Genomic DNA, 57,671 nt, shown 5'->3' with positions numbered 1-57,671 from the left:
TTAAATGGCATAACATAGCCCACGTACGGTCATCTTTATTAACTGGTTCAACCTGTTGATTTTCTTCCATAACACTCTCCTTTTTGTTTTATGTATGTTGCCTCTTAACTAAACAAATGTCTACAAATCAACCAACGTATTTATGTTTAAAAATCACAGCGTGAAATCTTGTGATAAAAAAGTGATAAGTTTGTGAGAGTTTCTGGAGACGATTATTCAATACTTAACTCGAATCATCACTTACAGGAAATAATAATGAAAACTTCTACATTAACAATCGCAATTCTTTTAGCGGCAGCTAGCCAATCGACTATGGCCGCAGAATTAGACCTAAAAGTAACTAACCTAACCAAAGGTATTCACTTTACTCCACTGTTAATTACAGCACATAACAGCGAAGACACACTGTTTGAAGTAGCAACAGAGGCATCTACAGCACTACAAACAATGGCTGAAGGCGGCAATATTGCAGAGCTAGTTGCACAAGCAACTGCAGCGGGCAGTGATATGGCTGCAAATCCAGCTGAAGGTTTACTTGCACCAGCCGCATCTACAACGGCAACACTTACCACTACCGACGGTAACGAGTACCTATCTTTAACTGCAATGATGCTACCAACTAATGATGGCTTTGTAGGCTTAAACAGCTGGAAAATCCCAACAGAAGCGGGTACTTACACAATTAATTTAAATGCTTACGATGCAGGCACAGAACAAAACAATGAGCTTGTAGTTGAAGGCTCTGGCGCACCAGGTACTCCAGGTACTCCAGGTATTCCTGCGGCTCCAGGTGGCGACGCTGGCACTGGCGGTACAGGTGTATTAAGTGGTGATACAAATACTAACATTCATATTCACCCGGGTAGCTTAGGTGATGACGATTTAGAAGCGGGTAATAGCGATTTAAGTAATACAGTACACAGATGGTTAAACCCAGTAGCGCAATTAACCGTTACAGTTAAGTAGGAGCATGATTATGTCATCTGCTAACAACCTTAAAAAAAGTCTACTAGTGCTTGCACTTGCAACCACACTTGCAGCGTGTAGCGATAATGATAACGACCCAGTTGTTGAAGAGCCGGTCGTTGTTGAGCCAATTGTTGTAGAACCTGTGATCAGTGAGTTTACTATTACTTTTAGTAACTTAACTACAGGACAGCCTTTGTCACCACTCTCTGTCATTGCTTTTGAAGATGAAGCACCTTGGTCATTCGGTACAACAGCTTCTGTGGGCTTAGAAATGCTTGCAGAAAGCGGTGCAAATGAAGAATACCTCAGCTACGAAAGTGCACTTGCTGCAGTTTCAGCTGAAGGCGCTATTGGCCCTGGTGAAACCACCACAGTGATCATTACTGTTGAAGAGCAAGAAACGCTTAATTTGTCATTTGCTGCCATGCTTGGGAATACAAATGATGCTTTTACCGGTCTTAGTTCTTTAGATGTATCAACATTAGAAGTTGGCGGTTCGTTATCACGCACTACGACTGCTTATGATGCGGGTACGGAAGCAAATACAGAAACAGCTGAAACTGTGCCAGGTCCTGCCGCTAGCGGCGAAGGGTTTAACGAAATACGTGACGATACAGCCGATATAATAACGATGCATCCAGGCATTGTTTCAAATCAAGATGGATTATCTACATCAGCACTTGGTGTTGAACATAAGTTTGATAACCCAGTATCGAAAATAGTAATTACGCGCACGCAGTAACGTTCCAGCTTGTAATGGGGAAGTAAGGGAGCACGGATGCCCCCCTTTTTACGAGGTAATACATGCGTCACGAAAAAATATTAGTAGTAGAAGATGACAGAGAAATAGGTAAGTTAATTACCACGCAGCTAACGTCGCTTAACTTACATGTTGATCATGTTGTGAGCGCAGAACTAGCCTTAAAAAAAATAGCTAAGCATCCCTACGGACTTATTTTACTCGATATAAACTTACCCCAAATGGATGGTTTGAGCTTATGCCGAAAAATAAAAGAGCATTACCCTACTACCTCCGTTATTTTACTCACCGCGCTGAGTAGCGATATGGACAGAGTTATTGGCCTTGAAATGGGCGCCGATGATTATATTTGTAAACCCTTTTTTGCACGCGAATTACAAGCCAGAGTAAAAACCCAATTACGCCACAGAGCACAACTACTCGCTGGCCAAAACAACGACAACTCTCCCGTTGATAGCGAACAAACACTAAATGTAGGCTCACTCAACATAGAATTTAGTTCGCACCAAGTGTATTTAGGTAAACAAGCCCTTAACCTTACCGCCACCGAATTTGATTTACTCGTTTACTTTGCACGCCATCCTAATCATGTTTTTAGCCGCCAGCAGTTACTCGATAAGGTATGGGGTTACCAACACAGTGGTTACGAGCACACGGTTAATTCACATATAAACCGCTTACGTGCCAAGCTAGAAGAACACCAACAAGCGCCTATCATCGAAACAGTTTGGGGTGTTGGTTACAAACTAAACCCTAGCCAACTCAATTAAGACACCTATTATGAAATTATCTTTGTATCAAAAATTAGCTATATCGCTAGTCGTGATTTTTTGCTTTATTTGCGCCCTAGTTTACGGCTGGAGCAAGCAATTAGAACTCACCTCAAAACATCATGCTGAGCAAAATTTACATTTGGCGCTTGCCGAGCACTTAGTACAAGATAATCCACTAATAAAAGAAGGGGTGTACGACTATAAAGCGCTTGAAAACCTCTTTCATACCTTAATGTTATTAGGTCCTGCGTTTGAATTTTATTTTGTAGACGAAACCGGAAAAATTCTTACTTACTCAGCAAAGCCGGGTAAAGTTAAACGCACGCATATTAGTTTAACGCCTTTAAAAAGGCTGATTAACGACCCAAGCGCTGCACCTATTTATGGTGATAATCCTCGTAATAAAGAGCAACAAAAAATATTTTCAGCCGCGCCAGTATTTAATCAAGATAAGTTACAAGGCTATTTATATGTAATTATTGGTGGTGAGGCTTACGATACCTCACTAAGCACTGTAAAAAATAATGATAAGTTATGGCTAGCCGCTTTATGGCTTGGCTCTGCACTCGCATTTTTATTTATTGCGATGCTAATTTTGCTACGCTTTTTTACCAACCCAATTCAGCGCTTAGCCCGCGATGTTAGTAATATTGAAGCCGCTAACTACAGCCTTACCGACACCAAGCTAAGTAATTACTCAACGCAAAAAAGTAACGAAGTGCATAGTTTAGGGCGAAGTATTCAAGCCATGCTTACCCGTATTAACGAGCAGTTTAAAGCACTTGAGCAAGGCGATAAGCAACGCAAAGAGTTACTAACTCACTTATCGCACGACCTACGTACACCACTTGCTTCACTGCAGGGGTTTTTAGAAGTTTTAAATCAATCAGGTGAGCAATTAAGTCAAAAAGAACAACAAGAATACTTGCAGGTATCGCTTAATAATTGTGGGCAATTAAAGCTACTCATAGAGCAAATATTTGAACTTGCTCACTTAGAAAATGGCGAAATAAGTATAAATAAAGAAACCTTTAATTTAGGTGAACTCATTTACGATTGCATGGCAAAATTTAGTTTAGCCGTTGATAAAAAAGGCATAAGTTTGTCGGTAGAACCTGCAATTTGTGACTTTCCTGTGGTTGCCGATATAGCTAAATTAGAGCGCGTGTTAAGTAACTTAATTGACAATGCAATTAGGCACACCCCTCGCGGTGGCAGCATTGCAGTACATGTAAAACGCAGTGATGATAATCAACTATTTGTGCATGTATCAGACACAGGCGTAGGTATAAAAGAAGATGAGCTGAATGCTATTTTTGACCCGCACTACCAAGCAAGTAATTCTAATAAAGAAGGGCGCCAGCAAGGTGGTTTAGGATTGGCCATTTGCAGAGGTTTATTAAAACTGATGGATAGCGAAATTTACGTACAAAGTGAAATTGGTAAAGGCACTATGTTTAGCTTTAATTTGCCACAAAAAAAGGTGCTTTCTTAAAAAGCACCTTATTGAGTTAAATCTATTTAAATATAAAGATTAATTACTTTTTAATACCCGCTAAATCAAGCATAAATGCATAGTTTAGCGCGGTATCTTCTAAGCGCTTAAAGCGACCTGATGCACCACCGTGCCCTGCTTCCATATCTATTTTAAACAATAACTTATTGTCATCAGTTTTATAGTCACGCAGCTTAGCAACCCATTTTGCAGGCTCAAAGTATTGAACTTGTGAATCGTGCAAGCCAGTCGTCACTAGCATATTAGGATATGCTTGCTTAGATACTTGGTCGTATGGCGAGTAAGACAGCATGTAATCGTAGTACGCTTTTTCGTTCGGATTACCCCACTCGCCGTATTCATTTGTTGTAAGCGGAATACTCGCATCAAGCATCGTGGTTACTACATCTACAAACGGTACCGCTGCAACCATGCCTTTATAAAGCTCAGGTGCTTGGTTTGCTACTGCGCCCATTAATAAGCCACCAGCACTGCCACCTAACGCAAATATTTCACCTTTTGCGCCATACTTTTGAGAAACCAATGCTTTAGTTACGTCAACAAAGTCATTAAATGTATTCTTTTTAGTGAGTAGCTTGCCGTCTTCGTACCAAGGACGACCTAGCATTTGCGAGCCACGTACATGGGCAATTGCAAATACAAAGCCACGGTCAAGTAAACTCAAACGCGTGCTTGAAAAAGTAGGGTCCATGGTTGCGCCATAAGAGCCGTAACCATATTGCAGTAGCGGGTTAGTGCCATCTTTTTTAAACGCATCTTTACGGTAAACTAAGCTTACCGGTACTTTTATACCATCACGTGCTGTTACAAAAATACGCTCTGAGGCGTAATTATCAGCATCAAAATCACCTAATACAGCTTGCTGTTTAAGTAGTTTTTTATCGCCAGTCGCTAAATCTACATCGTACGATGAGCTTGGTGTAGTCATACTGGTGTAATAAACTCGTAACGTGCCGCTATCTATATCGTTATTACCATAAGTACCAATTGTATAAGCGCTATCGTTAAAGCTCAGTGGTAACTCTTTACCTGTTTTTAAATCACGCGCAATCAACTTTGATTGGCCCATTTCACGCTCTTGGTAAACTAAGTAGTCATTAAATAAATCAATGCCTTCGAGCTTAATATCATCGCGCGCTGGGATCACACTTTGCCAATTTGCTTTGTCACCAGCTTTATCAATATCCACTTTCATCAGCTGAAAATTTACAGCATCTAAGTTAGTTACAATGTAGTAAGTATTCCCTAGTTTAGATATTTCATATTCAAGCCCTGCTTCGCGCTCAATTAAGCGTTTAGGCATTGCCTTAGTATCATCAGCACTTAGTACCGATACGCCTGATGCAGCCGTGCTGCTGTGCCAAATATAAATTTCTGACTCATCTTTGCTTTTACTCATACCCATGTAGTAACTGGTATCAGTTTCTTCGTAAATTAGCTCATCATCAGCTTGTGGTGTACCTAATGTATGACGATAAACTTGATAACCTAATAAAGTTTGTAAATCTTTTTTAATGTAATAAACAGTTTTATTATCGTTTGCCCAAACTATACCGCCGTTGGTGCCCTCAAGTGTATCTTCGAGTAATTTACCGGTTGTTAAATCTTTTATTTTTATACTATAAATACGACGGCTAACAGTATCTTCGCCATAAGCCATTAAATTGCCATTCGGACTTACATTTAAGCCACTTACTGCATAATAATCATGGCCTTTCGCAAGCTCATTTACATCTAAAATAACTTGCTGATCCGTACCTGCAAAATCGCTGCTGCGTAAGTAAGTAGTGTACTCGTTATCGCCGCGTGTTTGCGTTGAGTAAAAATAATCACCGTTTTTAACTGGGACTGAATCATCGTCTTTTTGGATACGCCCTTTTAGCTCTTCAAACAATTCACTTTGCAGCGTTTTAGTATGTGCAAGCATTGCATCTGTGTATGTATTTTCAGCTTCTAAATAGTTAATAACCTCTGGCGCTTTACGTTCGTCATCACGTAACCAATAGTAATTATCTACACGTGTGTCACCATGAATAGTCATCTCATGAGGCACTTTTTTAGCAACCGGCGCAACAGCTTGTGCAACTTGAACCGTTTTAACTTGTGTATTATTTTTTTTGGTTTCTTCAGGGGCTTGATTACAGCCACTTAAAATAGCTAGCGATAATGCAGCAAGTGCGAATGGAGTACGTTTCATCAGTCAAAGTCCTTGTTGGTTTTTGGTTTTTATTTTTTATTAAGTAATTAAATATACCTAAAAATAACCTGTGTTGTGATTTAGTTTGTGAAGCTATGTAAAGTAAATCAACGTAATTCCTCTTTTCTTAATAAGCCTACATCAGGTACTCTGTAGATATATAAGTCATTTTCAAGCTCAACTGATTAAGGGTAGGAATGAATAACGAAGTAATAAATATTTTAACTATGGCTAAAGTAATTCAAACAGCTGTTGCCCCAGTATTCTTGATCACGGGTATTGCCGCTACTTTAGGTGTTTTATCTAATCGTTTGGCACGAATTACCGATAGGGCACGTCAGTTAGAACGCAGATTAAAAGTAAGTACTGACGAGGACTTTAATAAATCACTCGCTACAGAGCTGCGCGCCCTTTTAAAGCGTTCTCGATGTATACATATTGCTTTTAGTTTAAGTGTATTAAGCGCATTGCTTGTATGCGCTGTGGTTATGTTGTTATTTTTATCGCACATTCAATCTATAAACTTAGGCGTGACTATTGCTTGTTGTTTTGTAGCAGCAATGGCATTACTCATATGTGCATTTATGTCGTTACTTGGTGAGGTATTCTTAGCAACTAGAAGCATGCGTCGCGGGATGATATTTGCAGATATTGATATAAACGATTAATTTTTTATAAAAAAACCCCGAGCAACTAATGTTACTTGGGGTTTTTATTAAATAAGCTTATTTAATAAAATAACTTATTGTGCAGTATAAATCGTCTCTAGCACTTCAATTCTAGCTTCTTTAGCATAACCTGAAGCATTTAACTGCTCTGCTGCAACTAAAATGTCTTGCCCATCATTCACTGCTAAAACGGCAATCTTAGTACCAGGAAATACAGACACCACTTTTAATCCAGCCGCTGCAGCAATGTCGCTAGCAGTAATACCATCTTTTAAAAGTACCGTAATATTACCTGATAAAGAACTTAAGTTATTAGTAAGAATATTACGAACTAATGACCCTTTAGTTACTACATCAGATGTACTTGCAACATTAACAACCGCCATGTCGCCTTTTTGCATAACTACATGCTCATCGGCAGCAACACTTGATGGCACTAAGCGTAAATTTTTCTCTACTTTATAAGAACCAAAATCAGCTTTAGTATACTTTAAGCTAGATGCTTGCTTCTTTGGTAGTTGAAGCTCTTTATCAAAGCTTGTGTTTGCCGTAGCGCTAAAAGAAATACACGCAGCAGCACTTAATACGATTAATTTATTAACTTTCATTTTCATAATCCTTACTCTTGACCTGCGTGACCGAATGCGCGTAAAGACACACCCTCTAAAACACTTGCTGAACTATTATTGCTAATACCTACTACACCTAAACCATTGTCATCACCTTTACTAAGTGCATAGCTATCTGCGCTCGTATCTAGTAAACGAACTGTCCAAGTGCCTTTAGTCGACTCACCATAAAACGCATTTGAAAGCATTACTGCATCTTTTAGTATATAGCCAACACTCCAACTGCTTGTGAAACTATATGCTGGGTAGAATAAAGCTTGCTTAGATGACAGTAATACACTTCGTGTACCCGCTGGCGATGTAACTTCTATAGCTAAATCTGTTCCGGCTGAAGTTTGTGTACCATCGCTTAAGCCAAAGCCCATTTCAGCGTTACTTACATCAAACTTAAACTGCATTGCTTCAATGCTTAGCTCTTCAGTAACTTCAATTTCTTGTGTAAGACCCGTTGCATTGTTATCTGGAATTTCAAGTGCAAGTGCGTCTTCAGCAACTGCTGAACCAACACCATTCCACTGAGTAATAACTTGTTCACCTAAAGCAACATCGTAAGATTTAGCCATAGAAACCGCAGCTCCAGCATCTGCACGACCAAAACCATATAAGTTATTGAAGTTATAACCGGCAGAGTTTTCAATCCAACCGTCATGAGCAACAAACTCGCCTTCACCAACTGTTAATTTAACAGCAGCATTATCTGCATCAATTAAAGTGCTAGTTGATGCAAGGATATGGCGAACGTCACGCCATGTTAAATCAGGATTAGCCGAAAGAATTAACGATACCACACCCGATGCATTTGGCGCAGCAGATGATGTACCATTAAACGTTGAAGTATAGTTACAGCTTGCATTATCTGCATGGCCTGGATAGTTAAATGGATATTGACTTGCAGCAAACTCTTCACCGTAAGCAGCAGCCCATGCTGCAATAGAGCCACCATTGAAACCTGAATAACCATTTATACAAGTCATTTGATCTGTTGTTACCATTGCAGGAGCAAAACGACCATATTCACCCGCTGGAGCCGACACCATTACGTTAGCACCCGCTGTAGAATAGCTAGTATGTTTACCATTAGCATTTACTGCAGCAACACTTAAATAATAAGGGTGGCCTTGGCTTGGCTCAAAGGCGCCATTATAACAAGTTAAACCTAAGTCATTTGCGCCATTGTCAGCACATAAAGAACCTTCATCGCCACCGTCTTCAAATGAGTTACCGCTAGATTTCATATTTAGCGCACCTTTACCATCACGAAGGTTAAGGTTAGGGTAAGATTCAATTGCCTCATCTAGCTTTGAATAACCGATAAACGTAGGGAACGTAATACCATAACTACGGTTAAACGCTGAAATATTTTCAGACGTACTAATACCACTACCAGGGAAGCCATGAGCAAGTAAATCAGTTTGTGCTACTTTATCTCCACCAAGGTAGTTCATACCGATTAAGCCTGCATCAGGTGCAACACCGCGGCCGCCTTTGCCATTCCAACCTTTTGCTGCAATTAAGCCGGCTACACTTGTTCCGTGGTCACCACTGTTTGATGTACTTGTAGGATCTGTACGGTCTAGCGCTTCAGCGTTAAGGTTTAGAGAACGATTTGGTAATACGTTATCTACTAAATCTTCGTGGCGAATTTCCATACCTGAGTCAACAACAACAGCAGTTACACCAGCACCTGTAACGCCTTGAGCATAAGCGGCTGTTACATTCATATCTTCACCAGCAACCAAACCTGTAGCTTCTGCATTAGCAAAACTAGTATCAACACTTGCTTGCGCTTCTTCTTCGGTATCGCCAAATAGATTTACATATAAATTAACTAAGCCCTGCTTCATTTCATCGCTTAATGAGTATGCTTTTTGGCCTGTATTATTTAGGTGCCATTGTTGATTTGCTAATGGGTCACCAACAACTCCTGAAATGTTTATTTGTGCAGAAGCCGTTTTACCATTTGCGTTTACAGTGTAATCAATAACTGCATCATCATCCGTCATTGGAACATAAGTAAATGATGTTCCCTCTACAGTTAGAGTACCGTGACTAAATGTGAATACGCCATCTTCTGCAACCACTTCTTCACCATTTTCAGTGAAGCTAAATGTAAGTGCATCGCCATCGTTATCGCTGGCTTTAAATTCTGCAGTAACAGGGATCCATTGTTTTAAATCTACAACAACTACATCGCTCGCTTTAGGCGCTACGTCAGTAACTAATGGTACGCTATTTTTATTATCGTCATCACTACTTCCACAACCAGAAAGTGATACCACTATTGCAGCAGACAATGCTGACATTTTAAAAATATTATTTTTCATAAACTCTCTTTGTTAGTTATTTTTATGATGACGTGACGTTACACAACAACAATCAAAATAACAACGAGGCGTTTACAGTCATTAACAATAAAGACAATAGATGTAACGATAGGGTAATCATTGTATGCTTAGTTAAAGAAACAATTATTAAGCACATATATTAACTTGAACATTTAAAGAAGCTAATATAAAACAGGATTAACAATTACTTTAAAAGGGGCAAACATGAAATTAAAAAAAGTATTAGCAACAATAGCACTGGCAACGTGTGCATTTAGCGTATCGGCAAATTCTGCATTTAAAGAGCCAAGTGACGCGATTGAATACCGCCAAGCAGCGTTTTCAATGATCTCAGTACAAATTGGTGACATGGGCGCAATGCTAAAAGGTAAAGTACCTTTTGACGCAGAGCAATTTAAAAAGCGTGCTAACAACGCAGCTGCACTTTCAAAAATGCCATGGGAAGCGTTTTACGAAGGAACAGATAAAGGCGACACAGCTGCACTTGCTGCTGTTTGGTCTGAAAACGATACTTTTATGAAAAAAGCAACTGCATTCCAACAATACGCAGATGAGCTAGCAGTAGCGGCTCAATCAGGCGATAAGGCCGTAATTGGTAAAGCTTTTGGCGCATGGGCTAAAGGCTGTAAAGATTGCCATAAGCAATTTAAAGATTAATTATTGTTGTTTTAATACTTAATGTAGTAACAACAAATGATAAAAAGCACTGAATGGTTAATCATTCAGTGCTTTTTTGTACCCGGCATTTAAGCCCGTATGTTATTTATTGAGCTAAACCTTCTGCGGGCGACGTTTAAATACAGTCCTAATCCCACCCAAAATGCGTGTAAACACCTTACCAATATCACTTAATATAATGTACAAACATGGCACTAATATAAGTGTTATTAATGTTGCAAACATCACTGCAAAACCAAGCGCTACCGCCATAGGTATTACAAACTTAGCCTGCAAGCTTGTTTCAAACATAATGGGCAATACACCTGCAAATGTAGTAATTGAAGTAAGTAATATAGGTCTGAATCGAGCACAACCGGCATCTATTACAGCATTTTTAATACTAACACCTGTTTTACGGGCTTGATTCACATAATCGGTCATAACGAGTGAGTCGTTTATAACCACCCCTGCTGCGGCAATAATACCAAAGCCAGACATTAAAGTTATATCCAAACCAAACCAGTAATGCCCCCATATTGCTCCCGTTAAGCTAAATGGAATCACCGACATAACAATAAGTGGTTGCGCATAACTCTTAAGGGGTACGGCTAATAAAATATACACCAAAATCATACCGCCGAAGAAAAACATCTTCTGCTGATTAGCCTGATCCTGTTGCTCTTCAATGGCGCCACCTAGTTCTGACTTAACACTTGGGTATTCTTCTTTAAGTTGTGGTAGTAGCTTTTCTTTAATTTGATCTACAACTTCGTTTGGCTCAATCACTTCTTCATCTATGTTTCCATAAACATACACAGTCCGATAGCCCCCTTCACGGCGGATATAACTAATACCTGGTGTTTCAGTAAGTTCAACTACATCACCAAGCAGTACTTCACGGCCCTGCGGGGTAGTAACAACCGCATGCTTAAGTGACGAAAATGCCTCTCGAGTCAGTTTAGGGTAACGCACCATTACACGTACTTCCTCGCCTCGGCGAATAACACGTTGAGCCTCACCACCGTAAAAGCTTGCCCCAACTTGATTTGCAATAGAAGCTAAGTCTAAACCTAAGTCGTAAGCGACCGGTTTTAGGCTCATTTGCACTTCTTTACTTGCAGGATCTATTGTTGAGCTAATATCAAACAAACCTTCTTGCTGTTGCAGCAACTCTATAAAACGACGTCCTGCATTATTTAATGTATCAATATCAGAGCCATATAATAAATAACCAAATTCGCCGTCACTGCTCCCTCCATTTACATCATCATAAATGGTTAATGATTTAACACCGGCAATATCGGGCATCGCCTCGCGCCAACGTCGTGATAATTCAAACGCGTTATAAGGCCTTATACTTTCATCAACAAGGGGAACAAGCACTTGTGCTTCAGTTCGCCCTTGGTTAAATACTAAAATATCTCTTATGAGTTTTTGACCATATTTGCGTTCGGTATCTTCATCAATCGCAATCACCATCGCTTCTATTTCACGAATAGCATTTATTGTTTGTATGTCAGATACATTGTCATTCATTTCTAGATTTATTTGCGGGTAGTCATGCGGGATTTTTGGCATAAACCCGGTACGAACTTGATTTGATGAGATTAAAGCAAAGGTTACGATTAATAGGGCAATAAATGAAAATAACACCGACCAACGCCATTCAACACAACGTATAACAAAGCGTTTATATGGGCCATTTACAAAACCAAAAAATCGCGTATTAAACCGATCGCGCCAGCCACCCTCTTTTATTGGTGAAAAATGAGTGTGAGCAATATGGGCTGGCAGTATCAACTTTGATTCAATCAAACTAAATACTAAACACAACATTACCACCACTGCTATACCATAAAAGAAGGCACTTTCTGGGCCTGTAGATAACGTAAATGGAGCAAATACTGCAATGGTAGTTAGTACACCAAAAGTTGCAGGGGTTGCTACGCGTTTTGCGCCATTAATCACATTAACAACACCACCGCCTTTTTTTTCTATTTCGGTGTAGGCACTTTCGCCTATGACAATGGCGTCGTCCACCACAATCCCTAGCACCATAATAAAGGCAAAAAGTGATAAAATATTAATGGTTACACCAAACAATGGCATCATCATCATTGCGCCCAAAAAGCACACTGGCAAACCAATCATCACCCATAATGCCAACTTAAAGCGTAAAAAGATTGATAGCATAATTGCAACCAAAATAGCGCCCTGAATGAGGTTTGTAACCATCATGTCTAAGCGGGCATTTAGGTAATACGTAAAATCCATTAGTGGCTCTAAACGAACCCCCAGTGGTAGCTCTTTGTTTTTTAATTCTATAAATGCTTTTACTGAATCAGCAACTGGGATAATACTTTGCTCTTCAGTCGCTTTTACCGATATATAAACTGCATTTTCACCATTGAATTTAAAGTAACGCTCACCTTCAGTGAACTGATCTTTAATCACGGCAATATCTTGCAGTAACACTTTAGCACCATTAGCCCCTATTTTTACCGGTATTTGCCTAAATTCTTCACCAGAGTAAAACTGATTTTCGACGCGAACAGAAATAACACCTGCGTCTGTTTTTAGCTGCCCCGCCGAAAAGTTAGCTGAGTAACGACGCACTGCATTCATTACATCACTAAGGGTTAGGTTATATTGACGCAGCGTATCGGGTTCGATTTCAATTGCTATTTCATCAAGAGGAACATCGTTTACCACTAACGACACGTTAGATAGCTGAAGTAACTCATCTTCTATTTGGTTTGCTATAGGCTTAAGCTCTGTAAGTGGTAAGTCAGCAACGAGCGTCATACCTATAACATCTTGCCTAAACTCAACTTGACTTATGGTGACTGGTTCCATACCGGCAGGGAACGTTGCTATACCATCAACCCGTAATTTAACTTTATCGAGTATATCGGTCAGCTCTACATCAGTATTAATTTCAAGACTTGCTCTACCGCCATTTCTAAATGCCCTGTAAACACCTTTTTTAATTTCGGTCACATCTTTTAGCGACTCTTCAATTTTTATAAGTATGCTTTCTTCTATTTCTTGTGGTGAAGCGCCGGGGTAGTTAGCTTCAATATTAATGTAGTTAATTTCTACATTAGGGAACATTTGGCGTTGGATATTTAGAAAGCTAATAATTCCCATCACCACAATAAAAATCATCATTAGGTTGGCAGCAACGGAGTTATTAGCGAAGTAAGCAATAATACCGGTTTGTTTTTCAGCGTTAGGCGCTGTATTTGGTAGTTCAGTGTTACTCATAACTCAGCCTACCTTTATAATTTTTCAGCGGAAGCATTTTCAAGTGCCTCTGTATTTTTAGTATTTTGAAGACCCGCAATTTTTACAGCCATGCCTTTTTGCGGATATTCTGGCAAAGTAATCACCAACTTATCATCTGTTTGCAAACCATCACTGATGTAAAAGTACTCACCCTCTTCACGAATAACTGTGACTTTGCGCGGCTCAAGTTGCTGCTCTTCATTAACGATCCATACGGTTTTGTTATTAACTAACTCTTGCGGTAAGCGGTAAATATTATTAAGCATTGCACCTGCAAAATTTACCTGTACGTAGCTACCAAACTTAATGGCTGGTTGTATGTTTTTAAGACCGTATGGGTCTTCTATACGCACTACTAAACTACTCATACGCGTAGCGTTATCAACAATCCCTAGGTCGCGGTCAATTACACCTTCACGGGTGAAGCTGTTTAGGCCTTTTTGAATAATCGTTGCGGTAATACCTTTAATACGTTCTGGCAAAAAAACGCTATCGAACCCTGCGATAGGAATAATCACTTCAGCGGTCTCAATATTATTGAGTTCAGCAACTTGCGAACCCATAGTGACAAACTGTCCTACACCTATATTTCGGCTAATCACCAATGCGTCGTAAGGGGCTGTAACATCACAATTATCCAAATCACGTTGCGCGCGCTTTAATGCAGCTTGCGCCGACTTAACAGATGCTTGTGCACTGAGCACTTGAGGTTTACGTAAAAATAAATCTGTGCGCGCTTTACTTGGGAAGCGCTTGGCTTCGTCTTCGGCTACTTGAGCTTGAGCTTGTTCCTCTATTAAACCCGCTTGTGCGCGAGCAAGCTCGGCCTCTGCAACAAGTACTGCTGCTTCATAGTTGTCTTTTTCGATAGTGAATAACGTTTCACCGCGAGCAACTATGCCGCCGGCTACAAAATTAGGATGCCAACTTAACACCTCGCCCGACACCTGCGCCGAGAGCTGTGTATTTTCAAGAGGCTTTACTTCACCGTAGCTATTAATAATAACTTGATGATCGTTTGCAGCCACGGGCTCAACTTGCACTGTTGGACGAGTATCAATTACTTCTTTTTTTTCTGGTTCTTGTGCAATGGCATTTATTCCCATAAAGCCAACAACACCAACAATGAGCGCCACAAATGGAAAAACCCATCTAAGTGAATTTGTTTGCATATCCTATTATCCCCAAAATTCTATTAACGCCATAATACCAGAGCCATATGAAACATTAAGGTGACATTTGTAAGCAACTGTTGCAAATACATATAAATCGCTACTATTTAGGGCTATAGAATATAATTTTACATGCAGCTCATCTCATTCGTTATATTTTGTTACAAACTTTTATTCATTAATATCAGTTGATTATCGTTAAACACTTAAATTTCATCTCGAAGATGTGCGAAATTAAATTAATTTACGTACAGTCCAATTAAATTAACAAATATTAAAAGTCTCAAAATGAAATTAACGACCATCACCCTTGTGCTTAGCTTAGCGTTTGGCAGCCATGCATTTGCAGCCGATAAAAAAGACGAAAAAGAGTCAAAAACACTTAGCGAAATGATCAAAGGACAAACCGAATTTGCCGGTATATTTAGCCTTTATCAAGACGAAAAAACCGGTAAGCACCTTATGGTGATTAACGAGTCCCAACTCAATACGCCGTTTGTGTATTTTGCGCACACTGTCGATGGCGTTACAGATGCAGGCCATTATCGTGGTTCGTACCGTGAAACTAAGTTAATTGAATTTAGAAAATACTTTGATCGTATCGATATCATTAGCAAAACACCTCGCTACAAATTTGACGAAAACAGTGCCATTTCAAAAGCGAGTGATGCCAATATTAGTGAAGCGGTACTTGCGAGCATTAAAATAGAAAAAGAAGAAGACGGTAAAATAGCATTTAACGTAAATAAGTTATTTTTAAGCGAAGCACTTCATAAAGTATCACCTACGCCAAATCCAGCAGATAAAAACGCTAAAAAACGCTTTAAAGTAGGCAAATTAGACGATAAAAAATCACGCATTATTAAACAGCGTCCATACCCTAATAACTTAGACGTGGTTGTTGATTACGTATTTACTAACCCAAGCCCAACGGTACGTGGCTCAAATGCAGTAAGCGACCCGCGTAGCGTATCGGTAAAAGTTCAGCACTCGTTTGTCGCTCTACCTAACAATAACTACGCACCACGTATGGATGATGCGCGCATTGGTTATTTTACAAATCAATTTGATCAAATGACATCTACCGATTGGGCACCTTATCAAGATGTTATAAAACGCTGGGACTTACAAAAGAAAGACCCAAGTGCAGCACTTTCAGAGCCAGTAAAACCAATTACTTGGTGGATAGAAAACACCACACCTATCCAATGGCGCGATACTATTCGTGACGCTGTTTTAACGTGGAATACTTCTTTTGTAAAAGCCGGTTTTAAAAATGCCTTAGAGGTAAAAGTACAACCAGATGATGCAGACTGGGATGCGGGCGATATTAATTACAACGTACTGCGTTGGACTTCGTCACCTAAGCCTCCATTTGGCGGATACGGGCCAGCACTTGCTAACCCATTAACAGGCGAAATACTGGGCTCAGACATTATGCTTGAGTTTGTATTTATGAAAAACCGCTGGATTTACGACACACTTTTCACACAAGGAACAATGAGCCACGGTGAAACAACAAATACCGGCGAGCTAAATTGCTCTCTTGGGCATGAGATTCAACAAAATCTAATGCTTGCCAAAGGCCTTGCTAGCGGCGACAAAATTGAAGATAAAGAAATGCTTCGCCAAGGTTTAACGCAATTGGTACTTCATGAAGTTGGCCATACTTTAGGTCTTAACCATAATATGAAATCATCTATTTTGTGGGATGAAAAAGAGGTACACGATAAAAACAAAACCCAAGGCATAGTAACCGGTTCTGTTATGGATTATGCACCCGCTAATATTGCCCCAATTGGTATGCAGCAAGGTGATATTTTTCAAACAAAACCTGGTCCTTACGATGATTGGGCAATTAACTATGGCTACAGCGTAGCGCTTGCAGATGAAGCTGCTGAGCAAGCTCGACTTGAAAAAATACTTGCTCGTTCAAGTGAACATGCCCTTGCCTTTGGTAACGATGCAGACGATATGCGCGCACCAGGTCGCCATATCGATCCACGTGTAATGATTGGTGATTTGTCGTCAAACCCTGCTGCCTATGGCGCAGATCGTATGGCACTAATTAATAAACTATTTACTGAGCTAAAAGATAAAGCAACGGTTAAAGGTGAGTCTTACCAACAGCTTGTTACCTCTGCTAATAGCTTATTTGGTCAGTACCGAGCTCAAGCAGGTGTGGTTTCTCGCCAGATTGGTGGCGTATACGTTGAGCGCGCTGTAGTGGGTGATACAAATGCAGATAAACCATTTACACCGGTATCGCTTGAGCGTCAAACACAAGCAATGGATATACTAGCCAAGTTTGTATTTGCACCAGATGTACTACAAAACATGCAACCTCTTTATAACTACTTACAGCTGCAACGTCGTGGCTTTAATCACTTTGGCAAAAATGAAGACCCTAAAGCACACCAAATGATTTTAGGGATGCAAAAGTCTGTACTTGCACAGCTATTACACCCAGCGGTATTACTGCGTATTTCTGACACAGCTCTGTACGGTAACGAATATAGCCTAACTCAGTTTATGGAAGATTTAACCGCCAGCATTTTCGTGAAAAGCAAAGACGCCAACTCTATTAGCCACAACTTACAAATTGAGTATGTTAACCAGCTAATCGCGATTGCAGGTCTTGGCAAAGCAAGTAAATACGATAACTTAGCTAAAACAGCAGCGTTATATCAGCTATCTCAAATAGCCGATACCAGTGTTGCATGGGGCGCAGATACAGCAACTAAAGCGCATAAAAAATATATTGATCGCTTAATTGCAAAAGCGCTAGAAGCATAAAATACCTCTACTAATTGAGTAAACCAAGGCCACGATTTACGTGGCCTTTTTTATAACTTAATTCACAGTTCAAATATAAATAGTGCCTTTTAAATACCTTACAGCATGCCCGGTCAAAGTGACGGTTGTATCATCCACTTTGCAAATTAAATGCCCGCCTCTGCTTGAAGCCTGATAAGCACTTAACGTAGTTTTACCCAATTGCTGCGCCCAGTAAGGTGCCAAGCCAGTATGAATTGAGCCCGTTACATAATCTTCGTCGCCACCGCTTGCAGGCCAAAAATAACGAGATATAAAATCGTAATCATCACTAGGTGCTGTAGCCACTACATCTAGTGGATAAAGCATTTTTAAAAGCTCGGAGTTAGTTTTTAATTCAAGTATTTGATCGGCATTTTCATAAATAGCAAAGTAAGCTTGGCGATTTTTAAGCACTTTAATCGGTTGTATAGACAAGCCATCAAGCAATGGCTGCGGCACATTTTCTACCTCAATCGGTGCTTGTTTAGGAAAGGTCATTGCAAAGCTGCCATCAGCGTTTCTATTAACGATTAGCTCGCCCACCGCATCAGCAACAAAGCGAATTTTCGATATATTATGCTCTTCACATAAAACATAGGCAGCCGCAAGTGTGGCATGACCACAAAAGTCGATTTCCATCAACGGCGAGAACCAGCGAATAACAAAACTTCCATCGTCTTGCAGGCAGGTAAAAGCCGTTTCAGATACGTTATTCTCAGCACCAATTTTTAGCATTAAATCGTCACTTAACCACGATTCTAGTGGGATCACTGCCGCATAGTTACCTTTAAATAACTCATTCGTAAACGCATCAATTTGATGAATAGCTAATTGCATTGTTTGAACTTTATAATGATTAATAGCTTAAAACTGCCATACCTAAACTAAATTAGCACTTTTATTTTTGCTTTAAGCCATTACAGGTCGCATTCTATAGTATTGCATACAACCAAATTGCACAGCATTGGTAAGCAATAGCATAATAAACATAAGTAAGTGCGCCGTGCTTGGAGCAACTGTTGTAAGCTCAACAACTAAGCCGCAAATACCAGCAATAAACTGCAAGCTAAAGTAGCGCGCGCTTAAATTACTCACATTCCCCGTACGCAATGTTTTATAAGTTTGCGGCATAACACGTACCGAACTCATCACAAGACCAACATACGTTAAAGCGCTTAATACCGTTGCAGTATCAAGGCTTGAATTTAAAAGCAGTGAAAAAGGCAGTAACGAAAAACCTAGCATAGTAACCAGCTGTACACGTTCTCGTTTAGCTGCGTTGAAACGTGCAAAAAAATATAAAATAAGCCCGCTTAACACACCGGTTACAATAAATGGTAACGCAATATAATAGCGCTCAAAGAAAATGTTGTAGGTTATAAAATAAAGGCTTTGTGCTAATCCAAATGTCATCATTAATAGTGACAAACCAGAGACACTACGATTTTTTCGAATTTTGTTTAGTAATGGTAAAAAACTAAAAACCAAAATAAATGAAGACAATATAGGCAAATAATGCGCCAAAGCAACCTCGCTCGTTACATAAATGTTAATTAAAAATAGAAATAAAAACATTTAATAAACATCTGTTTTAAAAGGCTTTTACTATGAGCGCGGCATTGTAGAGCCGCGTAAATTTAACTCAACTAAATAAGATATTCTTATTTTAGGTACTGGCAAGCTAGGTATACAAAAACCGTAGAATTAAGTTCACGGTTTACCTATTTAAGGGGAAACCTACTCACAAACTATCAAATGAAAATGATAGTTGTTATCATGCGCAAGTCATTAGCTGCCATATATAAAACTATCTATGAGAAAAACTCTTTTTAAAATTCACAGTTGGATCGCTCTTATAGCTCTCATTCCCTTAATTGTTATTAGTATTACAGGAAGCGTATTAGTTTTTAAAAGTGAAATAGATGGCTTACTTATGCCAAGCAGTCACTATGTTGTAAAAGCACTGCCAGAGCGCATGCCAATCGACAAATTAATCGCAAAAACAGAGCTTGCTTACCCTGAGTATGTAGTAGGTAGTTGGGAGATATTTAACGATGATACTGCTGATCGGGTTTACTTAGTTAAACGCGGGACAGAGCAATGGTATAAGTTTCATTTAAACCAGTATACGGGTGACATTTTGTCAGAGCCTGTTGGTACCAGCCATTATTTTACTGATTGGTTTTTAGAACTGCATTACACATTTTTACTTAACGACTTTAAAAACCTGCCAGGGCAAACAGGTACAGTACTAGGCTTCTTTTTTGCTCTGTTTTTATTGGTATTAGGTATTACAGGACTTATTATTTATCGTAAATTTTGGCAGCGTCTATTTAGTGTGCGCTGGCGTGCAACACTGCAAATTGTACTTAGCGACATTCATAAAATGACGGGGGTGATAGGGTCGCCCATCATTATTATTTTAGCTATTACAGGTGGCTACTTTAACTGGGCGGTGTGGTATCACGAAGTTATTGAACACGCTGAGGAAGAGCACTTTGTACTAACCAAAAACTTGCACAGTAGCGATATTTCGTTTCAACACATACTCGATGACAGTAAAAAGCAAATACCCACTTTTAATGGTACGTTTTTAGTTATGCCACTCGAGCCTGACGAAAATATCACCTTATTCGGCGAAGTCGATACCGCCAACCCACTTGCGAGCGAATATGCCAATACGGTTAGCTACGATAAGCAAACAGGCGAACATTTAACTAACTGGGATATTCGCGAAGTTGGCGTTGGCTGGCAAGTAATTGATAGTTTTAGAAAACTTCATTTTGGCTACTTTGCAGGGCTAATAAGTAAAATACTGTGGTGCGTAATTGGTTTAAGCCCAGTGTGGCTAGCAGGTACTGGTTTTTACTTGTGGTTTACCCGCCGTAAACGTAAAAAGCAATCACAAAAAAATCGCTCAAGTAAACGCAGCACAGCAAGTGCTTGATTAAAAACCCACCACATTGTAATGTAAAATTTAACAATGGAGTGGGTTTATGATGTTTTATAAAATAGCAGTCTGTATTACTTTTTTATATTTAGTTGGATGTAACACAACCAAGGTTCAGCAAGTAGAACAAATAGAGCTTGAACAACTGTTAAACCATTCTTTGTTTAATAAACTCGACACTCCTTCTGAGTACAGCATTTTCGAGCTGCCAAATGCTGAAAAAGAAACGTTTTTAGCTTACGCCGAAAAACAAAAACAGTCTGAAATCCGTCATGACCGCATTATTTACAACTACCTCGAAAGCAACTTAGCTAACTTTAAATACCACGGCGATACACTTACTTCAGCCCAAGCCTTAAAACTTTCGCAAGGCAACTGCATTAGCTTAGCTGTTTTAACACAAAGCTATGCACAAGCTCTCGGATTAGAAACGAGCTTTCAAGAAGTAACAAGTCAGCCTGTATACGCAAAAGAAAATAATGTTGTTTATGTAGCAAGCCACTTTAGAACAAGAGTATACGCCCCAAAAGTAGATAAAAAAGATGATAATATTGTTGAATTTTTCAGAGCGGGCACCTTAATCGACTACTTTCCTACCCGTCGCAGCTTTTATTCAAGCAGTGCAGATTATAACGATTTAGTTTCTAAGTTTTACAGTAATTTAGCTGCAACAGCGCTAGCAGACAAACAGCTGGATATTGCTTACTCACTTATTCTACAAGCAAACAAATACACTCCCAATGATCCTGAATTATTTAATATAGCGGGCATTTTGCATCGTCGGGCTGGTGATTTACAAAGCGCTAAAAACATCTATCAAACAGCACTTAGTAATAATGAAATAAGCATTAATTTAATCAGCAACTATCAGCTTTTAGCTAAAAAATTAGGCGACAAAGAGCTTGTTAAAGAGCTCACCTCACAATTAGTTAATAAAGAAAAAGACCCATATGAATTACTAGTAATCGCTAAAAACGACTTACAAGCTGGCCACGCTCATCAGGCTAAAGCGCACCTTGAGCAAGCTATTACTAAAGCGCCTTACATTGCTGAGTTATACTTGGAACTCGCAAAAGTTCGCTATCAACAAGGTAATATTAAACAAACACAAACCTTACTTGAGAAAGCTATTGAACTAGAACGTGATAACCAAAAAATCGATGTATATCAAGCTAAGTTACTATCCTTGCAGACGGATAAGTAACTTAGTCAATTGATATTTATAGCGAATAATAGAAGCTCAGCCAAGCACGCATTTCATCTTCAAAACTGTCGCCTTCTACTCGCGACAGTCCCATATTAAATGTTAAATCATTTACGCCTGCAGGCCCCATTCCAAAACTAAAATCACCTTGGTGTTTTATCCCGTAACTTTGTGCATATACGGTGCCGTCGAGTTGATGTTGCTTATAATAAAGCCACGGCATGCCTTCTTTAAAGCTAAAGCCGCCACCGTAACCTTGATAGCGCTTTGTAGTTGCGCTATAAAAGGGCAGCTCAGATGAAAGTACATATTCACTATTTTGCTGCTGATTAATAAGATTTGAGCTAAAGCCACCTAATGCAAGGCTGCTGTCATCACGTTGTTTTTGAGAAAAATTTGCATAAAGAGGAATACCAAACGCTTTACCAAAAATTTTGGCGGCTAAATCGTAACCTTGCCAATTATTATTTTTGGTGCTGCCATCGTACCAACTCGCATAAAGGCTTTGGCCTATTACAAAGTCTTGACGATCATATTGCCAATTTTGGGCAACGCCTAAACGCGTCCAATTTTTATGGCTTTGTTTATAATCAGTGTAATTGTAGGCAAGCCCTGGCGTTAAACTTAGCTGCCCAAATTTAACAGGGTAACTTATTGCAGTAAAACCACCACGAGCATCCACATCTGCATTTAGGCTTTGTTGATACTGCCGCGATGTATTTAAATTATAGTCAAACAGTGCAAGTTTCAGTTTTACATCAAGCGCATTATATTTTGCCTGCACATAACCACCGTGCAGTGCTCCATCGTGTAAATCAGTGCTATATCCCGCTTGCAAGTCGAGCTGTTTTAGTAAGTCGCTACTTTTAATGCTTAAATCTAACAAACTGGTAGAAGCCGAATAATACTGCGTTCCTAGTGCAAAAGTAGCGTGCTGGTCGAGCACGTTGTAATTTGTTTGCTGCGGTGTTTGGTGCGTATATATTTTAGCTTTTGGAAGCGTATGTTCGTTTACAATGAGCAGCGGTGCTTTTTTATTAGCCGAAAATTCAGTAACTACAGTGCTGTTTATAGCTTTTGGCAATGTTTTTATATTTGGCCCATCTGCGGTTATCGAAAAATAGAGTAACGAGCCATCGGCCATTTCAATCGGGTGGGCAACTGCCTCTTGCCCTTGGGTTAACTTGCTGAGTGTTTTACTCTCTATGTTGTAGTTATAAATATCAGTAGCGCTATTTAAACCTGCAACAAAGTAAAGTGACTCGCCATTATGGCTAAAGCTAGGCTGACTTAAATATTGATACCCGTTTGGCATAGGTACTAATTGCTGCTTATTACCACCTACATCTTGTATATACAATTGCCAGTTTTCATTTAATGACGTTGATAAATAAGCTAATTTAGTTTCATCAGGACTGAGTATTGGGTAATCGTAAGTTGTCTCAAGGCTTTTTGTAAATAATGGTGTGATGGTTTGCGTATTGAGATCAACCTTTACTAATTCAGAGTAGCCATCTCTTATTTGCTCGCCATACAAGGTTTCACCGTTACTGGTTACGTTAAAACGACGTATACCAGCAAGTTCGGTAAGCTGTTTAATATTTCCAGTGTCAGTGTTATAGCTAAATATGTCAGACACTTTGTTATAAATACCCGACTCTTCATTGCTGTACGCATTAAAGTATAACGTTGTGTTATTTACCCATTGCGGGTTTGCAATACCAGCTCGGTTAATTTGATTAAGCACTTGTTTTTGTTCGCGCTTAAATACTCTTGGCGCTGTATCGGGGATGTCTTGTGCATCGTTTTCGAGTAGCTCTTTTTGCGCTTTAGTAAACTCCTCTTGCGCCTTTATGTTGTCATCAGTGCTGTAAATTATAAGCTTGGTATTACTCTCTTTATCTCGCTCAACAATTGCAATTTTACTACCATCTCTTGCAAGTGCTGGGTTACTTGCATATAAGTTAAGTTCAAGCCAAAGTTCACTATTAAGTAACGGCTCTCCTTGCTCTATTTGCATTGCTTTATAGGTATATTCAGCTATAAATCGGCGATATAGCTTGGCTGCACTTTGCCCAAACACACCGCTAAATGCCTCATCAAAATCACGCGTTTTTACGCCTTGCATTCGCGTCCAAACACTATCGAGTGTTTGTTCTGAATAATTTTGCTCTAACCAATTTAAAAAGCGACTACCCATTAAATACGCCATTGAGCCGCCCATAAAGCCCTGTTCGCCATTTAACTGCCCATACGTTGGCAGTGCGCCCTGCTGAGCAAATTCTCGCAGTATTGACTCAGAGTAATTATCAAACAAACGCCCACGACCCGTCATTTTAGACTCAATCAATGTGGCATAACCTTCGGCTACCCAGCGCGGTGTATCACTGTAGGTTAAGTCGTATAAATCCCATATACCACGCATTTTTTGCTGCCAATCGTTACGTGTAGGCTGTGCTAAATGCACTAAGTGAATATATTCATGCAGTACAAGTAACTGCTGCCAGCCAGCGCTGTTTGATATAACGGTGTCGGATTGTGGTGGGGTTGTAAAAAGCGCCATTACAGGGTTATTTGAGGTAGGTAGCGCAAAGCCATTTGCCGCATTTAGGGGATCAAACACCACTACATCAACTGTTTTATCAAGTGCTCGGTTTTGCTGCTCAAGCACTTTGGTGCGTACTATTTCAAGCTCTGCTGCAGTTGATTTAGCAAAATCAGCATGCTCAACACTGTAGTGAATGTTGAAATGTTCGGTATGAATAGTTTGCCAATCGGCTGCAAAGCTCGGTGCTGCTAGTAATAAAGCCGATGCGATAAGTGTTTTTTTCATGAGCGTCCCTAAAATAATTCCTTAATACCATCTAGGGTATTATTAAATGTCTTTCATGGGCAGTAAGAAAGTGTAATAAAACATGTGAAAATGGGTATTTCCACATGCTTTATTAGGGAAATTTACATCCAGCTGCGAGTATCTGACTCAATCTGCTTAATTGTAAAATCAATAATAAAGTCAGCATCTTGCTGCTTTATGTAGGGCATAAATGCAAAGCCTGAAGCAAGTTGTATATACAGGCTTTTTAAGCCTGATTTTCTCATTAAGTACGTACTTATACTGCGCGCACTTTGCGCTTTATAAAGCTCAAAAACACGGTAATGAACGCCAATCATACCTTTGCGTACAACCATGTAAAATCGACCATTATCCTCATGCATGTAATAACCATAACGCTGATACGACAAAGTTACCAAGCCAGAAAACACCACCAAAACACCAAGGCTTATCAAAGTATTAATATCAGCAATAAAACAAAAGCAAAACACTAATGCACTGGGTAGCAGTGAATAAAAGCCTAAATTTTTATACAAAAGCGCTCGCTCTGCGCGCTTAAAAGCGAGTTTTTTACTATTAAACCATGGGTAAATCCATTGGCATACACTATCAACTTGTTCGCTATTTAATACAGGTAATACTAACGTTTGTTTATTTTTTTTAGCCGCCACACCGGCTGCTATTCCGCCGCTACTTGCTTGTAAACACTCAACGGTAAATCGCTTTAGTAATCGCCCCATTAGGTTTTGTTTGATAACAATAGATTGCACCTTGTCCATGCTCATAGAAAGCTGATGGCGCTCTAACAAGCCAGCAATACGTTTAAACTTTTGACCTTTAAAATAAAGCTCAAAGTTATAAAAACGAATAAGCGACATAGTCACCGATAGCATTACAGCGACCAAAACTAGCAAAACAATTAAGGTGATCATCGCAAAAGCAGCAGCACTTGCCAGCATACCAAGCTCTTGTTGGTAAAAGCCTTCTACTTTCGCAATAATTTGCTTCTCTAAAAAATCAACAATTAGGTTTATAAAAGGGGCCAAAGCAGCCATTGCAAAAATGGCCATATTCGACATTAAACCAAATTTGGCTATTTCTTTATTGCTAATGCTTAGGCTGTTTTCGATAGTGTCTGTTTCGCTTTGTTCAGTATTTGGTGTTTCTTGCTGTTGCTGCGCTTTAAAATCAAATATTTGTTTACGCATTTGCTGTGCATAATCTTTAGTGACACCAGGTAAAACAACTTCTTGCGACACACTACCAGCTGCATCAAAAATACAATTAACTAAGTTTACGGGGGTAAAATAAAACGGCTCGGCAATATTAACGTTTTGCACACGGCCAAATTTAAGCGTAAGTCGCTCTTTTTTAAATACACCTTTGTTAAGCAATATTTCGTTGTCGCTACTAATACTAAACTTAAAATTTAAATAATATAAAAATGAGTAAACAAGTAGCAAAATTAGTGCAATACCGCCTGCAACCTGCGCCCAAAACAATTTATTTTCTACTTGAGTAACAAACACGACAAGCATAGGTAGTAAGTTTAAAAGGCCATCTTTTACAAAGCGCACACTAAAGTGCACAACAAAGTATAAAAGTGCCCAGGGCGATACTTTTTGCCAGTAAATAGGGCTGGCTTTATCTTCGATAGTTGTATTACTCATCGACTAAAGCTGCCTGAGTAGTTGCGTCGTCTTGGCGGTAGTTTTGTACAAATTGGCGCATATTTTTACAATCATCATGGGTTAGCCCACTAATTTGTAAATCGGCACTTACACCACCAGCGCTAAATAATTTAATGCTTGCAAGGCTAAGTTTTCGCTCTATTGGCCCTTGGTGTATTTCCATATGCTGTACGCGCGCTAAAGGTAATACCGTCACTTGTTGCCAAATAACGCCTTTTTTAAAAGCAATGTCATGATCTCGCACTGCAAAACCTCGCAACCTCACACTTATTATGTTGTACGCCATAGATACGGCCACCAAAATTGGCATACCAATTAGCAAATACGTTTGTGCATTATTAGCAAAGGCTTCATTAAAATAACAAACAGCAATAAGCGCTCCAATTAGCGGTACATAAAACAGAAGCGAGCTAAGCTGTGTATGTAATAAGGCTTTATCAGCCAATGGCTTAAAGCTAATATCACTATGCTTTGGTAAATCCATTATTTGTTGATTGTTAAACACTATTTGTCCCTATTCCTGCTTTTAATTATGACTAGCTTACCAACTAATGGTGGTTATTAAGGTGTGGCTTTGTTTTGGCTCAAGCGTTACTTTATCTATCAGTACATTAGCAGCCTCTAAGCAGAGCATTGTTTTATATTCATCATCAGCAAAATTAGATAAGCGTTTTGATTTTTCTATCCATGGGTTCCACAGTACACACGAACTTGAGTTTTCGCGGCTCACATTAATAACACCTTCTGGCGTATTAATAGTTTGCATTGTATTTGCTTGTGTATAAACCATGTCGGTTTCGCGATTGAAGCTTACAACATCATTTTGTACAAATGGCCCTTCACTAAACTCAATATATTGCGCGCCTTGTAAACCATCTACATGGGTATTTGTAATGTCTGATGTAGGAAAATAGGTATGCAGCGCTTGAGTAAAGCTAAATGGCACACTCCCTAAATTAGTGGTAGTTAAGCGAACCTGTAATTTATCGCTTAATACAAACTCAACTTTTAATGCTGACTGATGCGGCCAATACGTTGTATTAACAAGCTTCATGGGGAGCTTTAAACTAACTGTAATTTGCTCATCAGATTCGTGTACTTCATCGGCTTGCCATACGCTTGTGCGCGCAAAACCGTGGGCAGGCCACCCATCATTAGCGTGTGTACCAAACCACGGCCAACAAATAGGAATACCGCCTCGAATACTCGCCCCTTCTTGATAGGTTTCCTCTTGTGAAACCCAAATAAGTGGCTTGTTATTTTTAGGGATAAACTCGGTAATTTGCCCACCTTGCAAAAATATTTTTGCGTCGCACTTTTCACTAGCTACTTTAATAAACTCAAGTCCGGATTCGCTTTGCTCAATGCTAACTGATGGCGATAATTTCATACCTTCCCCTATAATACTGATACTAAAGATTTTTAATGTTTACATCTAAACAATAATGCATGCTTAAAGTATACGCTATTGATATTAAATATTGATTGCTGAATTTGTTCATTGCCGATTAATACATATACAGTAAACTCACAAACAATTACTTTGTACTAACAGCTGTAAATGAATAATACTAAAGTCTATACAATAAGACTTGCCAATTATTCACAACATACGTACTGTGCGCAACTTAATGCACACAAGGTGCTAAGAAAATTTACCAATATTTAAACAATATAATTTTACATTAGTTACTGCTCTAACTATTAAAAACCAATAAAAGCGGGCTAAAGTACAATATATTATTTGAATTCAATTTATTTGATGTGTAACATTTCGCGATTACGGCAAACTACCGCCCCATCGACGAGATAAGCAAATGCAAAAATATGACGAGTTATTGGTTTCTTTACGTAAAGTTATCCGCGCGATTGACTTACATTCTAAGCAGCTAAATAAAACTTCGGGTTTAACTGGCCCACAATTGCTTATAATGCAAGAAGTGCAAAAAACCGATGGAATAACGGCGAGCCGTATTGCTCAAAATGTAAATTTAAGCCCAGCAACGGTCACCAATATTCTCGACAGAATAGAAAGCAGAAACTTAGTAACACGCGTACGCAGTCAAATGGATAAACGCAGAGTGAGCTTATACCTCACCGATAAAGGAAAAGAGTTACTTGATAAAGCACCTCAGCCATTGCAAGAACACTTTATTGAAAAGTTTTCTGCACTTGCTGAATGGGAACAGAGCCTTTTACTCTCATCAATGCAGCGTGTAGCCGCAATGATGGATGCAGATAAATTAGATGCATCGCCCCTTCTAGAAGTTGGTGCGCTTACTCAAGCTCCTAAAGAATAAATAATAAAAAAAATACATAGTTTTTGTACTTACCCTAAACGTAAGGCGTTTTTTTACGTCTTGAATTTTTTATTTTTTAATCAAAATCTGAGCGGCAATTATGACTAAACTCTCAAAATTAACACTAGCACTAGTTCTAGGTGGTGTTACAAGTACTTCTTATGCGTCTGATGATCTAGACACGTTACAAAGCCAACTTAAGCAGTTAAAGCAACAAATGCAACTGCTTGAAAATAAGTTAGCTGATGAAAAAACAAAACAGCAAAAAATTAATGAGCAACACAAGCAAGAAGTTGCAAAAATTAGTAAAAAAGCTGATAACAAAGAAGTTGTTGTTGCTGCCGCTGAATCTGAGAAAAAAGACGAAGGTGTTAAAATTGGTGGCGCAGTGCGTTTTAATTACAGCACTAATTCATACGATGAAGACACTCAAGATCGTAGCGGCGACTTAGACTTCGAAGTATTTCGCATTAACTTATCTGGCGAAATAAACGATATTTCTGTTAATGGTGATTTTCGCTTTTACGATTACATGACCATTGTTAAGTATGCATACTTAGGTTACGAATTTACTGATGGCTGGGAAGCACAAGCAGGTATTGCACCAGTCCCTTTTGGTAATGGCCCATACAACTCACACAGCTACTTTTTTAGCACTAACTACTATGTTGGCCTAGAAGACGACTTTGATTTGGGTGTAACAGTAAACCGTAAACTAAAAGATAACTGGAAACTAGACCTAGGCTTTTTCAAAAATGATGAAGTAGGCGGCGTTGATGGCAGCTCTGAAGTTAACGAGCGTTACTCTTTTGATATAGTTGGTAGCCGTGCAACAACCGAAGGCACATACGATGCACCTGGCTCTCGCCTTGGTGAATACAACACATTTGCAGCTCGTACGGTGTACCAAATTGAGCATGGCGAAAACGCTAAAACCGATGTGGGTGTATCACTATTAAGCGGTGGCTTACATGATGGTAACGACCGTGCAGGTAACTACGGCGCATGGGCGTTCCACGTAAACAGCCAAATTAATAACTGGAATATTCAATTTCAGCACGGTGAGTACGACTACGATCTAGACGACAACAGCAACCGCTTTGTTGTAGGTGCGTTTGACTACTACGACACCGTATCAAGCGAAGCTACCATGACTAACTTTAACGTAGCTTACGATCTATCGGTTGATTTAGGCCCTATAACAGGCGTACAGTTTTACAACGATTACGGCATCATTTACGACAAATCTGACGACAGTGCAGATACATGGATGAACGTAACAGGTATGAGCGTATCAGCAGGCCCGTTATTTACGTACTTTGACTTTATTCAAGCACGTAACCAGCCATTTATTGGCGGAACAATTATTGGTGATGGCGATACAGAGCGTCGCTTTAACATCAACGTAGGTTACTACTTCTAGATAAGTAAAACCTATTTTATAAATTTAAAAGGGCAAACTTAGTTTGCCCTTTTTTATGTTTTTACACTTCGATTTTATAACTATTTGGCCTACAATCCAAAGTATCAGCCATTACTAAAAAGAGCCTAAGTGAATATAAAAGCAGTGTTTATTTGTTATAAAAACTTATGGTTTAAAGCACTTGGCTTAATACTTGTAGCCTTGGGCATTATTGGCATTGTGCTGCCGGTCATGCCTACCACTATATTTTTTATTTTAGCGCTCACCTGCTTTACTCGCTCATCACCCGCGCTTGAACAATGGCTGTTAAACCACCCTCGTTACGGTGTAACTTTGCAGCAATGGCAAGCCCATAAAGTAGTGCCTGTAAAAGCCAAATGCTACGCCGCCATTGGCATGTTAATTGGATTTACATTTTTACTGTATTCAGCCGCCCCTATTTGGGTTATTTATCTCGTTGCAGTAATAGAAGTATTGGTAATGATTTACCTTATTTTAAGACCTTCCAGCCCTCCTAAGCATTAAATATTCATTTTTTACCTGCTTACCGCCTTTGTTTTAAAGTTTTTATGTAAAGATAAGTAAGTAAATTTGTAATAGCTAATGCAAATCATTATCATGTTGTAAATTTAATTTATTTACTGTTTTTATGTCGTTTATTAACAAGCGGGCTTTGTATAGCACAAGCCGTGCTCTACATATTTATATTTCTACAGCTTTGTTTTTTTTGCTTATTTTATTTTGCGTTAGCGGCATTGTGCTCAACCATATTGATTGGCTTAAAAACGATAAAAATAATGGCCAAGTAACGGCGGTAATTCCAGCAGAGCTAGTTACCAAAGCGAATGAGCAGCTAAATACGCTGCCAACGCTTTACCCTGAAATAGAAGCTTACCTAGCCGAGCAATATGCACTTACAAAAGTAAAAAGCATTGAGTGGGAAAAAGAAGACGCGCTTGTCATGCTCGACTACCCACTGCCTGCTGGGTTTGCCTACGCAGAGCTTGATTTTACAACTGGCGAGCTAAATCTTGATTACCAAACAGGTGGTTTTTTAAGCCTTATTGGCGACTTACATAAAGGCCGCCACAGCGGTGAAGTATGGAGTTGGGTAATTGATATATCTGCCATACTAATGATTTTATTTGCCATCACCGGCATGATTATTTTGTTTCAAAATAGAAAAAAACGCTTAGCAGGAATATGGATAACCGTACTAGGAGTGGCAACTCCACTGGTTATTTATTTATGTTGGGTTCCACAAATAAAAGGAGTGTCTTAATGGTTAAATTTAAATTATTTATAAGCGCCGCATTACTGCTCGTAGCTGCGTTTTTTCAAACAACGGCGCATGCAAAAACACCACAGCTAGAGGTTGAATTAACGCTTCCTGACTTAGAAGTACAACCGTATCACCGCCCATACGTTGCAGTTTGGCTTGAAACACCAGAGCGCAAACACGTTACAACGCTTGCACTTTGGGTGCAAAAAGCAGAATGGTTTAAAGACTTACGCCAATGGTGGCGTAAAGCTGGTAAAAGCGATGCCAACTTTGACGGCATTAGCGGCGCAACCAAGCGCGCAGGTACTTACACCATAAATTGGCAAGGTAATGATTTAGACGGTAACCCAGTAAAACCAGGTAAATACTTACTAAATATTGAAGTTGTACGCGAAGAAGGCGGCAGAGACTACACCCGCGTTGAGCTCGATTTAACTAAATCAGGCAAACTAACAATTGATGGTAAAAACGAGTTTTCTAAAAGCTTCGTCACTGTAAGCACTAAGTAGCTGCTACTTAATCATTTGAATTTAAGGAAATACAATGAAAATTAATTTATTAAAAACGGCATTAATCGGCGCACTTAGCTTATCGGCGCTGGTATCTACATCGGCAAGTGCACATGGTCGTTGGTTATTACCTTCGCACACGTCATTATCTGGTGACAAAGCGCACTACGTAATGATTGACGCGAGTATCTCTAACGAAATGTTTGCACCCGACAAAGCCTTTAAACCAAAAGAAAAAGGCGCAGAGTACGACGACACACTACTTATGGCCCTTGCACCAAACGGCGAAGAAGTATCTGAGACCATTCGTGCTTATTACCTAAAGCGTAAAAGCTCAGCGGCGGTAAGCCTAAAAGAAGAAGGTACTTACCACATTGCAATGACCCAAAAGCCAATGTACATGACCTTCTATAAAAACGAAGAAGGTAAGCGCAAGCGTGTATTTGGTAAAAAAACAGAAGCCGAGTTACCTAGCAATGCAAAAGATGTAACGACAACGAAGGTTGTTTCAACAGTAGATACATTTGTAAGCCGAAATGGCACCTCAAAACCTGCACAGCTAGGTTTAGGCTTAGAGCTTAGCGGTCCAACGCATCCAAACGATTTATTTGTAGGTGAACAAGCACGTTTTCAGTTACTACAAGATGGTAAATCTGCTGGTGAAGGCGTTGAAGTAAGTATTTTAAAAGGCGACACACGCTACCGTAACGAGCGTGGCGAAGTAAAAGTAACGACCGATAAAGACGGGATGTTTACAATTACCTGGAAAGAGCCAGGCCTATACCTAATCGAAACCTCTAACAAGGTTACCGTAAATGAAGAAGGCGTAGATGCAGGACGTTATGCATTATTTACAACGCTTGAAGTTGCCCCTGAATAATTTAAATTACTAAATTTAAAAAATTGAAAGGCCAAGCATTTGCTTGGCCTTTTTACGTCTTACTAACTTTTATCTAAAATCCCCTTGAATTCGCAACCATTCGACACAAGATTGCAACTACAACGATCCAAACGCCTATATCGCGCGTAAACAGTGACCTTATATGTTAACAACTTAGAATATCTTAGATAGTTTTTATCTTTGCACTAGGGTAGTCGCTTCTATATGATGCGCTCCTTTTCGACTAGCAGCTCTTGGGGAACAATTAATGACTTTTAAGCGTTTATCTGCAAATAAACTAGCACTTAGCTTGGCCGTTACCACTGCACTTAGCACACCTTACTCTATGGCCGTTGCCGCAGAGCAAGATAATCAAGCAGAAAAGAATATCGAAGTAATTTCGGTTACAGGTACTCGCCGTAGCTTACGCAGTATTGCCGAAAGCTCAGTACCTGTAGATATTATTACCAGCAGTGATATGCAAAGTACGGGTCAGCTAGAAATAAGCCAAATACTAGCAAACCAAGTACCTAGCTTTAACTACCCAAGTGCCACTATGGGTGATGGTACTGACCATGCAAAACCAGCTGTTTTACGTGGATTAGCACCCGATCACACATTAGTACTTATAAACGGTAAGCGCCGCCATGCCGGTGCGCTATTAAACTTAGCAGGTGTTGTTGGTCGAGGCTCTACCGCTGTTGATTTGAACATGATCCCAACCTCTGCAATTAAACGTGTTGAAGTACTTCGTGATGGCGCAGCCGCACAGTACGGTTCTGATGCAATTGCTGGGGTAATTAACATTGTACTTAAAGATGCCTCAGAAGGCGGCAGCGTTAGCGTAACGTACGGTAAATACGATACTCAAATGGCTGGCGTACCTCAGCTAGAAAGCACCTACGCAGATGCAAACGGCGACTTAGCCTTTAATACCGGTGGCGACCGCGAAGTAAACGACGGTGCAACACGCACTGTTAGCGCAAACTCTGGTTTTGCGTTATCTGATAACGGCTTTGTAAACGTATCAATTGAATACCGCGATAACGACTCAACGCAGCGCTCAGGCTTTGACCCACGCGAACAATACAGCCGTCTTGATGATGGCAGCCTAGACCCACGCGAATTTACTATCGATCGTTACAACCACCGTTTTGGTAAAGCCGACCTTGAAGATTACGCGTTGTTTTACAACATGGGTTACGATTTAGATAACGGCTTAAACCTTTATTCATTTGGTAGCTACTCAAAGCGTGAAGGTAATTCAGGTGGTTTTTACCGCCGTGCAAAAGACAGCCGTAACGTTTTAGAAGTGTACCCAGATGGCTTTTTGCCGCAAATTGAAACAGACGTACAAGACTACTCATTTGCACTGGGCTTAAAAGGCGAAACTAACGACTGGACATGGGATGTAAGTACCAACTACGGCCGCAACGACTTTGGTTTCGGCGTTGTAAATAGTATTAATACATCACTAGGAGCCGACAGCCCAACTGAATTTGACAACGGTGCACTGGTTTACGATCAGTTTTTAGTAAACGCAACGGCCAATACCACACTTGATTTTGGTTTACCTGATGACGTATTTTTTACCGTAGGTACTGAATACCGCCACGAAAGCTACAAAATAGAAGAAGGCGAAGAAGCGTCTTACATCACCGCACTTGATAGCGACGGTAACCCAATTGCAGCCGGTGGCGCGCAAGTACTTGCTGGTTTTGGACCAGAAAGTGCGACTGACGAAAGCCGTCATAACATCGCTTTATTTGTTGAGTTTGATACCTACTTAACAGAAAAATGGAACGTAGTTTTAGCGGGTCGTTATGAAGATTACAGCGACTTTGGCGACACATTTACCTCTAAACTTGCCTCGCGTTACAGCATTACTGAAAACCTATCGCTGCGCGGTGCAATTAGCACCGGTTTCCGTGCGCCATCTTTAGCGCAAAGCTCGTACCGCCAAATCTCTACTGTACTTGAAAACAACCAACCATTTGAAGTTGGTTTATTCCCAACCGATTCAGCCGCAGCGCAAGCACTCGGTGCTCAGCCGTTAGATGCTGAAGAGTCAGTAAACGTTACTGCGGGCTTTATGTACACGCAAGGCAGCTTTAGCTTAACCGTTGATGCGTACCGTATTGATATTGATGACCGTATTGTATTGTCTGAAAACTTAGAGGGCGATGCAGTTGTTGAAATACTACAAAATGCCGGTGAGCTAAATACCGAAAGCGTACGTTACTTTACCAACGCTATCGACTCACGCACGCAAGGTGTAGATATAGTTGCCACTTATAATTTAGATTTAGACAACTTAGGTGATTTACGCCTAAACGTAGCAGCTAATTTTAACGATACCGAAGTAACACACGTAAACGACAACCCAAGCGAACTTAACTCACTAGGTGACGACTACGTAGTGTTTGCACGTCGTGAAGTAGGTCGCTTTGAAGAAGGCACGCCAGATAGCAAATGGAACCTATCAGCAGTGTGGAACTTTAACGAATGGCAAACAACGCTTCGTGCTACACGTTATGGTGAAGTCGCTGATATATCAACTACAGCTGATCGCGATGAATACCTAGACCCTAAATGGATCACCGACTTAGAAGTGGCATACCGTCCAGACGAATATTGGAAATTTGCCGTTGGTGCAAACAACTTATTCGATCAATACCCACAAGCCACCGTGGATAACATTGGTTACTCTGACTTTGGCCAAATATTCCCGTACACACCGTATGCACCTTATGGATTAGACGGACGTTTCTTATACGGTAATATTACTTACAGCTTTTAATTAGTTTACTAATAAAAGCAGAGCAATTATAAAAGGATGCATCACGCATCCTTTTATATTAATAATTAGTTATTTTAACCACTTATTAGTATTTCAACTTTCATAAAAAACCACCACCCTATATAAAACAACAACTTACATTTCGGCCTCATTTTTGCTCTATATTGTTTATATAAATACAAACAAAAATACAAAGGACTAAACATGAGCTCATCAACTGTATCTAACATTACAAAACCACTTTCGCTTATTGGCGGCATTTTATTATTAAGTGGCTGTGTATTTCATATATCGCCAAGCGTTGCCTCAGTAAAGCAAACTCAACAGCTATCACTGCCAAGCAATAATCTTGAATATTTAAATGTATTAAGCGGTGCAGGTAGCCTTGAAATAAAAGGCTCAAAAACGGCCACCAGCATCAGTGTTGATGCCACTATTTACACAGCCGACATTGAAGACGAATACGAGCTAACGCTGGAGCAAGACGGTAAACAGGCAAAGCTTGTTGCCCAAAATAAAAGCCGTAATGGTATTAGCTTTTACAGTGGTCAATCTCCAAGTATTAATTTAGTGGTTACTGTGCCAAGTAATCTAAATTTAGATATTGATGATGGCTCTGGCGACATTTTAATAAATGCTATGCAAAGCAATATTGATGTAAAAGACGGCTCAGGAAATTTAACGATAAGTGGGGCTAAAAACCTAACTGTTGACGATGGATCAGGTGAAGTAAACTTTGAAAACATCGCGGGTAATTTAGAATTAACCGACGGCTCTGGCAGTATTCATATAAACAACGTAAGTGGCAATGCAACTATTGACGATGGTTCTGGCGAAATGCACGTGAGCAACATAAGCGGTTCGCTAAACGTTGAAGATGGATCGGGTGACTTAGTGATAAGCCATATAAGCGGTGCTGTTAATGTTGATGATAACTCTGGCGACCTGCTTATTGAGCATATTGGTTCAAGCGTAACAATTGAAGACGGTTCGGGTGATATTCGCGTTAACCATGCAAAGGGGCTGACTATTACAGAGTCGGGCTCGGGCGATGTAAGTATCGATAATATTAGCGGTTCAGTAAAAGTAGCAGACTAACTTTATTTAACTGCCATTTAATATACTTTATGCCCTCTCAATCTGGGCATAAAGCACTCCCCTCAAAGTATAAATTATTTAAAAGCAGCACTGTTTCACGTTAACTATTTTCTAAAATAATGCAAAAGTATTTATTTGATTTATTTTTTTGCTTTATAGCTAATTTGGGTACATATTAATATTCAACTTATTAAAAGGATATTAATATTATGAAATGGAAGTTATTAATTTTAATTACTGCTTTATTCACCCTCGTAGCTTGTGGCTCTGGAGGATCAGACTCCAAAACAGTAACTAAACCAGTCAGTACTAACACAAAGCCTATTGCAGTTATTACTACCGAGCAATCGGGATTTAAAGTAAATACCACCCTCGTTTTTAGCGCAGCACAAAGTAGTGACCCCGATGGCGATGCACTCACTTATCAATGGCAATTAACCAGCAAAAACGAACAAGTAGAAATACCGATTACGGTTAATAATGAAAGTACCGTTGAGTTTTCAGTATCTGAAGCACAAGAGTACCAATTAGTATTAACCGTGAGTGACGGCAAGCTTTCAAGCACACCTGCACAAAAACAACTCACCGTTACTGTAAATACCCAGCTAACTGCTAACGCAGGCAGCACACAAACCGTTAAACAAGGTGATGTTGTGCTTTTAAATGGCGCGCAAAGTAGCACAACCAGCGGCGCAATTAATCAATACAAATGGCAGTTTATTACTAAGCCTGTAGCAAGTAATGCAACACTTGAAAATGCGACTCAAGTTAAAAGCCAGTTTGTTGCCGACGAAATAGGCGAATTTAAAGTTGAGCTTACCGTTACTGATTCACAAGGTGATACGGCAAGCACTGTCGTACTCATAAAAAGTGAATCGCTTAATTCTAACTCATCGCCACAAGCGGTTATAAACGTAGAAAATAAAACAATTGCCCCAAATGAAGTTGTTACACTTTATGGTAACCAAAGCACTGATCCCGATAAAAACGATACGCTTAGTTATGCGTGGGCAATTACAGAAAAACCCCAGGGCAGCACGCCTGCTCTTTCAAACATGCAAAATCATACCGCTGGGTTTTCAGCGTCAACAGCTGGAGATTACTCGCTTTCACTCACTGTTACCGACCAACAAAAAAAAAGTGATACCGCATCAGTTACTTTAACTGTTACCACAAGTAATAAAGCCCCAATAGCAACACTTGAATCCGAACGTGATATTACGTTAAACGAATCAACCACTTTGCAGTGCCAACAATGTAGCGACCCAGACGGAGATACGCTGAGTTATAACTGGCAGTTACAAGCCAAGCCTGTAAATAGTGCATCGCAACTCACTAACAACACATCAGCAACGCCCTCTATTGTTGCCGATAAAGAAGGCGACTACGTTGTAGTGCTTACAGTGTCTGATGGGCAATTAAGCTCAAACCAAGCAACCTCAGTACTGCACGCCAGTAGCAATAAAAAGCCTATTACTTTGGTAACTTATGCAACCTCCATAACGGTTGATGAACAGGTTTTACTTGATGCCTCAACTAGTTACGATCCAGAAGGCCAGCCACTAAGTTACCAATGGGAAATCATTTCGTCGCAAAGCCAAGCAACGCTTAGCAGTAATACAATATCAAAACCAACGTTTAGTGCATCAGTAGAGGGACAAGTGGTTATTTCGTTACGCACTAACGATGGCGTGCAGTTCTCTGACACAAAAACCCTAACAATTGATGTAATACAAAACGCATTGCCAGTAATTAGCTTCACGGGGGAGCAATCACGCTACGATGTAGTGGGCAATGCAGTTAAATTTGATGTAAGCCAAAGTTACGACCCAGAGGGAACCACTCTCGATTACGCTTGGACGCTATCAGCGCCTTCAGGCTCGAGCACCAGCTTAAGCAATACAAACCAAAGTATTACCGAATTTATCGTCGATATGACAGGTAGTTATACGCTAACCGTTATAGCAACTGATGCTGATGGCTTTTCAAAAAGTGTGCAATTTTCAATTACAGTAACCAGCTCTGCCCTACTTACCGGTCGCATTAAAGGGCAACTCACTAATGTGCAAAAAGCGGCTATAAGCAATGCACAGCTAACAATTAATGGACACCAGTACAGCACCAACACAAACGGTTTTTTTGATGAAGAGGTTAATTTAGCGCAAGGTGAAAAAATAACGATAACAACAGCAGATCAAAGGCTTGCAGCTGGGGAATACAACTCTGTAGCGATTACGCAAAGCAACTTTACTGTGGATATAGGCCAAAATAGCATGCCCGTTTTACAAGCTGTTGAGGTTTCGGTATTTGTGTGTGCTGAGTTTTCAGGCCCCGACACCATTAACCTACGCTTTAACATGGTAGATACACTTTTAGCGTCAGATAGCTTTCAATTTAGCTTTGATCAAACCAAACTACTTACTTTGCAAAAAAGCGGAAGTACTTACCTCGATAGCGAATTGGATATCGACCTACCTGCATCAGCCGAATTTGAAGTAACAGTAATTGAAACAACCGTTGAAAATACAATCAGCTCAAACATTACTATTTACCATTCTGATTCAGGCCAACCAAGCTCAGCAATTATAAGTATTTGTAATATTTAGCCCCCAAATAAGCCCTTCAACATAAAGTGTTATTTTTAGCCCAGTAGTTATAACCATTAGTGTTATAACTACTGATAAATAAGCAACTTTGAACCATATAATCCATTGTATTTTATAAGCAGCTAAGCCATTCTAAAAGCCTTGATGTTATTAGGATAAACGCGTGTTAGAAATTGCTTTAATTTACTTAGCAGCAGCCATTGTAGCTGTCCCTATTGCTAAACGAGTCGGACTTGGCTCTGTGTTAGGTTATTTAATTGCCGGCATACTCATTGGCCCTTATGCGCTGGGTGTTGTGGGCGATCAAACCGATGTAATGCACTTCGCTGAATTTGGCGTAGTAATGATGCTGTTTTTAGTGGGCCTTGAACTACAACCTTCGCGTTTATGGACATTACGCCACTCTATTTTAGGGCTTGGCGGCTTACAGGTTGTGTTATCGGCAGCGGCTATATTTGCATTTTGTTATTGGTTTTTTGCCATGCATTGGCAAACCGCACTCGCCATTGGTTTAATGCTGGCGCTCTCCTCTACTGCTATTGTGCTGCAAAGCCTTGAAGAAAAAGGCTGGCTAAAGCAAGAAGCCGGACAAAACGCATTTTCGGTATTGCTGTTTCAAGACATCGCAATTATCCCTATTTTAGCCCTATTGCCACTGCTTGCATTTGCCCCGCAAACTAGCACAAAAGAAATCAGCGATTCAATTATTGCAAGCTGGCCGGTATGGCAACAAGTATGTGTATCGGTTGCGGTTATTGCCGCTATTATTGCCGGCGGTAAATATGTATCGGCGCCGTTATTTAGATACATTGCCCAAACACACATGCGTGAAATATTTACTATTTTTGCACTGTTTTTAGTAGTCGCTATTGCACTGGTTATGCAAAGTATTGGTTTATCGCCTGCGCTGGGGACTTTTTTAGCAGGCGTTGTACTTGCCGAGAGTGAATTTAGACACGAATTAGAAGCCGATATAGAGCCCTTTAAAGGCTTACTTTTAGGATTATTTTTTATAACTGTTGGCGCATCAATTAACTTTGAACTGCTATTTAACGAGTTTAGTACTGTTATTGGCTTAGTGGTTTTACTTATTGTAGTTAAAGCCTGCATTTTATTTGCCCTTGCCGTTACCTTTAAAATTAACAGTAAACAGCAGTTATTATTTGCCCTAGCCCTTGCCCAAGGGGGTGAGTTTGCCTTTGTACTTTTAAGCGTAACCACCACCTTAAGTATTTTAACGCCCGAGCAAACCAGCCTTGTTACCTTAGTTGTAGCGGTATCAATGCTAATAGCGCCGTTATTACTTATGGTTTATGAGCAAATACAAAAACGCAGTAGCAGTGCTTTACCTGAGTTTGATAAACCCGAGCAAATTAGCACCGCTAAGCACGTAATTATTGCGGGCTACGGACGTTTTGGGCAAATTATGGGGCGTTTACTGCACGCGCAAGGCTACGAAATTACCGTACTTGATCACAGCCCTAGCCAAATAGAATTACTACGCCGTTTTGGCAATACTGTATTTTATGGCGATGCCGCACGCCAAGAACTCCTTGAAGCAGCAGGCGCACACACCGCGCAAATGCTGGTAATTGCAATCGATAACCCCGATAAAACCATTGAGATAATTAAGCTCGCGCATAAAAACTACCCGCAACTTAAAATAGTTGCTCGCGCAATCGATCGCCGCCATGCGTATCAGTTACTTAATTTAAAAGTAGATGCGTTTAACCGCGAAACCGTCGACTCAGCTATTAACCTTGCCGTAGAAGCACTCGAGTTACTAGGTAACACTAAGCAAGATGCAGAGCGCGCCGGTAAGCTGTTTAGAGACCACGATCGCGCTGCAGTACTGCAACTTGCTGCATTATGGGGAGACGACGCCAGCTACGGTGTAGCAGTTCGCCAACGCATGGAAGATTTAAAGCAAGTGCTGCAACAAGATAAACAAGCACAAAGCGATTTAAATACCTGCGACAGCGGTGATTGTGAAGACGGCTTAACAGAAGTAGCGAGTAAACCTAAAAAGCCTGATGATGCTCATTTGGAGTAGTTTGAGGTAGTTGAGTTTATATTTTTAATGCGATGGTATTGCCTCGCTATGAGGCAATAAGATGTTAGCTAAAATAATGTAGAAAAACGAGACAGGGCAAACTTCGCTTAAGTCCCTTGTCACCAGCCTATGTACCTTACTGAAAACTTAACCCAATGCTTTAGCCAATAGCGACTTGCCTAAAGTTCTTGCTCTCGATGCCATTGAAATTGTTTGATCTATGTTATCAATGAAAAGCTTCAATTCCCGCTGGACCTCCTTACTCGCACGATTAAAACTTTTCTCTAAATTGGGCAAGTTTTCCATTGTAGTTAACAGGCTAATGAATCCATCTCTCCCACTTTGAGCCCCAATTTCTAAATTTTCAAAACCAATTAGGAAACTTTCTATACCTTCAATATGTTCAACATCATGATCTTGGTTCACAGTTAAAACAATCTCGATACTCGTCTCTAGTTTTTTATTCAAATCTCTATATTCATCGTTTTTGGGCTTTAACAAGTTAGCATAATCATCTACATGTTTTGCCAACTCTTTTATTATGTTTCGCCGCTGTTTAGTCGTTAAATCATTTGTAGTGAGTATTTGAGTAGTCCTATTTATCTCAGGATTAAGTTCATCTACTAATTTGCTCCCAATAACTCGCACAATTTCGGTTAAGTCCTCAAAGTTTTCTTCTACTTGCACTATATGATCTAAAAAGCCTAAATCTGATTCATCATCGTTATTATCATGTACAACAATAGAGCTAACAGACTCACTTATATTTTGAATTTTTCCATAATCCTTAACAGGATTACCAAAAGGTAATGTACCATTTGAAGCCTCTTTGGCTAATTGGTACAGTTCTGTTTTTGCTTCATTCATTCTAGAGAAGTGTATGGAATAACCTATTGCCCTATAAGATTTCAAATCAAACGGGAGCTCGTCAATCTCTTGGGTTATAAGAACGACTTTTTTCTGAAGTGCATGAGCAATACCTAGTTCATAATATACATTAGCATTTGAATCGGTTAAATCAGCAACTATTAGGTCGCTCTCTATAATTCCTTTTACAATGTCTTCTAATATATTGCTCTGACTTTTAATATCATCAGCTCTTTTAACTTGATATCCAGCTTCAACAAGCGCTCCTTTTATCAAGAATTCATATACAGCATTTAATGACTCAGTAAATGGCATTAAAATAAAGGCTTTCTTACTTTCCATTTTTAAACCTCATGTGTAATTTTGACTAGGCTGCTTGAAAGACAGACAACAGCTCTATCAGTGGGCATTTTATTTTTTACGAAAATGTCCCTATTGTGAGAACTTCTATTAATAACAAATTGTATAAATTTTTACCAATTATAAATATGTTTTGTTGGAAGGATAGTTGATAAGTAAGAGGGTGTTTGCCTGATAGGGTTACTTGGGTGGGAATGGCTTAATTAATCTACTTTTTGAATACCAGTTTGTAACTCATAGCCGCCTTTCATTTATAGCTATGAGCTACATGACTAAAAAGCCTAGTGGTGGTGCCCGCCTTGAATAGCCTCGCCCTGCTGATTATAAAAACCTGTTGTGCTGTGCTCAATAAAACCAAGGTTTATCATTTTAGCTAAAAACGGGTCGCCTTCGTTATCGCCAATGTCGGCGTAATCGGTGGTTTGAAAACGGTCCCACTGTGCAAATTGAGCAGTAATTAATAGCACATCAGTGCTTACATTGTTAAGGCTTAGCAAGGTAGTTGTTTCGCTTTTTTTATTACTAATACTAAATGTTTTAACTAATTTTGAATGCGTAAAAAAGGCGAGGTTAAAGTCGTTGCCATTTTCGCTCAGTGTATAGTTTTTTACTTCATCGCAGCCTGTGCCTTGTGTGCTTACTAGAGTCATTTTTTCGATTAGGTGGTTATCCACCAGCTGACTTTTAGCACTCCAATTTTGTACGCCGCGTACCTCAGATGGTTGGTATTCAATGCCGCGTTGCTGGGCATTAAAGTAACGTATTGGTCGTATTTGGTTATTGGCTAAGTGCTGCCAAAGCTCGGTTATTACTTCACTTTGATGCGCTACTTGCTGGTTGTTTCGCCAAAGGGTAAGTGACTCGCTACTTTGCTGCGCCTTATGGCTGTTGGTAATTTTATAATCGGCTTTTAAATGCTTGGCATCAATATCACATTGCGAGGCAAAGCTACTTGTACTTACAAGCGTGGCAATTATTAATAACGCTTTTTTCATTTAGCTATCTCTTATTTATATTTCAAGTTTATGGCAATAACATAACGATTATAAATGTCAGTTTAATGACAAAAACCCCGCACAGTATGCGGGGTTTTTTATTTAGATATATTTAACTAAATTTATAACTAGGCGGTATTTATTGCGCTAGTTTTTCGTCTGCTGCTTTTACAAAGTCAGCGGCAAAGTCCATTACATGGAACAAAAAGCTTTGCTCGTTTGTGCCTGTTACCAAGTGTGCACCTGGTCCCATTGCATAAACGCCTACGTCTTCACCGGCATGTGTTTCAGAGCCCATTGGTACAAGTGCTTCTTGATGAAAACCAGGTGTTGTTGTATCAACATCTGTTAAATCAACACGCCCTGTAACCGGTGCAAAGGCATAACCTGCATCGGCATCTGTCTCGCTACCTAGGTTTCTAAAGCCACCACCATTGGTGTAGCCAACCGTTGTATAAGGCATATCGTCGGCGGCTAAGCTTGGCTCAGTAGCGCCTACTGCAACCACTTTACCTAAAATTGGGTTACCGCGCTTAGGGTAACCAGCAATGGTAAATACATGGCTGTGATCGGCAGTTACAACTATTAATGTTTCTTCTGGGTTGGTGTTTTCCATCGCCACTTTAACGGCTTTGGCAAGCTCAATTGTGTCGTTTAACGCGTTATAAGCATTACCCGCATGATGCGCGTGGTCAATTCGACCCGACTCAACCGTTAAGAAAAAACCTTGCTCGTTGTTATCAAGTACGTTTATTGCTTTTTCGGTCATTTGTGAAAGCGAAGGCTCGCCTGCTACATCGTTTGCGCGGTCAGCTTCGTACTGCATGTGGGATTCGTTAAATAAGCCAAACACTTTAGTGGCGTCGTCACTTATTGCATCAAAACCGGTTTGATCCATTACGTAAGTGCCATTTGGATATTGCGTTTTCCACTCTGCGGTTAAGTCGCGGTTATCTGTTCGATCCCCTTCAACAGCACTTACTGCATCGGCTGAATTAAACGCGGCATCTTTTGGTAAAAAGTGACGACGACCGCCGCCCATTACTACGTCAATACCGTCTACATCAACACCACTAAAGCGTGCTTCTAAGTTGGCTTCAAAGTTAACTAGTTGCGATGCAATGTCTTCACACGTTGCAGCACTTTCTGGCATATCGGAGATATCTTCCCAATTACGCTCTGCCGATTTAGCATACGTTGCAGCTGGTGTTGCGTGAGTAATACGCGCTGTAGAAATAATCCCTGTTGCTTTGCCTGCAATTTCAGCAAGCTCTAACGAGGTAACAAGTTCGTGCCCTTTGCCTGATGCACAATTACCACGTTCAACCGCCTCATCTATACCAATAACGCCTGCGTCGGTTTTAACACCCGATGCCATTGCGGTCATAGTGCCTGCCGAATCTGGCGTTTGCGCATCTACGTTGTATGTTTTTACAAAGCCTGAAAAAGGCATAGTTTCAAAGCTTAACTGGTGATCTTCACCCATTTCGCCCTCTAACTGACCCGCTAAAATACGTGCTGCGGTTATGGTAGAAATACCCATACCATCGCCAACAAATAAAATTACGTTTTTAGCTTTGCCTGATTCAGTAACAATGTTGCTACTGGCTGTTTGTGCAGCACCTAATTTTGTTTGTGCTTCACTAAACCACGTATTGCTAGTGAGCGAGGCTAACTGCTCGGTAGTTAACGACGTTGCAGGTGCATTACACACTAAATTAGTTGAATTAACTTCGTCGCTATCTAGCACGTCGTTATTATTGATATCTGCGCCTACTTGCGTCTCTACACCACCATTAATACACTGCTCAGAGCCCACTGCAATAGCGTTATCTACTGCGATAATATTATTTTCATTTTTGTTATCGTCACTCGAGCAACCTGCTAGCGCGACCATTACTGCCAAAGAAAGTACCGTTAATTTGTTCATGTTAGCCGCCATTATTGCTGAGTTAGTTCAAGAGCTTGATTAATTAAATGAAATACAACGTTTTGTTCAATTACGCCCTGTGCTAGCTGAGCACCAGGACCTTTAGCATGTAAAGATATGTCTTCACCTGCGTGTGTTTCTGAACCCATTGGTACGGTTGCTTCTTGGTGAAAACCTGGGGTTGTTGTATCAACGCCATTTAGCTCAACACGCCCTGCTACAGCAGCACTTGTGTAGCTTGCATCAGCATCAGTCTCGTCGCCTAAGTTTCTAAAGCCTAAACCATTTGCGTAACCGACTGTGGTGTACGGCATATCGTCGGCGGCTAAGCTTGGTGTTGTTTCGCCTACTGCAACTACCTGACCTAAAATTGGATTACCACGCTTAGGGTAGCCTGCAATAGTAAATACATGGCTGTGATCGGCGGTTACTAAAATAAGGGTTTCTTCTGGGTTGGTGTTATCTACCGCTGCTTGCACGGCTTTAGCAAACTCAATGGTGTCGTTAAGCGCGTTGTACGCATTACCCGCGTGGTGCGCGTGGTCAATTCTTCCCGACTCAACCGTTAAGAAAAATCCGTTATCGTTTTTACCAAGCACTTCAATTGCTTTAGTGGTCATATCGGTAAGTGAAGGCTCGCCCGCTACATCGTTTGCACGGTCAGCTTCGTACTGCATGTGGGATTCGTTAAATAAACCAAATACTTTAGTGGCGTCGTCTGCTATTGCATCAAAGCCTGTTTGATCCATTACGTACGTAGCATCTGGGTATTGTGTTTGCCACTCAGTCACTAGGTTGCGCTCGTCTGTACGGTCGCCTTCTATAGCGCTTACTGCATCTGTTGAGTTAGCTGTTTCGTCTTTTGGTAAAAAGTGACGACGACCGCCACCCATTACAAAATCAAGACCGTCTACGTCGGTCCCTACAAATCGTGCTTCTAGGTTTTTTTCAAAGTTAACCAGTTGCGATGCAATGTCTTCACAGCCGCCCGTTACGGCATCTTCTGGCATATCTGATACGTCTTCCCAGTTACGGTCAGCCGATTTAGCATATGTGGCAGCAGGAGTTGCATGAGTAATACGTGCTGTAGAAATAATACCGGTAGATAGCCCTTTAATTTCAGCCAATTCGGTCGCGGTAATTAGCTCGTTACCTGCCACTGTTGAACACACGCCACGTTCAATATCTTCATCTACACCAATAACGCCCACATCGGTTTTTACACCCGAAATAATAGCCGTCATCGTGCCTGCTGAATCAGGAGTTTGTGCATCTACGTTATACGTTTTAACTTGTGCAGAGTATGGGAACTCTTCAAAACTTAAATAACCTTCTTCGCCAGATTGGTTATTACGCTGCCCTTGTAAAATGCGCGCGGCGGTAAGTGTAGAAATACCCATGCCATCGCCCACAAATAAAATGACGTTTTTAGCTTTAGTGGCTTGTGTAGCCTGCGCTTGTGCTGTTTTTGTTGTTAGTTTAGTTTGCGCAGCGCTATACCAGCTGCTGTCTTTTTGACTTTGCGGTAGTACATCAGCATGGCTAACTGCGCTAAACGCAAATGTTAGCGCGATTGCCGCAGCGACTTTTTTAATTTTCATCCGTAATTCCCATTGTTTAGTGGTTATTTTTTGAAATGTGTAAACACAAAAAAGATCAACCGCTGCACTATAGAAAACAGATGTGACTGATAAAGGTAATTTTGATGAAAGTAAGGTGACTAAACTATTACAAAAATAAGTCACAAAAAAAGCGCAACGTGTTAAACGTTGCGCTTTTAAGGGAAATTATTGAGGGAGTTATTTAAAATCTGGCGAAAATGCTATATCTAACCCAGAGCCCCTGTACATGAAACCACTACTACCTTTGCCGGACAGTTAAATTCGTCAACTTCAGCTTTAGTGTAAGTAGTATCACCGGTACTACGGGTAAATTTAATCGAGTAATTGTATTTATAACACTGAAAAACGAGTGGCAAACCCAGTGAAAAAACAATCCATCAAGTAATGTGGTTACTCCACCTGAGATTAAAATGAATAAGGACGATTTTTAAACATAATATGCAGTTTGCCTCAATAAGAAATTACTGCGGTAGCTCACGTTTAATCAAGAAACGCAAATATGCGTAAAAGGCTTCACCTATGATATAACTACAAGTGGATTAAATTTAATGGTAAATAACAATGAGTAACTCTATGTTTGATCACAAATTAAGTAGCCCAAGCTTGGATTTTCAACCACTCTACTTACAAGTGGCTGATAGTATAAAACAACTCATTGTTAAACGGCATTGGTTGCCCGGCGAGGCTTTACCAAGCGAATTTCGCCTTGCTGAAGAATTTAACGTAAGCCAAGGTACTGTTCGTAAAGCGCTTAATTTATTAACCGACAATAAAATAGTAACTCGCCGCCAAGGCGTTGGTACGTTTGTATCAGAGCATACCTCGCAAGATGCCTTATTCAGGTTTTTTCCGTTACAAGCCGACGGTAAAAGTGACAACTCACCAAAGGCAGAACTGCTATCGGTTGAGCTTTGTGCAGCGCCTGCTGAAGCTATAAAGGCTTTGCAGCTAAATAAAAAAGACAAGGTTACTAAGCTTGTTCGCAGACGCATTCTCGATAACGAATTTTGCATGAGCGAAACTATATACCTACCGCAAAGCTACTTTCCTGATATACATAAAAGTAGTGATATACCGCACACACTATATCATTACTATCAGAGTAAATTTAACCAAACGGTACACAAAACCCAAGACAGTATTAAAGCCGTACTTGCTACAATAGATGATGCAAAAATGCTTGCTATAAAAGCAGGCGATCCACTGCTGTTAGTATCGCGCATTACCGAATCAATCGAAGGTAAGCGTATTGAATACCGCCTAAGTAAATGCCGTAGCGATCACTATCATTACCAAATTGAGCTCGACTAGTTAAACGTACTTAAACTACCAATTAGCAATCTTAGCGCGTAACCATTAAATATTTTTTAAAGGCACCATAATGAATTAGGTGGTGCACTTCCAATTAGAATCTATGAAGCCTCACCTTGATGGCTTTCTGCAGGCTTTCCATCCACTAATCAGCCGCTTTGCTGTAAACGCAGCATGATTCACTTATTACATAACGCATCTTCGAGATAAATGCCTATTGAAATAATTAAGTACCCTCCTTCCAGTAGGGGTCTATTTATTAAGCTTAGAGTAATAATATTGTGTACAAACGGTATGAAAACTAATTTAGGAAAACTAACCGAAGTAGGTATGAAACCCATTATTTTAATTGTGGCTGAAACACTTTGGATTGCGTTATTAATACTTGGATTTGTAATTTGGAGCTAAAGAATTACATTATTTAGGGTATATCTCAAAAAAATTTAGTAGGTAATTAGGTCATGTTTTAACCAATTAAAAGCTGTGTTTTGCCTACTTTAAAACTACGCACAAAAACAGGCTTAACGTATTGATTAAACAAAGCTTACCTTTATTTTAAAAGTATAAAATATCATCTTAATCATAACTAGTTAGTTAAAAAAACAACAAACAAATAAAGTACTTACTCTAAAATAAATTTACAATAGGGCTTGGTATATACTTTAATTTACTGTTATCCTGCCTCGCATCGGGTTGACAGAAAACCCTATTTATTTGTAAGTACCACGTTGTTTTAGTAATAATCCTTCGCGTTATCCTCAGTTAAATGTATGTTTTCTTCCTGTTAAATTGCCTAATTTAAGGCGCACTTTTATTAATCCTTAGGATACTATTATGTCTACAACTACAACTGGTACAGTTAAATTTTTCAACGAAGCAAAAGGTTTTGGTTTCATCGAGCAAGAATCTGGTCCTGATGTTTTCGCACATTTCAGCGCAATCTCTGGCGACGGTTTTAAAACTTTAGCTGAAGGCCAACGTGTACAGTTTACTGTTACTCAAGGTCAAAAAGGCCCACAAGCTGAAAACATCGTTAGCATCTAATTGCTACACAATTTAATGGGTTAGCAATAACCCATTTTGAATACTAGTTTGAAAGAAGTTTTGTTTTATTTGTTAGTACCCCGTTGTTTTAGTAATAATCCTACGCGATATCCTCAAGTTAACTATTTTTTCCGGCTCAATCGCCTCTTTTCAGGCACCCTTATATTAATTTTTTAGGATACATATTATGTCTAATACAACTACTGGTTCAGTAAAATGGTTTAACGAAGCAAAAGGTTTTGGTTTTATCGAGCAAGAATCTGGCGCAGACGTGTTCGCACATTTCAGCGCGATCTCTGGCGACGGTTTTAAAACTTTAGCTGAAGGCCAACGTGTACAGTTTACTGTTACTCAAGGTCAAAAAGGCCCACAAGCTGAAAACATCGTTAGCATCTAATGGCTATACAATTTAATGGGTTAGCAATAACCCATTAATATACTTATCTATATAATTTTTAGTCAAATATCGTCAAAATCCCCTTCTATACATATTTTCCAAGCGCCATCTCATTTGTATCCGCAACTTATTAATTAGTGCATTTTTAAACACATTTACTACTATCTCTCTTGAGCGAAAGCTTTGTATTGCCTACAATAGCGCATACTTCATTCAATATAGAATATGACCATGAACGACACTACCGCAAAACCTGCTTTACCAGATCGCCTTTCTATTAACCCACGCAGCCCACATCATGTGGAAGAAGTTTTTGAACACGATATTGGTATCACGTTCAACGGCAAAGAGCGTTTTGATGTTGAAGAGTACTGCATCAGCGAAGGTTGGATAAAGTTTGCATCTCCAAAAGGGCTTGATCGTCGCGGACAACCACTTTTACTTACAAGAAAAGGCACTGTTGAAGCCTTTTATAAGTAAGCTAATACTACTTACTAAAAAGCGACACCATATTGGGTAGTCGCTTTTTTTGTGCCCTTTTAATAGGTTGAGCTTTTTTCATGCCCAACCTGATGAAGTTTCATTATGATTTTTTAAAAAATATGTTTGAATAGCGCCACATTATTTAGACATATAGAAGTCCATAAGTGAAAAAGGTAACAATTTTAGATGGCGGCATGGGACGTGAACTTAAGCGCATTGGCGCACCGTTCTCACAGCCACTGTGGAGTGCACAGGCACTTATAGATGCTCCTCAATATGTAGCACAAGCTCACCAAGGTTTTATAGATGCTGGCGCTGAAATAATTACGGTTAATAGTTATGCCTGTGTGCCCTTTCATTTAGGTGAAGAACGCTACGAAAACCAAGGTGCATTACTCGCAGAGCAAGCGGCGCTTATTGCTAAAGAAGTAGCTCAAAACGCTAAACAAAGTGTATTAGTTGCAGGGTCATTACCCCCTGCATTTGGTTCATATCGCCCCGATTTATTTGAAAGTAAACGTGCCTTTACTATTTTAAATACCTTATACAATGCACAAAATCCCCATGTAGATTTATGGCTTGGCGAAACAATATCGAGTATTGAAGAAGCGCAAGTAATGGCAGGCGTACTTAAAGGCTCAACTAAGCCATGTTATTACGCATTTACTCTAAGTGACGAAGTAACTGAGCAAGCAACACTTCGTTCTGGAGAGCTGGTAACCGATGCCATAACGGCACTACTTGAGCAGCAAAACATTGCAGGTATTTTCTTTAATTGCTCTATCCCGGAGGTTATTGAGCAAGCACTGCGTGATACTAATAACGTATTAATTAAGCAAAATAAAAAAGTATCGTTAGGCGCATTTGCTAACAGCTTTACTCCTATTTCAAGTGCTCACAAAGCAAATGAAGCAGTGCAAGACTACCGTGATTTATCTCCTAACGAGTATCTGGAATTTGCAAAACAATGGCATAGCCTTGGCGCAAATATTATTGGTGGTTGCTGCGGAATTAATCCAAGCCATATCGAAGCACTCGTGCAATGGAGAAACGCCATTGAAAAACCTTAACTTTGAGCTGGCTATTCCTGCAATTACATTAGTGATTACCTTATTAGTTATCTCAACTTTATATCCAGAGCAATCACAATTATTAGCAAGTAACGCCATGCATTTTGTTACAGGCTGGTTTGGTTGGTTAGTAGAGCTTGTGAGCTTGGCTTTAGTTGGTTTTTTATTTTGGTTAGCTTTTTCAAAGTACGGATCTATTAGGTTAGGTGAAGAAAAAAAAGAGCACTCTAACTTTTCGTACGGCGGTATGATTTTTACCGCAGGTGTAGGTGCTTCTCTTATATATTGGGGAATTGGTGAGCCGATGTATTATTTGCAATCGCCACCACTTTTTGCCGAACCAAATAGCTACGCAGCAGCAGCTTGGTCTGTTACTTATTCTATTTTTCATTGGGGCGTGACTGGCTGGGCCATTTACTGCTTTCCGGCAATTCCGTTTGCGTACGCGTTTTACGTACAAAAAAAGCGTACTTTAAGACTTTCAACGCTTTGCGAACCGGTAGTAGGTAGCAATCCTATTATTACTAAAGCAATTGATTTACTTGCAATTTTTGGCACCCTCGCAGCTTTTGCAAGCTCGCTGGCGCTTACCGTATCTTTATTAAGTACTGGCGTTTCTGCATTATTAGGAATTAAAAACAGCTTATTACTCCAAGGCAGTATTATTTTATTATTTGTTTTAATGCTTGTTGCGGTAATGCTTGTTGGCTTTAAAAAAGGCATTAGTAAAGTGTCCGACTATACGGTTGTAGCAGCAATATGCTTTGCCTTATTTGTATTACTTGTGGCTGACTCTCAGTTTATTTTAAATAACTTTACCGACTCAATAGGTGTCATGCTTGATAACTTTTTTAGAATGTCACTTTGGACCGACCCAGTTCAAAAAAGTGGTTTTTCGCAATCGTGGACTCAATACTATTGGTTTTGGTACTACGCTTATTTAATTATGATGGGCCTTTTTATTACCCGCATTTCGCGTGGACGTACTATTAAAGAAGTTATTTTGTACACTATCTCGATGGGTTCACTCGGCTGTGCATTCTTTATATCAATCTTTGGTGGTTATGCAGTATGGGCACAATTAATTGGTGGCTTACCTGTTCAACAATGGATGAGCGAAGGCGGTTTAACGTTTGCAGTAGTTTCACTAATTCAAACTCTACCATCGGGTAATATTGGCTTAGTATTATTTTTGATTATTCAATTTTTTTTAATGCTAACGACTATGTCAAGCGCAAGCGTTGCCACCGCTATGTTGACAACTAATAAGCTAGAACTAAATGGCGACCCCGATCATAAAGTTAAGCTCCTATGGGCTGGTGCAATTGCACTCATTAGTTTTAGCGTATTTTTATGCGGTGGTGGAATAGATACCATTAAGTCACTCTGCGTTGTAGCTGGCCTGCCAATGATGTTTATTTACATGATTTTAGTAAAGCAATTAATGATGCAGCTAAAGGGTGTGAATCAAATAAAAACACTTGAGCAATATGAGAGTATAAATTCCGAAACAGTTAAAGTGAATTAGTAACATTTTAAGGCCTCATATTATGAGGCCTTATTTACTATTACTGAGCATGTTACTACAGCATGAAAGAGGTCGCCTTTTAAAACAAAGAAGCCTTAGTATTTAAAATAAATCAGTATTAATTTAGCCGACGAGAGCCATACCACCAGCAACAACTAAGCGTTAAACCATTTGATCCAATTTGCTACCTGAACACGGGCATTTTTCGTCATTTTGCTTAAGGCATTGCTGATAATTAAACCAATGGGCCACAGCAATAAAAGCCGAGCCTATTAAGGTTAGTGCTTTTTCGGCTATTTCATGCCCTAGTAATACTGCGCATATCATAAAGGCTAGCCCAATAACGCCGCAGGCCATATAACGTAAACGTTTATGCTTTTTACAGCCTAAGCTTAATGCCAATAAACTGGTTGGCAGTACCGCCGCAAGAATCCATAAATGAAATTGTTCACTATCTATTTGCAGTACGGCAAAGCTTGGTAATAACGCTAAAATAACCGGGGTTGCAAAACAATGCGCTGTGCACATTACCGATAACCCTATTGCCATACGATCCATAACTCTTTGACTCGACTCCATTATTTCCTCTACTAAATCAGTGTCTCCACTCAAAAACGTTACTTTTAAGGAGACATTTTAATAACATCAGTTAATTACTGTTGATATATTATAACATTACTCGCATAATTGATATAATATAACATCTAACAAGGTAGTCAAATGAAACGTAGATCACAATTAGCTGTTCTCATAGCAGCTTTATTGCCGGCTAGTGTGCTGGCATCCACAATAGAAGGCGTTGTTTTAAACAACAAAGGTAAAGTAGTTACCAATGCAACGATAGAAGTTGAAGGCTCAGACCTTAAAGTAACCACCAATGAAAACGGTAAATTTGTTATAACAGAACTAAAAAATGGCTTAAAAGAGCTTCACGTTGTAGCCCCTGGTTATGCGCATCTTCATCGCGATATAACAATAACTAATGATGAAAACCAATCGGTTACTTTTAACTTAAAGCGCTCACCTATTGAAGTTATTGATATTGAAGCAACCCCTATTCATATGTCGGCAATGGAATCTGCATCGCCTGTTAGTGTTTTATCTGGCGAACAACTAAGGCGCCAACAAGCCGCAACCCTTGGCGATAGCCTTGAAAAACTCCCAGGCGTTAATACAAATTTTCACGGAAAAGTAGCCAGCACACCTATTATTCGTGGCTTAAGCGGCCCGCGTGTACTCATTACTCAAAATGGCCTTGATGTAAGTGATGTATCGCGCGTTGGCCCCGATCACTCTGTTGCATCGGAGGCGTCTACCGCACAACAAATTGAAGTATTACGCGGCCCTGCAACGCTGTTTTATGGCAGTGGCGCAATTGGTGGTGTGGTTAATGTAGTAGATAACCGCGTACCTACCGACAGCACCACGCGTGGTGAATGGAACCTAGAACATAACTCGGTAGATAACCAAAAAGTGGCCTCGTTTAATACCACCACAGGTACCGATTCATTTGCTTTTTACGCCGATGCGTTTTGGCGTGAAGCCGATGACTACGAGGTACCGGTAGCTGCTGATATAGATAGCGACGGTGAAGAGCATAGTGGCGATTACAAAGTTGAAAACAGTAATGAAGAGTCTGACGGTTTTACTGTAGGCGCTAGCTATTTAATGGATAACGGATTTGTTGGCTTAGCAGTGGAGCAATTTAATCGTCAATACGGTATTCCGGGCCATACGCACGGCGAGGAAGAAGAGGAAGAGCATAGCGACGAAGAAGAAAGCGTATTTGCTGATTTAGAGCAAACTAAAGTGCAATTATTAGGTGAGTACAACCTAGATAATAAATGGCTAAACAAAGTTAACCTGCGCGCTGGCCATACCGACTACGAACACGCTGAAATTGAAGGTGGCGCTGTAGGCACTACCTTTAAAAACGAAACAAACGAATTACGTATAGACCTACTGCATAACCAATTTAGCGAATGGAATGGCGGTATTAGCTTTCATTACAAGCAAAGCGATGTTGAAGCACTAGGTGAAGAGGCCTTTACGCCTCCATCTAAAACCGAAAGCTTTGCTGTAGCGTTAATGGAAGAAAGGCACTTTGGGGATTTTTTAGTGCAGTTAGGTGGGCGTATTGAGCGTGTAACAATTAAAGCAGGCGACGTATTACTGCCAAATATTGACGCTCACGCACACGATGAAGCGCAAAAAACCGACGAGCATAATCACGACCACGAAGAAAGCGCAGAAACCATTCGCGTATTTGACGTAGAGCATGAATTTACACCAATCAGTTTATCAGCAGGCGTAGTGTGGGATTTTACCCCTAACTATAATTTAGGGCTGTCGGTATCGCGCTCTGAACGTGCGCCCTCTGCCTCTGAGTTGTTATCGTTTGGGCCGCACATTGGTACTGGCACATACGAAGTAGGCGCACTATTTGATTTAGATGAAGGCGGCCATTTGGGTTTATCTGATCAAGCAATAGATCTGGAAACAGCCAATAATATCGATTTAACCCTACGTAAAACTCAAGGCGATGTTGGCTTTATTTTAAATGCCTTTTACAACCAAGTAGATAACTACTATTACCAAATAGACACTGGTTTATACGCACAAAGTGGCCACGACCATGGCGATGAAGGAGAAGGCGCTGACGAGCACGACCATTCATCAGAGCTACCCGTTTATTTATTTAAAACAGACGACGTAATTTTACAAGGTTTTGAAGCGCAAATTGCGTGGCAATTAACCGATGAGTTTAAAGTAGATTTATTCTCTGATTACGTGCGTGCACGCCTTAAAGACGGCGGCGATTTACCCCGTACACCACCGCTTCGTTTTGGTAGCGAGTTAAGCTATCAAACAGATAAACTCAGTGCGCATATTCACGTTACTCGCTATCAAAAGCAAGACCGCACAGCCCCACAAGAAACAGCCACAGACGGCTACACATTGGTTGATGCAAGCATCTCTTACGACCTTTCAGTATTAAACCAAGATATGTCTGTTTACCTGCGAGGCAGTAACTTAACAGATACAGAAGCACGCGTGCACAGCTCGTTTGTAAAAAATATAGCACCACGTCCAGGGCGTAGCTTTGCGCTAGGTATTCGCGGTTATTTTTAAGCATTAAAAAATTATAATTAAAGGAAATAAACATGAAAAAACTATACAAATTAAAGCTTATTGCGCTGGCCATTAGCACTACATTTATTACAGCCTGTGGCGATGCCCAGACCAATATTGTAGAAAAAGACCCTATTGTTGTAGAAGACGAGCACGATCATGACGATGATGATCACGACCATGATGATGGCTACACAATTGATTCATTAGGCAGATTAGCTGTGCTTGCAGGCAACAGCAACGAAGCCAGCTTTTATGACCTAGATGACAACACTTTACTTGAAACATTTACCCTGACGAATGATTCAAACACGCTATCGTCATCACCTGATTTTCGTTATGCCGTTATTGCAAGCCGCGCACAAGATTACTTAGGTTTTATTGATGGTGGTTTATGGCGTGAAGACCACGGCGAGCATTTACACGACTATGAGCAAAGCCCAGCGGCTAGCAGTTATGAGCTAACAAGCGGCAGCCGCCCTACTCACCTTGTAAAACACGATGGCCAATTAGCTGTTTTTTATGATGGTGATGCAGACTCAGGCACGGTTGCCTCTGTTGAAGTATTAACAGATAACGACATAACCAGCGCAACAGCAACACTACCGGGTATTAGCTACGATATTAATATGCACGGCGTAGCAGAGCCTCGCGGTGAGCATTTATTATCAACACTTCGCCGTGATGACAGCGAAAGCACATCAGTTGCTAAAGTACTGCCAGACCAAGTAGGTGTTTATCATTTTCATGATGGTGAATATGAGCTAGAACAAACCTTAGAGCTGACGTGCCCTGATTTACACGGCGCGGCACAAAACCACGACTACGTAGTATTTGGCTGTAGCGATGGTGTGTTATTAGCCCACCAGCACGATGATGAATACGAAGCTGAAAAAATAGTGAACATTGCAGCCGTTGGCGATTTACGCATTGGTAGTATTTATGGCCACGAAGATAGCGAGACCTTTATTGGCGTAGCGTCTGGCCATGGTGGCGGCGAAGCCGTAATTGTCACTATTAACCCAGCAACAGCACAAATGGAAGAACTAGAGTGGCAACTAGCCGATGGCGCAAGTGCTGTGTCGTACTCTTTTTCTGCCCATGGCGAGCACTTTTTAATATTAGACAGCTTGGGCTTTTTAAATGTATTTAGCGCACACGACCATGATGGCGAAATGCATTGGGAGCTTGAAGGCCAAGTTGATATTACTCAAGCAGACGTAACCACAATGCCCGAAGGAATGAGCTTTAGTATGACAGTGGCGCAAAATGGTCAGTTTGCTTACGTTGCAGACCCGGTTGCTCAGCACGTTGTGCAAGTACACCTTGAAGACTTAGAAATTGAAAGTGAGCTAGAGCTTACTTTTGCTCCTAGTGCAATTACTTGGTTGGGTATTGCGCAAGAGGAGGAAGAAGACGATCACGACCATTAAGTTGTATTAGTTCAGACAAGATCTGACACATCAACTTGAAAAAGTGAGAGTTACCCGTTTTGATAAAAGGTGTCGA

Annotated in this window: 44 protein-coding genes and 1 pseudogene (1 of these 45 running past the window's edge); 28 read left to right on the top strand and 17 right to left on the bottom strand. The window is 40.1% G+C overall.

The window, feature by feature from the left end; all coding sequences use genetic code 11:
* On the bottom strand, positions 1-70 hold the 5' end (the start) of the coding sequence (locus I6E69_RS14490) for a DUF4870 domain-containing protein (protein ID WP_002962338.1). Its footprint begins 296 nt before the window's first position; 70 of the gene's 366 nt are visible here — the first part of the coding sequence; the start codon lies at positions 68-70; its stop codon lies off the left edge, out of view.
* Between the two features lie 185 nt (positions 71-255).
* Here I6E69_RS14490 and I6E69_RS14485 point away from each other — a divergent pair, with 185 nt between their 5' ends.
* From I6E69_RS14485 to I6E69_RS14470, 4 genes are all read left to right on the top strand, one after another.
* Positions 256-966, top strand: coding sequence for a spondin domain-containing protein (locus I6E69_RS14485; RefSeq protein WP_197121522.1), 711 nt, complete (start codon positions 256-258; stop codon positions 964-966).
* Positions 967-976: 10 nt separating this feature from the next.
* Positions 977-1,711, top strand: a complete 735-nt coding sequence (locus I6E69_RS14480; RefSeq protein ID WP_197121521.1) for a spondin domain-containing protein — start codon at positions 977-979, stop codon at positions 1,709-1,711.
* 62 nt (positions 1,712-1,773) lie between these two features.
* The gene (locus I6E69_RS14475; RefSeq protein WP_166377902.1) at positions 1,774-2,499 is read left to right on the top strand and encodes a response regulator transcription factor; all 726 of its coding nucleotides are present in this window, start codon (positions 1,774-1,776) and stop codon (positions 2,497-2,499) included.
* A 10-nt stretch (positions 2,500-2,509) separates the two neighbouring features.
* Positions 2,510-3,997: a cell wall metabolism sensor histidine kinase WalK gene (locus I6E69_RS14470; RefSeq protein WP_033021861.1), complete on the top strand. Its 1,488-nt coding sequence runs from the start codon at positions 2,510-2,512 to the stop codon at positions 3,995-3,997.
* Positions 3,998-4,040: 43 nt separating this feature from the next.
* On the opposite strand, the gene I6E69_RS14465 is transcribed toward I6E69_RS14470, so the two are convergent.
* Positions 4,041-6,215, bottom strand: a complete 2,175-nt coding sequence (locus I6E69_RS14465; RefSeq protein ID WP_197121520.1) for a S9 family peptidase — start codon at positions 6,213-6,215, stop codon at positions 4,041-4,043.
* Positions 6,216-6,412: 197 nt separating this feature from the next.
* Between I6E69_RS14465 and I6E69_RS14460 the strand changes: the two genes are divergently transcribed.
* Complete coding sequence (locus tag I6E69_RS14460) at positions 6,413-6,883, top strand: DUF2721 domain-containing protein (protein WP_007377300.1); 471 nt, start codon at positions 6,413-6,415, stop codon at positions 6,881-6,883.
* A gap of 74 nt (positions 6,884-6,957) precedes the next feature.
* Here I6E69_RS14460 and I6E69_RS14455 read toward each other — a convergent pair whose 3' ends face one another.
* Together I6E69_RS14455 and I6E69_RS14450 are read right to left on the bottom strand one after the other, a co-directional pair.
* A complete protein-coding gene (locus I6E69_RS14455; RefSeq protein ID WP_197121519.1) occupies positions 6,958-7,491 on the bottom strand; it encodes a hypothetical protein in 534 nt (177 codons plus the stop codon).
* An 11-nt stretch (positions 7,492-7,502) separates the two neighbouring features.
* A complete protein-coding gene (locus I6E69_RS14450) occupies positions 7,503-9,836 on the bottom strand; it encodes a S8 family serine peptidase (protein WP_197121518.1) in 2,334 nt (777 codons plus the stop codon).
* Positions 9,837-10,061: 225 nt separating this feature from the next.
* Here I6E69_RS14450 and I6E69_RS14445 point away from each other — a divergent pair, with 225 nt between their 5' ends.
* The gene (locus I6E69_RS14445; RefSeq protein ID WP_024595584.1) at positions 10,062-10,514 is read left to right on the top strand and encodes a cytochrome c; all 453 of its coding nucleotides are present in this window, start codon (positions 10,062-10,064) and stop codon (positions 10,512-10,514) included.
* Positions 10,515-10,628: 114 nt separating this feature from the next.
* On the opposite strand, the gene I6E69_RS14440 is transcribed toward I6E69_RS14445, so the two are convergent.
* Both I6E69_RS14440 and I6E69_RS14435 read right to left on the bottom strand, forming a co-directional pair.
* On the bottom strand, positions 10,629-13,784 hold the full coding sequence (locus I6E69_RS14440; protein ID WP_182724834.1) for an efflux RND transporter permease subunit: 3,156 nt from the start codon (positions 13,782-13,784) through the stop codon (positions 10,629-10,631).
* 14 nt (positions 13,785-13,798) lie between these two features.
* The gene (locus I6E69_RS14435) at positions 13,799-14,977 is read right to left on the bottom strand and encodes an efflux RND transporter periplasmic adaptor subunit (protein WP_197121517.1); all 1,179 of its coding nucleotides are present in this window, start codon (positions 14,975-14,977) and stop codon (positions 13,799-13,801) included.
* Between the two features lie 288 nt (positions 14,978-15,265).
* Between I6E69_RS14435 and I6E69_RS14430 the strand changes: the two genes are divergently transcribed.
* On the top strand, positions 15,266-17,773 hold the full coding sequence (locus I6E69_RS14430; RefSeq protein WP_197121516.1) for a zinc-dependent metalloprotease: 2,508 nt from the start codon (positions 15,266-15,268) through the stop codon (positions 17,771-17,773).
* A 69-nt stretch (positions 17,774-17,842) separates the two neighbouring features.
* On the opposite strand, the gene I6E69_RS14425 is transcribed toward I6E69_RS14430, so the two are convergent.
* Positions 17,843-18,631 (bottom strand): PhzF family phenazine biosynthesis protein, encoded by a 789-nt coding sequence (locus tag I6E69_RS14425; RefSeq protein WP_197121515.1) that lies wholly within the window; start codon positions 18,629-18,631, stop codon positions 17,843-17,845.
* Positions 18,632-18,703: 72 nt separating this feature from the next.
* Positions 18,704-19,318, bottom strand: coding sequence for a PQ-loop repeat-containing protein (locus I6E69_RS14420; protein ID WP_039487033.1), 615 nt, complete (start codon positions 19,316-19,318; stop codon positions 18,704-18,706).
* Between the two features lie 289 nt (positions 19,319-19,607).
* Here I6E69_RS14420 and I6E69_RS14415 point away from each other — a divergent pair, with 289 nt between their 5' ends.
* Complete coding sequence (locus I6E69_RS14415) at positions 19,608-20,741, top strand: PepSY domain-containing protein (RefSeq protein WP_149603381.1); 1,134 nt, start codon at positions 19,608-19,610, stop codon at positions 20,739-20,741.
* Between the two features lie 49 nt (positions 20,742-20,790).
* Entirely contained in the window at positions 20,791-21,948 is a 1,158-nt protein-coding gene (locus tag I6E69_RS14410; RefSeq protein ID WP_197121514.1) for a lipopolysaccharide assembly protein LapB, read from the top strand.
* Between the two features lie 16 nt (positions 21,949-21,964).
* Here the strand turns inward: I6E69_RS14410 and I6E69_RS14405 are convergent, their stop codons facing one another.
* The 4 genes from I6E69_RS14405 to I6E69_RS14390 all read right to left on the bottom strand — a co-directional run bounded on the left by I6E69_RS14405 (position 21,965) and on the right by I6E69_RS14390 (position 27,862).
* A complete protein-coding gene (locus I6E69_RS14405) occupies positions 21,965-24,781 on the bottom strand; it encodes a PD40 domain-containing protein (protein WP_197121513.1) in 2,817 nt (938 codons plus the stop codon).
* A 122-nt stretch (positions 24,782-24,903) separates the two neighbouring features.
* Positions 24,904-26,451: a PH domain-containing protein gene (locus tag I6E69_RS14400; RefSeq protein WP_197121512.1), complete on the bottom strand. Its 1,548-nt coding sequence runs from the start codon at positions 26,449-26,451 to the stop codon at positions 24,904-24,906.
* On the bottom strand, positions 26,444-26,977 hold the full coding sequence (locus tag I6E69_RS14395; RefSeq protein WP_182712512.1) for a PH domain-containing protein: 534 nt from the start codon (positions 26,975-26,977) through the stop codon (positions 26,444-26,446). The genes I6E69_RS14400 and I6E69_RS14395 overlap by 8 nt, the downstream gene beginning before the upstream one ends.
* A gap of 36 nt (positions 26,978-27,013) precedes the next feature.
* Positions 27,014-27,862, bottom strand: coding sequence for a D-hexose-6-phosphate mutarotase (locus I6E69_RS14390; protein ID WP_002960188.1), 849 nt, complete (start codon positions 27,860-27,862; stop codon positions 27,014-27,016).
* A 427-nt stretch (positions 27,863-28,289) separates the two neighbouring features.
* Between I6E69_RS14390 and I6E69_RS14385 the strand changes: the two genes are divergently transcribed.
* The 10 genes from I6E69_RS14385 to I6E69_RS14340 all read left to right on the top strand — a co-directional run bounded on the left by I6E69_RS14385 (position 28,290) and on the right by I6E69_RS14340 (position 41,423).
* Entirely contained in the window at positions 28,290-28,772 is a 483-nt protein-coding gene (locus I6E69_RS14385) for a MarR family winged helix-turn-helix transcriptional regulator (RefSeq protein WP_002960189.1), read from the top strand.
* Positions 28,773-28,872: 100 nt separating this feature from the next.
* A complete protein-coding gene (locus tag I6E69_RS14380; protein WP_002960190.1) occupies positions 28,873-30,195 on the top strand; it encodes a hypothetical protein in 1,323 nt (440 codons plus the stop codon).
* A gap of 129 nt (positions 30,196-30,324) precedes the next feature.
* On the top strand, positions 30,325-30,720 hold the full coding sequence (locus I6E69_RS14375) for a YbaN family protein (RefSeq protein WP_002960192.1): 396 nt from the start codon (positions 30,325-30,327) through the stop codon (positions 30,718-30,720).
* Positions 30,721-30,844: 124 nt separating this feature from the next.
* Positions 30,845-31,477: a PepSY-associated TM helix domain-containing protein gene (locus I6E69_RS14370; protein ID WP_193226744.1), complete on the top strand. Its 633-nt coding sequence runs from the start codon at positions 30,845-30,847 to the stop codon at positions 31,475-31,477.
* A complete protein-coding gene (locus I6E69_RS14365; RefSeq protein WP_024596098.1) occupies positions 31,477-31,986 on the top strand; it encodes a DUF2271 domain-containing protein in 510 nt (169 codons plus the stop codon). The genes I6E69_RS14370 and I6E69_RS14365 overlap by 1 nt, the downstream gene beginning before the upstream one ends.
* Positions 31,987-32,020: 34 nt before the next feature.
* A complete protein-coding gene (locus I6E69_RS14360) occupies positions 32,021-32,866 on the top strand; it encodes a DUF4198 domain-containing protein (RefSeq protein WP_197121511.1) in 846 nt (281 codons plus the stop codon).
* 268 nt (positions 32,867-33,134) lie between these two features.
* Positions 33,135-35,666: a TonB-dependent siderophore receptor gene (locus tag I6E69_RS14355; RefSeq protein ID WP_197121510.1), complete on the top strand. Its 2,532-nt coding sequence runs from the start codon at positions 33,135-33,137 to the stop codon at positions 35,664-35,666.
* Positions 35,667-35,870: 204 nt separating this feature from the next.
* Positions 35,871-36,764: a hypothetical protein gene (locus tag I6E69_RS14350; protein ID WP_197121509.1), complete on the top strand. Its 894-nt coding sequence runs from the start codon at positions 35,871-35,873 to the stop codon at positions 36,762-36,764.
* A gap of 209 nt (positions 36,765-36,973) precedes the next feature.
* Positions 36,974-39,370 carry a PKD domain-containing protein gene (locus I6E69_RS14345; RefSeq protein WP_197121508.1) on the top strand — a complete coding sequence of 799 codons (2,397 nt, stop codon included), beginning with the start codon at positions 36,974-36,976 and terminating at the stop codon, positions 39,368-39,370.
* Between the two features lie 163 nt (positions 39,371-39,533).
* Positions 39,534-41,423, top strand: a complete 1,890-nt coding sequence (locus I6E69_RS14340; RefSeq protein WP_010554522.1) for a monovalent cation:proton antiporter-2 (CPA2) family protein — start codon at positions 39,534-39,536, stop codon at positions 41,421-41,423.
* Between the two features lie 147 nt (positions 41,424-41,570).
* Here I6E69_RS14340 and I6E69_RS14335 read toward each other — a convergent pair whose 3' ends face one another.
* From I6E69_RS14335 to I6E69_RS14320, 4 genes are all read right to left on the bottom strand, one after another.
* Complete coding sequence (locus tag I6E69_RS14335; RefSeq protein WP_197121507.1) at positions 41,571-42,632, bottom strand: hypothetical protein; 1,062 nt, start codon at positions 42,630-42,632, stop codon at positions 41,571-41,573.
* Between the two features lie 299 nt (positions 42,633-42,931).
* Positions 42,932-43,645: a hypothetical protein gene (locus I6E69_RS14330; RefSeq protein ID WP_197121506.1), complete on the bottom strand. Its 714-nt coding sequence runs from the start codon at positions 43,643-43,645 to the stop codon at positions 42,932-42,934.
* A gap of 139 nt (positions 43,646-43,784) precedes the next feature.
* Positions 43,785-45,575, bottom strand: coding sequence for an alkaline phosphatase (locus I6E69_RS14325; protein ID WP_197121505.1), 1,791 nt, complete (start codon positions 45,573-45,575; stop codon positions 43,785-43,787).
* Between the two features lie 11 nt (positions 45,576-45,586).
* A complete protein-coding gene (locus tag I6E69_RS14320; RefSeq protein ID WP_039486975.1) occupies positions 45,587-47,176 on the bottom strand; it encodes an alkaline phosphatase in 1,590 nt (529 codons plus the stop codon).
* Positions 47,177-47,758: 582 nt separating this feature from the next.
* Here I6E69_RS14320 and I6E69_RS14315 point away from each other — a divergent pair.
* The 7 genes and pseudogenes from I6E69_RS14315 (at position 47,759) to I6E69_RS14285 (ending at position 53,030) form a co-directional block, all read left to right on the top strand.
* Positions 47,759-48,508 (top strand): GntR family transcriptional regulator, encoded by a 750-nt coding sequence (locus I6E69_RS14315; protein ID WP_039486978.1) that lies wholly within the window; start codon positions 47,759-47,761, stop codon positions 48,506-48,508.
* A gap of 291 nt (positions 48,509-48,799) precedes the next feature.
* Positions 48,800-48,916 (top strand): annotated as a pseudogene (locus I6E69_RS14310) (putative sulfate exporter family transporter); the annotation flags it as partial.
* A 426-nt stretch (positions 48,917-49,342) separates the two neighbouring features.
* Positions 49,343-49,552 carry a cold-shock protein gene (locus tag I6E69_RS14305; RefSeq protein ID WP_024595869.1) on the top strand — a complete coding sequence of 70 codons (210 nt, stop codon included), beginning with the start codon at positions 49,343-49,345 and terminating at the stop codon, positions 49,550-49,552.
* 187 nt (positions 49,553-49,739) lie between these two features.
* A complete protein-coding gene (locus I6E69_RS14300; RefSeq protein WP_007580429.1) occupies positions 49,740-49,949 on the top strand; it encodes a cold-shock protein in 210 nt (69 codons plus the stop codon).
* A gap of 231 nt (positions 49,950-50,180) precedes the next feature.
* Entirely contained in the window at positions 50,181-50,429 is a 249-nt protein-coding gene (locus I6E69_RS14295; protein WP_002963088.1) for a DUF3297 family protein, read from the top strand.
* A 167-nt stretch (positions 50,430-50,596) separates the two neighbouring features.
* Positions 50,597-51,502, top strand: a complete 906-nt coding sequence (locus tag I6E69_RS14290) for a homocysteine S-methyltransferase family protein (protein WP_197121504.1) — start codon at positions 50,597-50,599, stop codon at positions 51,500-51,502.
* On the top strand, positions 51,489-53,030 hold the full coding sequence (locus I6E69_RS14285) for a BCCT family transporter (protein ID WP_197121503.1): 1,542 nt from the start codon (positions 51,489-51,491) through the stop codon (positions 53,028-53,030). Before I6E69_RS14290 ends, I6E69_RS14285 begins: the two co-directional genes overlap by 14 nt.
* 162 nt (positions 53,031-53,192) lie before the next feature.
* Here the strand turns inward: I6E69_RS14285 and I6E69_RS14280 are convergent, their stop codons facing one another.
* Positions 53,193-53,609, bottom strand: coding sequence for a MerC domain-containing protein (locus tag I6E69_RS14280; protein WP_197121545.1), 417 nt, complete (start codon positions 53,607-53,609; stop codon positions 53,193-53,195).
* A 141-nt stretch (positions 53,610-53,750) separates the two neighbouring features.
* Between I6E69_RS14280 and I6E69_RS14275 the strand changes: the two genes are divergently transcribed.
* Positions 53,751-56,162 carry a TonB-dependent receptor gene (locus I6E69_RS14275; RefSeq protein WP_197121502.1) on the top strand — a complete coding sequence of 804 codons (2,412 nt, stop codon included), beginning with the start codon at positions 53,751-53,753 and terminating at the stop codon, positions 56,160-56,162.
* Between the two features lie 32 nt (positions 56,163-56,194).
* Positions 56,195-57,595 (top strand): 5-methyltetrahydrofolate--homocysteine methyltransferase, encoded by a 1,401-nt coding sequence (locus I6E69_RS14270; protein ID WP_197121501.1) that lies wholly within the window; start codon positions 56,195-56,197, stop codon positions 57,593-57,595.
* The last annotated feature ends 76 nt before the right edge of the window (positions 57,596-57,671 follow it).

The organism is Pseudoalteromonas sp. NZS100 (assembly GCF_015864815.1).
In the GTDB taxonomy this organism is placed as follows: domain Bacteria; phylum Pseudomonadota; class Gammaproteobacteria; order Enterobacterales; family Alteromonadaceae; genus Pseudoalteromonas; species Pseudoalteromonas distincta.
The sequence above is the reverse complement of the archived record's forward strand: the minus strand, read 5'-3'. Positions and strand labels throughout refer to the sequence as shown.

Coding starts and splice junctions, on each gene's coding strand:
- I6E69_RS14485 (WP_197121522.1), top strand. CDS start 256: ATGAAAACTTCTACATTAACAATCGCAATTCTTTTAGCGGCAGCTAGC.
- I6E69_RS14480 (WP_197121521.1), top strand. CDS start 977: ATGTCATCTGCTAACAACCTTAAAAAAAGTCTACTAGTGCTTGCACTT.
- I6E69_RS14475 (WP_166377902.1), top strand. CDS start 1,774: ATGCGTCACGAAAAAATATTAGTAGTAGAAGATGACAGAGAAATAGGT.
- I6E69_RS14470 (WP_033021861.1), top strand. CDS start 2,510: ATGAAATTATCTTTGTATCAAAAATTAGCTATATCGCTAGTCGTGATT.
- I6E69_RS14465 (WP_197121520.1), bottom strand. CDS start 6,215: ATGAAACGTACTCCATTCGCACTTGCTGCATTATCGCTAGCTATTTTA.
- I6E69_RS14460 (WP_007377300.1), top strand. CDS start 6,413: ATGAATAACGAAGTAATAAATATTTTAACTATGGCTAAAGTAATTCAA.
- I6E69_RS14455 (WP_197121519.1), bottom strand. CDS start 7,491: ATGAAAGTTAATAAATTAATCGTATTAAGTGCTGCTGCGTGTATTTCT.
- I6E69_RS14450 (WP_197121518.1), bottom strand. CDS start 9,836: ATGAAAAATAATATTTTTAAAATGTCAGCATTGTCTGCTGCAATAGTG.
- I6E69_RS14445 (WP_024595584.1), top strand. CDS start 10,062: ATGAAATTAAAAAAAGTATTAGCAACAATAGCACTGGCAACGTGTGCA.
- I6E69_RS14440 (WP_182724834.1), bottom strand. CDS start 13,784: ATGAGTAACACTGAACTACCAAATACAGCGCCTAACGCTGAAAAACAA.
- I6E69_RS14435 (WP_197121517.1), bottom strand. CDS start 14,977: ATGCAAACAAATTCACTTAGATGGGTTTTTCCATTTGTGGCGCTCATT.
- I6E69_RS14430 (WP_197121516.1), top strand. CDS start 15,266: ATGAAATTAACGACCATCACCCTTGTGCTTAGCTTAGCGTTTGGCAGC.
- I6E69_RS14425 (WP_197121515.1), bottom strand. CDS start 18,631: ATGCAATTAGCTATTCATCAAATTGATGCGTTTACGAATGAGTTATTT.
- I6E69_RS14415 (WP_149603381.1), top strand. CDS start 19,608: ATGAGAAAAACTCTTTTTAAAATTCACAGTTGGATCGCTCTTATAGCT.
- I6E69_RS14410 (WP_197121514.1), top strand. CDS start 20,791: ATGATGTTTTATAAAATAGCAGTCTGTATTACTTTTTTATATTTAGTT.
- I6E69_RS14405 (WP_197121513.1), bottom strand. CDS start 24,781: ATGAAAAAAACACTTATCGCATCGGCTTTATTACTAGCAGCACCGAGC.
- I6E69_RS14400 (WP_197121512.1), bottom strand. CDS start 26,451: ATGAGTAATACAACTATCGAAGATAAAGCCAGCCCTATTTACTGGCAA.
- I6E69_RS14390 (WP_002960188.1), bottom strand. CDS start 27,862: ATGAAATTATCGCCATCAGTTAGCATTGAGCAAAGCGAATCCGGACTT.
- I6E69_RS14385 (WP_002960189.1), top strand. CDS start 28,290: ATGCAAAAATATGACGAGTTATTGGTTTCTTTACGTAAAGTTATCCGC.
- I6E69_RS14380 (WP_002960190.1), top strand. CDS start 28,873: ATGACTAAACTCTCAAAATTAACACTAGCACTAGTTCTAGGTGGTGTT.
- I6E69_RS14370 (WP_193226744.1), top strand. CDS start 30,845: ATGTCGTTTATTAACAAGCGGGCTTTGTATAGCACAAGCCGTGCTCTA.
- I6E69_RS14365 (WP_024596098.1), top strand. CDS start 31,477: ATGGTTAAATTTAAATTATTTATAAGCGCCGCATTACTGCTCGTAGCT.
- I6E69_RS14360 (WP_197121511.1), top strand. CDS start 32,021: ATGAAAATTAATTTATTAAAAACGGCATTAATCGGCGCACTTAGCTTA.
- I6E69_RS14355 (WP_197121510.1), top strand. CDS start 33,135: ATGACTTTTAAGCGTTTATCTGCAAATAAACTAGCACTTAGCTTGGCC.
- I6E69_RS14350 (WP_197121509.1), top strand. CDS start 35,871: ATGAGCTCATCAACTGTATCTAACATTACAAAACCACTTTCGCTTATT.
- I6E69_RS14345 (WP_197121508.1), top strand. CDS start 36,974: ATGAAATGGAAGTTATTAATTTTAATTACTGCTTTATTCACCCTCGTA.
- I6E69_RS14335 (WP_197121507.1), bottom strand. CDS start 42,632: ATGGAAAGTAAGAAAGCCTTTATTTTAATGCCATTTACTGAGTCATTA.
- I6E69_RS14330 (WP_197121506.1), bottom strand. CDS start 43,645: ATGAAAAAAGCGTTATTAATAATTGCCACGCTTGTAAGTACAAGTAGC.
- I6E69_RS14325 (WP_197121505.1), bottom strand. CDS start 45,575: ATGAACAAATTAACGGTACTTTCTTTGGCAGTAATGGTCGCGCTAGCA.
- I6E69_RS14320 (WP_039486975.1), bottom strand. CDS start 47,176: ATGAAAATTAAAAAAGTCGCTGCGGCAATCGCGCTAACATTTGCGTTT.
- I6E69_RS14315 (WP_039486978.1), top strand. CDS start 47,759: ATGAGTAACTCTATGTTTGATCACAAATTAAGTAGCCCAAGCTTGGAT.
- I6E69_RS14305 (WP_024595869.1), top strand. CDS start 49,343: ATGTCTACAACTACAACTGGTACAGTTAAATTTTTCAACGAAGCAAAA.
- I6E69_RS14300 (WP_007580429.1), top strand. CDS start 49,740: ATGTCTAATACAACTACTGGTTCAGTAAAATGGTTTAACGAAGCAAAA.
- I6E69_RS14295 (WP_002963088.1), top strand. CDS start 50,181: ATGAACGACACTACCGCAAAACCTGCTTTACCAGATCGCCTTTCTATT.
- I6E69_RS14280 (WP_197121545.1), bottom strand. CDS start 53,609: ATGGAGTCGAGTCAAAGAGTTATGGATCGTATGGCAATAGGGTTATCG.
- I6E69_RS14275 (WP_197121502.1), top strand. CDS start 53,751: ATGAAACGTAGATCACAATTAGCTGTTCTCATAGCAGCTTTATTGCCG.
- I6E69_RS14270 (WP_197121501.1), top strand. CDS start 56,195: ATGAAAAAACTATACAAATTAAAGCTTATTGCGCTGGCCATTAGCACT.